Origin of the sequence: Neoroseomonas marina, assembly GCF_012927745.1 — a bacterium.
GTDB classification, from domain to species: domain Bacteria; phylum Pseudomonadota; class Alphaproteobacteria; order Acetobacterales; family Acetobacteraceae; genus Neoroseomonas; species Neoroseomonas marina.
This window is the reverse complement of sequence record NZ_JABBKX010000010.1, coordinates 57,520-113,718: the sequence shown is the minus strand read 5'-3', so window position 1 is coordinate 113,718 and position 56,199 is coordinate 57,520. Positions and strand designations below refer to the sequence as shown.

At 69.7% G+C, this 56,199-nt stretch carries 54 protein-coding genes and 2 tRNA genes (2 of these 56 cut by a window edge); 21 read left to right on the top strand and 35 right to left on the bottom strand.

The features are described from left to right. The 5 genes from GWK16_RS21850 to GWK16_RS21830 form a co-directional block, all read left to right on the top strand. Positions 1-750, top strand: the 3' portion of a protein-coding gene (locus tag GWK16_RS21850; RefSeq protein ID WP_170056097.1) for an amino acid ABC transporter permease. 453 nt of this gene lie to the left of the window's left edge; the window shows 750 of its 1,203 coding nt (coding positions 454-1,203); its start codon lies beyond the left edge, outside the window; its stop codon occupies positions 748-750. Between the two features lie 10 nt (positions 751-760). Further along, positions 761-1,903, top strand: coding sequence for an amino acid ABC transporter permease (locus tag GWK16_RS21845; protein WP_408903927.1), 1,143 nt, complete (start codon positions 761-763; stop codon positions 1,901-1,903). A 67-nt stretch (positions 1,904-1,970) separates the two neighbouring features. Continuing rightward, positions 1,971-2,768, top strand: coding sequence for an amino acid ABC transporter ATP-binding protein (locus GWK16_RS21840; protein ID WP_170056096.1), 798 nt, complete (start codon positions 1,971-1,973; stop codon positions 2,766-2,768). 132 nt (positions 2,769-2,900) lie between these two features. Then, positions 2,901-4,799 carry a KUP/HAK/KT family potassium transporter gene (locus GWK16_RS21835; protein ID WP_170056095.1) on the top strand — a complete coding sequence of 633 codons (1,899 nt, stop codon included), beginning with the start codon at positions 2,901-2,903 and terminating at the stop codon, positions 4,797-4,799. 2 nt (positions 4,800-4,801) lie between these two features. Then, on the top strand, positions 4,802-5,173 hold the full coding sequence (locus GWK16_RS21830) for a hypothetical protein (protein WP_170056094.1): 372 nt from the start codon (positions 4,802-4,804) through the stop codon (positions 5,171-5,173). Between the two features lie 45 nt (positions 5,174-5,218). Here the strand turns inward: GWK16_RS21830 and GWK16_RS21825 are convergent. Further along, positions 5,219-5,294, bottom strand: a tRNA-Ala gene (locus tag GWK16_RS21825). Positions 5,295-5,416: 122 nt separating this feature from the next. On the opposite strand from GWK16_RS21825, the gene GWK16_RS21820 reads away from it, so the two are divergent. Together GWK16_RS21820 and GWK16_RS21815 are read left to right on the top strand one after the other, a co-directional pair. Then, on the top strand, positions 5,417-6,154 hold the full coding sequence (locus GWK16_RS21820; RefSeq protein ID WP_170056093.1) for a CoA transferase subunit A: 738 nt from the start codon (positions 5,417-5,419) through the stop codon (positions 6,152-6,154). 15 nt (positions 6,155-6,169) lie between these two features. Continuing rightward, positions 6,170-6,820: a CoA transferase subunit B gene (locus GWK16_RS21815; RefSeq protein ID WP_170056092.1), complete on the top strand. Its 651-nt coding sequence runs from the start codon at positions 6,170-6,172 to the stop codon at positions 6,818-6,820. A gap of 14 nt (positions 6,821-6,834) precedes the next feature. Here GWK16_RS21815 and GWK16_RS21810 read toward each other — a convergent pair whose 3' ends face one another. Continuing rightward, the gene (locus tag GWK16_RS21810) at positions 6,835-8,418 is read right to left on the bottom strand and encodes a bifunctional glycosyltransferase/class I SAM-dependent methyltransferase (RefSeq protein ID WP_170056091.1); all 1,584 of its coding nucleotides are present in this window, start codon (positions 8,416-8,418) and stop codon (positions 6,835-6,837) included. A gap of 108 nt (positions 8,419-8,526) precedes the next feature. Here GWK16_RS21810 and GWK16_RS21805 point away from each other — a divergent pair, with 108 nt between their 5' ends. Then, positions 8,527-10,008: a hypothetical protein gene (locus tag GWK16_RS21805; RefSeq protein ID WP_170056090.1), complete on the top strand. Its 1,482-nt coding sequence runs from the start codon at positions 8,527-8,529 to the stop codon at positions 10,006-10,008. Positions 10,009-10,012: 4 nt separating this feature from the next. Here the strand turns inward: GWK16_RS21805 and GWK16_RS21800 are convergent, their stop codons facing one another. From GWK16_RS21800 to GWK16_RS21780, 5 genes are all read right to left on the bottom strand, one after another. Further along, the gene (locus tag GWK16_RS21800; RefSeq protein ID WP_170056089.1) at positions 10,013-10,651 is read right to left on the bottom strand and encodes a YciI family protein; all 639 of its coding nucleotides are present in this window, start codon (positions 10,649-10,651) and stop codon (positions 10,013-10,015) included. Between the two features lie 52 nt (positions 10,652-10,703). Next, positions 10,704-11,306 (bottom strand): YciI family protein, encoded by a 603-nt coding sequence (locus GWK16_RS21795; protein WP_170056088.1) that lies wholly within the window; start codon positions 11,304-11,306, stop codon positions 10,704-10,706. A gap of 53 nt (positions 11,307-11,359) precedes the next feature. Next, entirely contained in the window at positions 11,360-12,082 is a 723-nt protein-coding gene (gene phbB / locus GWK16_RS21790; RefSeq protein ID WP_170056087.1) for an acetoacetyl-CoA reductase, read from the bottom strand. Positions 12,083-12,199: 117 nt separating this feature from the next. Then, on the bottom strand, positions 12,200-13,153 hold the full coding sequence (locus GWK16_RS21785) for a Bug family tripartite tricarboxylate transporter substrate binding protein (protein ID WP_170056086.1): 954 nt from the start codon (positions 13,151-13,153) through the stop codon (positions 12,200-12,202). A gap of 132 nt (positions 13,154-13,285) precedes the next feature. Next, on the bottom strand, positions 13,286-13,948 hold the full coding sequence (locus tag GWK16_RS21780) for a hypothetical protein (RefSeq protein WP_170056085.1): 663 nt from the start codon (positions 13,946-13,948) through the stop codon (positions 13,286-13,288). A gap of 307 nt (positions 13,949-14,255) precedes the next feature. Between GWK16_RS21780 and GWK16_RS21775 the strand changes: the two genes are divergently transcribed. Beyond that, positions 14,256-14,525, top strand: a complete 270-nt coding sequence (locus GWK16_RS21775; RefSeq protein WP_170056084.1) for a hypothetical protein — start codon at positions 14,256-14,258, stop codon at positions 14,523-14,525. 11 nt (positions 14,526-14,536) lie between these two features. Here the strand turns inward: GWK16_RS21775 and GWK16_RS21770 are convergent, their stop codons facing one another. The 17 genes from GWK16_RS21770 to GWK16_RS21690 all read right to left on the bottom strand — a co-directional run bounded on the left by GWK16_RS21770 (position 14,537) and on the right by GWK16_RS21690 (position 30,002). Beyond that, complete coding sequence (locus GWK16_RS21770) at positions 14,537-15,340, bottom strand: undecaprenyl-diphosphate phosphatase (protein ID WP_170056083.1); 804 nt, start codon at positions 15,338-15,340, stop codon at positions 14,537-14,539. Positions 15,341-15,460: 120 nt separating this feature from the next. Further along, complete coding sequence (locus tag GWK16_RS21765) at positions 15,461-16,549, bottom strand: TRAP transporter substrate-binding protein (RefSeq protein WP_170056082.1); 1,089 nt, start codon at positions 16,547-16,549, stop codon at positions 15,461-15,463. Between the two features lie 70 nt (positions 16,550-16,619). Beyond that, positions 16,620-17,855 (bottom strand): MFS transporter, encoded by a 1,236-nt coding sequence (locus GWK16_RS21760; protein WP_170056081.1) that lies wholly within the window; start codon positions 17,853-17,855, stop codon positions 16,620-16,622. An 80-nt stretch (positions 17,856-17,935) separates the two neighbouring features. Beyond that, a complete protein-coding gene (locus GWK16_RS21755; RefSeq protein ID WP_170056080.1) occupies positions 17,936-18,673 on the bottom strand; it encodes a sulfite exporter TauE/SafE family protein in 738 nt (245 codons plus the stop codon). Next, positions 18,637-20,031, bottom strand: coding sequence for a hypothetical protein (locus tag GWK16_RS21750; protein ID WP_170056079.1), 1,395 nt, complete (start codon positions 20,029-20,031; stop codon positions 18,637-18,639). The genes GWK16_RS21755 and GWK16_RS21750 overlap by 37 nt, the downstream gene beginning before the upstream one ends. Beyond that, positions 20,028-21,302: a hypothetical protein gene (locus GWK16_RS21745; RefSeq protein ID WP_338144537.1), complete on the bottom strand. Its 1,275-nt coding sequence runs from the start codon at positions 21,300-21,302 to the stop codon at positions 20,028-20,030. The genes GWK16_RS21750 and GWK16_RS21745 overlap by 4 nt, the downstream gene beginning before the upstream one ends. Before the next feature lie 105 nt (positions 21,303-21,407). After that, on the bottom strand, positions 21,408-21,851 hold the full coding sequence (locus GWK16_RS21740) for a molybdenum cofactor biosynthesis protein MoaE (protein ID WP_170056078.1): 444 nt from the start codon (positions 21,849-21,851) through the stop codon (positions 21,408-21,410). A 1-nt stretch (position 21,852) separates the two neighbouring features. Further along, a complete protein-coding gene (gene moaD, locus GWK16_RS21735; RefSeq protein WP_170056077.1) occupies positions 21,853-22,104 on the bottom strand; it encodes a molybdopterin converting factor subunit 1 in 252 nt (83 codons plus the stop codon). Between the two features lie 6 nt (positions 22,105-22,110). Continuing rightward, on the bottom strand, positions 22,111-22,740 hold the full coding sequence (locus tag GWK16_RS21730; RefSeq protein ID WP_170056076.1) for a hypothetical protein: 630 nt from the start codon (positions 22,738-22,740) through the stop codon (positions 22,111-22,113). Positions 22,741-22,793: 53 nt separating this feature from the next. After that, a complete protein-coding gene (pgsA, locus tag GWK16_RS21725) occupies positions 22,794-23,408 on the bottom strand; it encodes a CDP-diacylglycerol--glycerol-3-phosphate 3-phosphatidyltransferase (protein WP_170056075.1) in 615 nt (204 codons plus the stop codon). Positions 23,409-23,457: 49 nt separating this feature from the next. Then, positions 23,458-24,036: a YqaA family protein gene (locus GWK16_RS21720; RefSeq protein WP_338144536.1), complete on the bottom strand. Its 579-nt coding sequence runs from the start codon at positions 24,034-24,036 to the stop codon at positions 23,458-23,460. Positions 24,037-24,100: 64 nt separating this feature from the next. Next, complete coding sequence (gene uvrC / locus GWK16_RS21715; protein WP_170056074.1) at positions 24,101-25,969, bottom strand: excinuclease ABC subunit UvrC; 1,869 nt, start codon at positions 25,967-25,969, stop codon at positions 24,101-24,103. A 287-nt stretch (positions 25,970-26,256) separates the two neighbouring features. Then, positions 26,257-26,643, bottom strand: coding sequence for a dihydroneopterin aldolase (locus GWK16_RS21710; protein ID WP_248291546.1), 387 nt, complete (start codon positions 26,641-26,643; stop codon positions 26,257-26,259). Positions 26,644-26,645: 2 nt separating this feature from the next. Next, a complete protein-coding gene (locus GWK16_RS21705) occupies positions 26,646-27,425 on the bottom strand; it encodes an SDR family oxidoreductase (RefSeq protein ID WP_170056072.1) in 780 nt (259 codons plus the stop codon). A gap of 61 nt (positions 27,426-27,486) precedes the next feature. Further along, a complete protein-coding gene (locus GWK16_RS21700) occupies positions 27,487-28,275 on the bottom strand; it encodes an ABC transporter ATP-binding protein (protein ID WP_170056071.1) in 789 nt (262 codons plus the stop codon). Position 28,276: 1 nt separating this feature from the next. Further along, entirely contained in the window at positions 28,277-29,050 is a 774-nt protein-coding gene (locus tag GWK16_RS21695) for an ABC transporter permease (RefSeq protein WP_170056070.1), read from the bottom strand. Position 29,051: 1 nt separating this feature from the next. Beyond that, the gene (locus tag GWK16_RS21690) at positions 29,052-30,002 is read right to left on the bottom strand and encodes an ABC transporter substrate-binding protein (protein WP_170056069.1); all 951 of its coding nucleotides are present in this window, start codon (positions 30,000-30,002) and stop codon (positions 29,052-29,054) included. 589 nt (positions 30,003-30,591) lie between these two features. Here GWK16_RS21690 and GWK16_RS21685 point away from each other — a divergent pair. Beyond that, positions 30,592-30,819: a hypothetical protein gene (locus tag GWK16_RS21685; protein WP_170056068.1), complete on the top strand. Its 228-nt coding sequence runs from the start codon at positions 30,592-30,594 to the stop codon at positions 30,817-30,819. Positions 30,820-30,828: 9 nt separating this feature from the next. Here the strand turns inward: GWK16_RS21685 and GWK16_RS25650 are convergent, their stop codons facing one another. Further along, a complete protein-coding gene (locus GWK16_RS25650; RefSeq protein WP_170056067.1) occupies positions 30,829-31,863 on the bottom strand; it encodes a TonB family protein in 1,035 nt (344 codons plus the stop codon). A gap of 183 nt (positions 31,864-32,046) precedes the next feature. On the opposite strand from GWK16_RS25650, the gene GWK16_RS21675 reads away from it, so the two are divergent. The 4 genes from GWK16_RS21675 (at position 32,047) to GWK16_RS21660 (ending at position 35,564) form a co-directional block, all read left to right on the top strand. Next, positions 32,047-32,118, top strand: a tRNA-Thr gene (locus GWK16_RS21675). A gap of 129 nt (positions 32,119-32,247) precedes the next feature. Then, positions 32,248-32,958, top strand: coding sequence for a hypothetical protein (locus GWK16_RS21670; RefSeq protein WP_170056066.1), 711 nt, complete (start codon positions 32,248-32,250; stop codon positions 32,956-32,958). Positions 32,959-33,084: 126 nt separating this feature from the next. Further along, the gene (locus GWK16_RS21665; protein WP_170056065.1) at positions 33,085-34,677 is read left to right on the top strand and encodes an ABC transporter substrate-binding protein; all 1,593 of its coding nucleotides are present in this window, start codon (positions 33,085-33,087) and stop codon (positions 34,675-34,677) included. After that, positions 34,674-35,564, top strand: a complete 891-nt coding sequence (locus tag GWK16_RS21660) for an alpha/beta hydrolase (RefSeq protein ID WP_170056064.1) — start codon at positions 34,674-34,676, stop codon at positions 35,562-35,564. Before GWK16_RS21665 ends, GWK16_RS21660 begins: the two co-directional genes overlap by 4 nt. Here GWK16_RS21660 and tsaD read toward each other — a convergent pair. After that, positions 35,561-36,610, bottom strand: coding sequence for a tRNA (adenosine(37)-N6)-threonylcarbamoyltransferase complex transferase subunit TsaD (gene tsaD, locus GWK16_RS21655; protein WP_170056063.1), 1,050 nt, complete (start codon positions 36,608-36,610; stop codon positions 35,561-35,563). The genes GWK16_RS21660 and tsaD overlap by 4 nt on opposite strands. Positions 36,611-36,633: 23 nt before the next feature. Between tsaD and hemC the strand changes: the two genes are divergently transcribed. The 4 genes from hemC (at position 36,634) to GWK16_RS21635 (ending at position 40,825) form a co-directional block, all read left to right on the top strand. Next, a complete protein-coding gene (gene hemC, locus GWK16_RS21650; RefSeq protein ID WP_170056062.1) occupies positions 36,634-37,620 on the top strand; it encodes a hydroxymethylbilane synthase in 987 nt (328 codons plus the stop codon). Next, a complete protein-coding gene (locus tag GWK16_RS21645) occupies positions 37,613-38,317 on the top strand; it encodes a uroporphyrinogen-III synthase (RefSeq protein WP_170056061.1) in 705 nt (234 codons plus the stop codon). Before hemC ends, GWK16_RS21645 begins: the two co-directional genes overlap by 8 nt. A gap of 69 nt (positions 38,318-38,386) precedes the next feature. After that, complete coding sequence (locus tag GWK16_RS21640) at positions 38,387-39,568, top strand: hypothetical protein (protein ID WP_170056060.1); 1,182 nt, start codon at positions 38,387-38,389, stop codon at positions 39,566-39,568. Positions 39,569-39,577: 9 nt separating this feature from the next. Continuing rightward, positions 39,578-40,825: a heme biosynthesis HemY N-terminal domain-containing protein gene (locus GWK16_RS21635; protein ID WP_170056059.1), complete on the top strand. Its 1,248-nt coding sequence runs from the start codon at positions 39,578-39,580 to the stop codon at positions 40,823-40,825. A gap of 145 nt (positions 40,826-40,970) precedes the next feature. On the opposite strand, the gene GWK16_RS21630 is transcribed toward GWK16_RS21635, so the two are convergent. From GWK16_RS21630 to GWK16_RS21595, 8 genes are all read right to left on the bottom strand, one after another. Further along, positions 40,971-43,292, bottom strand: coding sequence for a xanthine dehydrogenase family protein molybdopterin-binding subunit (locus GWK16_RS21630; RefSeq protein WP_170056058.1), 2,322 nt, complete (start codon positions 43,290-43,292; stop codon positions 40,971-40,973). Positions 43,293-43,363: 71 nt separating this feature from the next. Further along, complete coding sequence (locus tag GWK16_RS21625; protein WP_170056057.1) at positions 43,364-46,507, bottom strand: multidrug efflux RND transporter permease subunit; 3,144 nt, start codon at positions 46,505-46,507, stop codon at positions 43,364-43,366. A gap of 6 nt (positions 46,508-46,513) precedes the next feature. Further along, a complete protein-coding gene (locus GWK16_RS21620) occupies positions 46,514-47,683 on the bottom strand; it encodes an efflux RND transporter periplasmic adaptor subunit (RefSeq protein ID WP_170056056.1) in 1,170 nt (389 codons plus the stop codon). A gap of 97 nt (positions 47,684-47,780) precedes the next feature. Beyond that, a complete protein-coding gene (locus tag GWK16_RS21615; RefSeq protein ID WP_170056055.1) occupies positions 47,781-48,608 on the bottom strand; it encodes a universal stress protein in 828 nt (275 codons plus the stop codon). Positions 48,609-48,672: 64 nt separating this feature from the next. After that, a complete protein-coding gene (locus GWK16_RS21610) occupies positions 48,673-49,854 on the bottom strand; it encodes an MFS transporter (RefSeq protein ID WP_338144535.1) in 1,182 nt (393 codons plus the stop codon). Next, positions 49,851-50,234 (bottom strand): RidA family protein, encoded by a 384-nt coding sequence (locus tag GWK16_RS21605; RefSeq protein WP_170056054.1) that lies wholly within the window; start codon positions 50,232-50,234, stop codon positions 49,851-49,853. The genes GWK16_RS21610 and GWK16_RS21605 overlap by 4 nt, the downstream gene beginning before the upstream one ends. 5 nt (positions 50,235-50,239) lie before the next feature. Beyond that, positions 50,240-51,628 carry an FAD-binding oxidoreductase gene (locus GWK16_RS21600; RefSeq protein WP_170056053.1) on the bottom strand — a complete coding sequence of 463 codons (1,389 nt, stop codon included), beginning with the start codon at positions 51,626-51,628 and terminating at the stop codon, positions 50,240-50,242. A 2-nt stretch (positions 51,629-51,630) separates the two neighbouring features. After that, positions 51,631-52,479 carry a dimethylarginine dimethylaminohydrolase family protein gene (locus GWK16_RS21595; protein ID WP_170056052.1) on the bottom strand — a complete coding sequence of 283 codons (849 nt, stop codon included), beginning with the start codon at positions 52,477-52,479 and terminating at the stop codon, positions 51,631-51,633. 112 nt (positions 52,480-52,591) lie between these two features. On the opposite strand from GWK16_RS21595, the gene GWK16_RS21590 reads away from it, so the two are divergent. The 3 genes from GWK16_RS21590 to GWK16_RS21580 are packed head-to-tail and all read left to right on the top strand — an operon-like array spanning position 52,592 to position 55,423. Continuing rightward, positions 52,592-53,350 (top strand): HpcH/HpaI aldolase family protein, encoded by a 759-nt coding sequence (locus GWK16_RS21590; RefSeq protein WP_170056051.1) that lies wholly within the window; start codon positions 52,592-52,594, stop codon positions 53,348-53,350. Next, positions 53,350-53,823 carry an acyl-CoA thioesterase gene (locus GWK16_RS21585; protein WP_170056050.1) on the top strand — a complete coding sequence of 158 codons (474 nt, stop codon included), beginning with the start codon at positions 53,350-53,352 and terminating at the stop codon, positions 53,821-53,823. Before GWK16_RS21590 ends, GWK16_RS21585 begins: the two co-directional genes overlap by 1 nt. Before the next feature lie 7 nt (positions 53,824-53,830). After that, the gene (locus GWK16_RS21580; protein WP_170056049.1) at positions 53,831-55,423 is read left to right on the top strand and encodes a GMC family oxidoreductase; all 1,593 of its coding nucleotides are present in this window, start codon (positions 53,831-53,833) and stop codon (positions 55,421-55,423) included. A 661-nt stretch (positions 55,424-56,084) separates the two neighbouring features. Here GWK16_RS21580 and GWK16_RS21575 read toward each other — a convergent pair. After that, positions 56,085-56,199, bottom strand: partial view of a Crp/Fnr family transcriptional regulator gene (locus GWK16_RS21575; RefSeq protein ID WP_170056048.1) — the end only. The gene runs 692 nt beyond the window's last position; only the last 115 of its 807 coding nucleotides appear in the window; the start codon falls outside the window, past its right edge; its stop codon occupies positions 56,085-56,087.

Here is a 56,199-nt window from a genome sequence, read left to right as displayed (position 1 = left end):
TGGTACACGATCATGCAGGGCCTGCCCGGACCGCGGCAGGCGCTGAAGCCGGTCGAGGGCGTGTTCCTGTCGAACCGCGGCTTCAAGGTCCCCGCCCTGGTCTGGGAACCGGCGCACACCGCAGCGCTCATCGCCTGCATCGCCGGCATCGTCCTGACCTGGCTCTACGCCCGTTCGGCGCGCGCCAAGCAGATGGCCGATGGTCAGCCCCGCAAGGTCTGGCCGGCAGCCGTCGCGCTCATCCTCGGCCTGCCCGTGCTGACCTGGCAGGTGATGGGCGCCCCGTGGGAGATCGACTGGCCCGCGCTGCGCGGCTTCAATTTCCGCGGCGGCATGTCGATCAGCCCCGAATACGCGGCGCTGCTGATCGGCCTCGTCACCTACACCGCCGGCTTCATCGCCGAGGTGGTCCGCGCCGGCATCCTCTCGGTGAACCTCGGCCAGTGGGAGGCAGCGCAGGCGCTCGGACTCCGCCACGGGCAGGTGTTGCGGCTGATCGTGCTGCCGCAGGCGCTGCGGGTGATCATCCCGCCGATGACCTCGAACTACCTGAACCTGACGAAGAACTCCTCGCTGGCGGTCGCCATCGGCTACCAGGACATCGTCAGCATCGCGAACACCACGCTGAACCAGACGGGCCAGGCGATCGAGGGCATCGCGATCATCATGCTGGTCTACCTGACGATCAGCCTTTCGATCAGCCTCTTCATGAATTGGTACAACGCGAAGATCGCGTTGGTGGAACGGTGAGGGCCCGGCCGTGAGCGACATCACCGCCAACACACCCGCCATGTCATCGAGCGAGCCGCGGAGCGCCCCGCTCACCGCGGTGGGCCCGATCGCCTGGCTCCGGACCAACCTGTTCTCCGGCTGGCTGTCCACGGCCGTCACGCTGGCGCTGGGCTACCTGATCGTCCGCGCTGTCATCGGCTTCGTGGACTGGGCCTTCATCAACGCCATCTGGTCGGTGCCCGTCTCGCCGACCGGCGTGGCGCAGACCCAGGCCTGTCGCGACCTCCAGGGGTCGGGGGCATGCTGGGCCGTGGTGACCGAAAAGCACCGCTTCATGCTCTTCGGCACCTACCCCTACGAGCAGCATTGGCGCCCGGCCATCGTCTGCCTGCTGTTCATCGGGCTCTACATCGTCTCCTCGATGCGGCGCTTCTGGAACTGGACGCTCATCCCGATCTGGATCGGCACGCTGACCACGATCGGAATCCTGATGTGGGGCGGCATCCTCGGCCTGCCCTATGTCCCGCAGGAGCGTTGGGGTGGCCTGCCGATCACCTTGATCCTCGCGACCTTCGGGCTCGCCCTCGCCTTCCCGCTGTCGATCCTTGTGGCGCTGGGGCGGCGGTCGAACCTGCCGGCGATCAAGGTGCTGTGCGTCCTCTATGTCGAGCTGATCCGCGGCGTGCCGCTGATCTCCCTGCTCTTCATGGCCTCCGTGATGTTCCCGCTCTTCCTCCCGGAAGGGATGAACATCGACAAGCTGCTGCGCGCGCAGATCGCCATCACGCTGTTCGCCGGCGCCTACCTCGCCGAAGTGGTGCGCGGCGGCCTGCAGGCGCTGCCGAAGGGCCAGTACGAGGCCGCCGAGGCCATGGGCCTGTCCTACTGGCAGAAGACCGGCCTCATCATCCTGCCGCAGGCGCTGCGGCTGGTGATCCCGCCGCTGGTCAACACCTTCATCGGCTTCTTCAAGGACACCTCGCTGGTGCTGATCATCGGCATCTTCGATCTGCTGACCGCGGGCAAGACCGCGATCGTCGAACCCTCCTGGCAGGGCTTCGGCGTCGAGGTCTACGTCTTCGTCGGCCTCATCTACCTCTGCTTCTGCTTCGCCATGTCGAAGTACAGCCAGGGGCTGGAGGCGGAACTCAACCGCCACCGCCGCCGGTGAGACCCGACATGCCGAAGGACATCCGCCCGACGGGCGCAACATTCAACGATCTGGGACACGTGACCGCATGAGTGCAGCCATCGAAACGACGGAAGTCCATGTCGCTTCCGCCATGCGCACCGACGCCCCGCCGGCGATCGTGCTCGACAAGGTGAACAAGTGGTTCGGCGCCCTGCACGTCCTCCGCGACGTGGACCTGCAGGTCGCCACCGGTGAACGCGTGGTGGTCTGCGGGCCTTCGGGTTCGGGCAAATCCACCATGATCCGCTGCATCAACCGGCTGGAAACGCACCAGGAAGGCAAGATCCTGGTCGACGGGATCGAGTTGTCGGACGATGTCCGCGCGCTGGACGCCATCCGGCGCGACGTCGGGATGGTGTTCCAGTCCTTCAACCTGTTCCCGCACCTCACCATCCTCGAGAACTGCACCCTGGCGCCGATCTGGGTGCGGAAGATGCCGAAGAAGCAGGCCGAGGAACTCGCCATGGAGTACCTGACCCGGGTGCGCATCCCGGAGCAGGCAAAGAAGTACCCCGGGCAGCTCTCGGGCGGTCAGCAGCAGCGCGTGGCCATCGCGCGCGCGCTCTGCATGAAGCCCAAGATCATGCTGTTCGACGAACCGACCTCCGCGCTCGACCCCGAAATGATCAAGGAGGTGCTCGACACCATGGTCATGCTGGCGGCCGAAGGCATGACCATGATCTGCGTGACCCACGAAATGGGCTTTGCCCGGCAGGTGGCCGATCGCGTCGTGTTCATGGACCGCGGCGAGGTGGTGGAATCCGGCACGCCGGACGCCGTCTTCAACGATCCGAAGACGGAGCGCCTGAAGCTCTTCCTGAGCCAGATCCTCCGGGGTCACTGAAGGCCGAGACGGCGGGCACGGGGCCCGCCGCCTTCGTACCGGCGGCGCACCGGCCTCTTTGCGGCAGGATTGCGGCGGCGGTGCCGGTGTGTCTATCAATCGCGCCGATTTTGCACCGCCGCGAGGCCCCGAGTGACCGCTCCCGCCGCCGACCAGGCTCAGTCCCCAGCACGCCAGGCGCTCACCCCGGCCCTCATCCTCGGGGTCCTTGGCGTCGTCTACGGGGACATCGGCACCTCGCCGCTCTACGCACTCCGCGCGGCGCTCCTCCATTTCAGCAGTGACGGGCTTGAGCGCTGGGAGATCCTCGGCGTCCTCAGCCTCATCATCTGGGCGCTGATCCTCACCGTCACGGTGAAGTACGTCGTCTTCATCCTGCAGGCGGACAACCGCGGCGAAGGCGGCATCCTCGCCTTGATGGCGCTGGCGCAGCGAACGGTTGAAGGCGAACGCGCGAAGTGGTTCGTCGCGCTGGTCGGGATCAGCGGCGCCTGCCTGTTCTTCGGCGACGGCATCATCACGCCGGCCATCTCGGTGCTGTCGGCGGTGGAGGGTCTGAAGGTCGTCTCGGACGCCTTCGATCACATGGTCATCCCGATTGCGGTGATCATCCTGTTGGCGCTTTTCCTCGTCCAGTTCCGCGGTACGGGCAGCATCGGCGCCATCTTCGGTCCGGTCTGCGCGGCCTGGTTCGGCGCGTTGGGCATCCTCGGCATCGTCGAGATCGTCCAAAACCCGTCCGTGCTGGCAGCGCTGTCGCCGCACTACGCGATCCAGTTCTGCCTCGCCTACCGGTTCGCCGCCTTCATCGCCTTCGGTTCGGTCGTCCTGGCGGTGACCGGGGCAGAGGCGCTCTATGCGGACATGGGCCATTTCGGTCGCCGCCCGATTCGCTGGGCTTGGCTTTGGCTGGTGCTGCCGTCGCTGACGCTGAACTACCTCGGCCAGGGCGCCCTGGTCCTGCGCGTCCCGGAGGCGCTGGAAAACCCCTTCTACCTCCTTGCCCCGGAATGGTTCCGCCTGCCGATGGTCATCCTGGCGACCGCAGCGACCATCATCGCGAGCCAGGCGATGATCTCGGGGGCCTACACCATCGCCCGGCAGTGCGTGCAGCTTGGTTTCATCCCGCGGCTCGAGGTGAAGCACACCAGCGAGACCGAGGAAGGGCAGATCTACATGCCGCAGGTGAACATCCTGCTGCTGATCGGCGTGGTGATCCTGGTGCTGTCCTTCCACAACTCGGACAACCTCGCCGCCGCCTACGGCATCGCCGTCACCGGCACCTTCGTCTGCACGTCCTGCCTGGCGCTGCTGGTGTTCCGCCGGCAGTTCGGCTGGGCGTGGCCGCTGGTGATCGGGGTGTTCGGACCGCTGCTGCTGCTCGACCTGCTGTTCTTCCTGTCGAACGTGCTGAAGATCCCGCAGGGCGGCTACGTGCCGCTGGTGCTGGGCGCCGCCCTCTTCGCCATGATGACGACGTGGCACCGCGGCCGCGAGTTGCTGTTCGCCCGGTTCCGCCAGGACGGGCTGCCGCTCAAATCCTTCATCGCGCGCCTGCCGCAGTCCCGCACCGTGCGGGTACCGGGCATGGCCGTGTTCATGACCAGCCAGGCCGATTTCCTGCCCGGCGCCCTGTTGCACAACCTCAAGCACAACAAGGTGCTGCACGAGCGCGTACTGTTCGTGACGGTGACCAATGAGGGCATTCCGGTCGTGCCGCCCGAACGCCGGCGGACGGTCGAGGAGCTCGCCCCGGACATCCACCGGGTCTCGCTCCGCTACGGCTTTCAGGAAAGCCCGAACATCCCGAAGGAGCTCGAGTCGCTGCGCGACATCGGCATCGCCTTCGAGCCGATGCAGACCTCCTACTTCCTGGGGCGCGAGACCGTCGTCGCCGCCGCGGTGCCCAAGATGTCGCATTGGCGGCAGTGGCTCTTCACCATCATGTCCCGCAACGCGGTCCCCGCGACCGAGTTCTTCCGAATCCCGTCCGATCGCGTCGTGGAGCTCGGCGTGCGGGTGGCGATCTGAGCATGGCGACCATCACGGTCCTTCTCGCGCTCGCCGCCGGCCCCGGCTTCCCCGAAGGCAGCCCGGAACACCGCTACGAGATCGAGTTGGCGCTCGATGCCGCTGGCCATCCGGACGCGGCTGCCTGGGCGGCTGACCCGGAGCCCTGGCGGGCACGGCGCATCGTCCCGGGCGCGGAGCCCGAAGCAGGCGACGTGCAGCACGATCCCGATCACGGCTGGTCGATTCGCTTCTACGGGCGCGTCGCCGAGGGCCCCGACGCCCCGGAGACGCAGTTCGACTGCGGTGCGGAGCCGGTCCGCCCGGGCGAACATGTGACCGTGACGGAACCCGACGGGGCTGCCTTTGCCTACCGCGTGGTGGGCATCGCCTGAAAACACGAAGGGCGCCGGCCTTGCGGCGCGGCGCCCTTGGTGGGGTGGTGGAGCCAAGGGGAGTCGAACCCCTGACCTCTTGAATGCCATTCAAGCGCTCTCCCAACTGAGCTATGGCCCCCCGGGAAGAGGCGCGCCGTATAACCCCCGCCGCGGAACCCTGCAAGGGGGCACGAACCCCTTTCGGCGCGGCGCGCGGGACGGTAGGGAGAAGCCCTCACGGCTCGTGATCGGGGAGTACCCATGGGCAAGGTCTATCCAGACGCCAAGGCAGCACTGGCCGGCGTCCTGCGCGACGGCATGGTCATCCATTCCGGCGGCTTCGGCCTCTGCGGCATCCCCTCCCTGCTGATCGAGGCGATCCGCGAATCGGGGGTGAAGGACCTCACCGTCGTGTCGAACAATGCCGGCATCGACGACGCAGGGCTCGGCCTGCTGCTCAAGACGCGGCAGATCCGCAAGATGATCTCCTCCTATGTCGGCGAGAATGCGGAGTTCGCCCGCCAGTACCTGGCCGGGGAGCTCGAGATCGAGTTCAACCCGCAGGGCACGCTGGCCGAGCGCATCCGCGCCGGCGGCGCGGGTATCCCGGCCTTCTTCACCAAGACCGGCGTCGGCACCGAGGTCGCGAAGGGCAAGGAGACCCGCGAGTTCGACGGCGAGACCTACGTCATGGAGCGCGGCATCTTCGCCGACCTCGCCATCGTCCACGCCTACATGGGCGATGCCGAAGGCAACCTCGTCTATCGGAAGACGGCGCGGAACTTCAATCCGATGATGGCGACGGCGGCGAAGGTGACGGTCGCGCAGGTCGAGCACCTGGTCCGCGCCGGCGAGATCGATGCCGACCACATCCACACGCCGGGGATCTTCGTGAAGCGGATGATCGCCTGCCCCGCCGGCTACGAGAAGCGGATCGAGCAGCGCACGGTGCGCAAGCATGCCGCGCCTGCCGCCGGCCCCGACCACCTGCCGCGCTGACCGAGGAGAACGTCCATGGCCTGGAACCGCGACGAGATGGCGGCGCGCGCCGCCCGCGAACTGCAGGACGGCTTCTACGTGAACCTCGGCATCGGCATCCCGACGTTGGTGGCGAACCACGTCCCGGCCGGCATGAACGTCCAGCTGCAATCCGAGAATGGCATGCTCGGTCTCGGCCCGTTCCCCTATGAGGGCGAGGAGGACGCGGACCTGATCAACGCCGGCAAGCAGACGATCACGCAGTTGCCGACGTCGTCCTTCTTCGATTCCGCCCAGTCCTTCGGGATGATCCGCGGTGGGCATATCGACCTCTCCATCCTCGGCGCGCTGCAGGTGGCCGCGAATGGCGACCTCGCGAACTGGATGATCCCCGGCAAGATGGTGAAGGGGATGGGCGGCGCGATGGACCTGGTGGCGGGCGTGAAGAAGGTCATCGTGCTCATGGAGCACACTGCCGGCGGCAAGCCTAAGCTGCTGAAGTCCTGCACGCTGCCGCTGACGGGCGCGCGCGTGGTGGACATGGTGATCACCGACCTCGGCGTATTCGAGATCGCGCGCAAAGGGCCCGAGCGGATCGTGCTGACCGAACTCGCGCCGGGGGTGAGCCTCGAGGAGATGCGGGAGAAGACGGAAGCGGGGTTCGAGGTGGCCACGGCGACCGCTTGAGACTGCCTCGGCAACTAGGCGCGCCCAGTACTGACCTCCTCCGTGGCTGCGGGCACGGAGGCGGAAGTGCGCTTTAGAGCCTCCTTTACCGCATCCTCAAGTAACCAGTCGAGCGACGGTACAGGCCGGCACACCATCAGCATCTGGAATGCGAATAGACCTCGTGAAATCCGGATGAGCCCCTGGTTCAGCCAAAGCAACGCGCGAGCGATTCGGTTGCGCCCTAAGGCAAGCGGAAAGGGAGCGGGGATGCCCACGGTGCGCTCCACGCTGAAGGCACTATCTCGCAAGGCGCGCGACAACGAGGCGAAAGTGAATAATCTCGTATGAGTAAAATCTAGGATTCCACGAACGCCATAGTTAAATTTTCCAAACAGAAGCATAAAACGAACTATGAAGAATGCGACATTCCCGGTGGAGATAATCAAGCGTGCGCCACGATTGCGGCTTGAGATGACATGAATTTCCTCGAGCAGTCGTTCAGGAACTCGCAAATGCTCGATAACATCGAGTGCTAGTATGTAATCGATTCGCTCTTCGGGATCAGGAAGCCCATGCTCCAGATCATGCATCAGAAATCGCGCAAAGGGGCGCGGATCAGCCGGAGGTACTTGATCGACGCCAATCACGCGGCAACCTTTGGCTGCAAGGCTCGCGGCAACATGCCCATCTGAACAGCCGATATCGAAGACTGTGCTGCCATGCGGCACGGCATCGACAACCCAACTATGCGTACTAGGGAAGTCAAGTTTGGGCTGGTAGACTGCGGGGCCCGCCGCGAAGGGATATTTCGAGTCTTGCAACAGGCCGCTCGCACGCATACGCCAGCGTAACGTGGTGGCAACTACCTTGGCCGCGTAAGTAAGACCGTTCACACGGCATACCTCATTGCCGTAATATGTCGGAATGGAAAGTTCGGTAATTCGTGCGCTCAATGACATAAGCTGCAAAATAATCTCAGTATCAAAATGAAAATTATTAGTGTTTCTATGAAAGGGTAATTTCTTCAGAATTTCAACTGAGTATATTCTGTATCCCGTGTGGTATTCATGTAATTTCGCTCCAGTAATTCCGTTTTGTATTTCAGTTAGTATCCGATTACCCAGAAACTTGTAGAGCGGCATCCCCCCCCTTAGAGCGCCACGACGATCCATCATGCGGCTCCCGAGAACCGCCTCGGCCTCACCAGCCAACAGAGGAGCGATCAAGCGAGGCAGGTGTTCCGGACCGTACTGCCCGTCCCCATGGATTAACGCCACGATGTCGAAGCCATTGGCCACGGCAAACTGGTAACCGATTTTTTGGTTTCCGCCGTAGCCCTGGTTCACCGGATTACGAAGCACGTGGACCGGATGCGGCGTGGACGCAGCGCATGCGGCCTCGAAAGTTTGATCCAAGCTCCCATCGTCCAGAACTAGGATGGAAACATTGACCCCCGGCACAACTGCGGGGATACGAGCGATGACGGACGCAACTGTCGCCTCCGCCTCGTACGCAACGATCAACACGAGCAACCGGCGCGTAACCGCCACCTCGTGAACGGCCGGCGCATCGCTTAAATCCAGCATCTCTGCTTCGCCACCCTCGAAGGGGCGCATGGGGCCGACCCTCCAGTATGCGCCAAAATCAGCGCTTCAATAATATTTTAACTCAGCTTATTTTCGATACACAATGGGCATGAAGCACCTTTTTACGAGATTCTCGCGATGAAACTCAACCACCACCCAAGACCGATCCGCCGCCGCGTAATCCGCCCAGAACTCATCTTGCTCTCAGCATTCCATTTTGCATTATTGATCATGATCGCTCGAAGAGAAATTAGTATTATGTCCACATCAAATCTTGGACTCGCTTTAAACAGTATGGCGATCAATATACTACAAGGTAGATTCGACGTAGATCCAAATTCGATACTTTACGAAGGATTCGATAGAGACGGTCGGACCTATGCGTATTTCGGAATTCTGCCTGCCCTACTCCGATTGCCCCTTCTACCGTTTATTGATCTGTCAACCGTGCAGGTCGAAGGGCCAATGCGCTACGCGGCAATGGTCATCGCCGCCATTGGGACATTGAAGATTGTGGAACAGCTTGCAGAGATGTTTCCAGAAAGTCATGCGCACGACTTTTTAGTCGGCATTCTTGTACGGGCGGCGATCTTCAGCGGGCCTCCAATCCTTCTGTCACTGCGCTGGGATATCTACAATGAAGTTACGCTTTGGGCCTGGGCGTTCGCGTCCTGGTTCGTAGCGGCCGCTTGGCCGCTTTTGCGCGCCGGGTCGAATGCAACAACGGGCAGACTAATCTGGCTAGTCGCTTTGAGCGGCTTGTGCCTTCTGACGCGTCCGACGACAGGTATCGGACTGCTCCTTGCGACTGGCTTGTTGACTATCGTGCTGATGCTGGAGCCACGCGGCGGTCAGCAGGCAGGAGCGTTTACGCGCTTCCTACTCGCCATTCGGGAGGTCCGTTTTCTCCTTCCTGCGGCTTTAGCCCTGCTCTTTATACTCGCCGCAGGCGGTGTGAATTACGCGCGGTGGGATAACCCGTTCACATTCGCTGACATGCGCGCTCAAACTGAGCAGATTCGTCTTTTCCCAGATCGTCTGGATCGTCTGGATCGCTACGGGCTTTTCAACCTCGATCGACTCTGGCTCGGACTCTCGTACTACTTCCTTCCGCTCTGGGCGATAAGCTGGAACGGACGCTTGCTGTTCCAGGAGGATGCAAGTCGCCTCGTTGACGCCCTAGAATTGCCGCCTTCAAGCTTCTTCCTAACCGACCCCATGACCGTGGTGTTAGCCGCTATTGGCGGTGTGGCATTGCTACGTCAAAGCCTGCCGCAGGTCGCGCCAGGGAGGGCGATAGCAATCCTGGCGGGCTTGACCTTTGCGCCGACGCTGATGCTGGTCGCTTGGTTCATGAGCTTCCGTTATCGTGTAGAGTTCATGCCACTATTTTTTGTACTCGCAGGGCTCGGTGCATTACGGGTGGCGAACTGGTTCCCATCGGCGTCCGAGCGTCGACGTCGAGTAGTTCTTGCGACGCTCGTGTTCCTTCTCGTTGTACAGATCATTTCGGCGCACTTGTATGCGATCCTTTACGGAGCCTCTCCCTACGGTCCCAGTGACCCTTACGCCGATAATGGCTTTGCTGCGTTCTATGCTGGAATCTTGGGCCGACGCTGACATGTCAGGCTTGTCCCGGTAACCCTCGGTACGGCAACGGCGCAAACCGTGTCCCGTGCAGGGCCACATCCTGCCAGACGCCTCCCGTCACATACGGATCCGCCGCCATCCACGCGCGTGCCTCTGCATCGCTCGCGTGGCGGGTCACCGCGATGGATCCGCGCATGGCGCCGGCCTCGTCCAGGATCGCCCCGCCAAGCGCCAGCGTCCCTTCCTGTGCCGCCGGAACCACTCGCGCCAGGTGCTGCTCGCGCACCGCGGCACGGCGCGCCGGAGCACCCGCATCCGTCCCGTCCATCGCCACGATGACCGTGTGCGTGCGGCTGGTCGCGATCGGCGTCCCGGGCTGCGGCAGCGGCTGGTATGGCAGCGGCGCGATGCGGAACGGATGCACCGCCCAGCGCGACCAGACGCCCTCCCGCGCAAAGGGCTCCTCGGCGAGATAGTCGTCCAGACCGGATTTGTCCGGCACCTCCAGCACCATCAGCGATCCCGCCGCCTTCCACTCCGGCGTGAACAGCGGCACGCCGAGCGCGAGGCGCCCATCCGCAGCCCAGCGCGTGATGACGGCCAGGTGGCGATCGCGCACCGCCATGCGGCGCTCCGGATCAGGTCCGTCCCAGGCAATGATGGCGTAACCCATGTGCTTCCTCCCCAGCCCTTCCGCGGCAGACTGGCACGTCCCGCCGGCGCCGTCAGCGCATGCCAGGGAGGCGGCGGTAAGGCAGCGGCCGAAACATCGTCGCGTGCAGCGTCCATCGGCACGTATCGAGGACTGGATCTGCCACCAGCCATTCGCGCGCCGCCTCATCCGACGCGTGCCGGCCCACCAGGATGCCACCTGGCACGTCCAGCGTCTCCGCGGCGAAGCACAACGTCCCTGCTTCGGCCCATTGCCAAAGCCGCTCGACGCCGAGGGCACCTTCAGCGATCAGGATCGTGTGCCCTCGACCCGACGGGAGGGCCGCCTGCTCAGTCGGCCAGGGCCTGAATGGCAGGGCCGGAATCCAGATTGGACGGCAGGCGATCTCGCCCCAGACGCGTTCGACGGCGAACGGCTCGCGCGCCAGATACGCTCCGACGTCGGTCTCATCCGCCGCGGAGACGACCATGAGGGATCCGCGAGAACGTCCCTCCGGCGTGTGGAGCGGCAGGCCGAGCAGAAGCGTTCCATCCGCTGCGAATTCGCCGATGGCAGCGATGTGCCTCTCGCGCGTCGCGGCACGCCGCGACGGATCCGGCCCGTCGAAGGCCAGGATGGCATGGGCCCTGATTCCTGCCCTGACACCGTCCGCCATGCGCAGAATGGATCCGGGGCGGGGGCCGCGCAGCGCGGCCCCCGCTGCCGCGATCAGTACATGTGCTGCCCGCCGTTGATCGACAGCGTGGACCCCGTGATGAAGTCCGCATCGTCCGCGGTCAGGAACACCACGCCGCGCGCGATGTCATAGGCGCGGCCGAGACGCCCCATCGGAATGCGCGCGACGATCTTCTCGAGCACGTCGGGCGGCACGGCGCGCACCATCTCGGTGTCCACATAGCCCGGCGCGATGGCGTTCACCGTGATCTGCGACCGGGCGCCTTCCTGCGCCAGCGCCTTGGTGAAGCCATGGATGCCGGACTTCGCGGCGGCGTAGTTCACCTGGCCGTACTGGCCCGCCTGCCCGTTCACTGAACCGATGTTGACGATGCGGCCGAACTTCTTCGCCGTCATCCCGTCCCAGACCAGCTTGCACATGTTGTAGCAGGAGCCGAGGTTGGTATCGATCACCGCGTCCCACATGTCGCGCGACAGGCGCTTCATGGTCGCGTCGCGGGTGATGCCGGCATTGTTCACCAGCACCTCGACCGGGCCGACCTCCTGTTCGATCTGCTTCAGCGCGGCGGCGCAGGATTCGTAGTCCGCGACGTCGAACTTGTAGCAGGGAATGCCGGTGCGCTTGGTGAAGGCCTCGGCCGCGGCGTCGTTGCCGGCATAGGACGCGACGACCTTCCGGCCGGCCGCCTGCAAGGCCTCACTGATCGCAGCGCCGATGCCGCGCTGGCCTCCGGTAACGAGTGCGACGCGTGCCATGACTGGTCTCTCCCTGTGCGGATTCTCGGTCCCCGGCCATTTCCACCATCACGCCCGGCGGGGTCCTTGACGCGGATCAAAACCCACCGGCGCGACGCGCGCCAGCGCCAAATCACATCAGCCCGGCGTCGCCCCCGACGCACGGACGACCGGCGCCCAGGCGGCGATCTCGGCGCGCACGAAGGCCTGCGCGTCATCGAGGAAAAGCCGCCCCGGCTGCGTCACCGTCTCCTGGTAGCGCCGCGCGATGTGAGGCGCGGCCATGGCCTCTCGTATCGCGGCGGCCAGGCGTTCCTGGAGGGCGCGCGGCGTGCCCGCCGGTGCCGCGATGCCGGCCCAGCCATCGGCCACGATGTCCGGATAGCCGGCTTCGACGAAGGTCGGCACCTCCGGGAAATCGGCCACACGCTCGCGCGTCGTGAAGGCGAGGACGCGCAGCTGGCCGGCGCGTATGTAGGCGGACGCCGCGGTCAGGCTGTCCATCACCGACGGCACGACGCCGGCGATCGCATCCGTCGCGGCCTGCGAACCGCCGCGATACGGGATGTGCTGCAGCTCGAAGCCCGCCGCCTGCGCCAGCCGCAGACCGACAAGATGCGGCACCGACCCGATGCCGCTCGTCGCAAAGGCAAGGCCCGGCGGCCGCTTCGACGCGTCCACATACTCCGCGAGCGTGCGGTAGGGCGTCTGCGGATTCACGAGCAGCAGGTACGGCGTGCCGAGGATGGTCGCGATGTGCGCGAAGTCCCGGTCGGCATCCCACTGGATGCGGTCGCGGTACAGCGTGTTGCCGACCGCCATGCCCGAGATGGTCGACACGAGCAGCGTCGTGCCGTCCGGAGCCGCCCGGGCGACGAGCCCCGTGCCGAGCGTCGCACCAGCGCCTGGCCGGTTCTCGACGATGACGACCGTGCCGAGCCGCCGCCCCATGTCCTCGGCGATCAGCCGGGCGATGATGTCGGTGGTGCCGCCGGTCGCGAAGGGGACGATCAGCCGGACCGGGCCCGGATAGGACTGCGCGAAGGCCGGGCGCGCGAGCAGCGCGGCGGCGAGAAGGGAACGGCGGCGCAAGGCGGGACTCCCGGTCGCTGGTTGCGCCGCCGTTCTAGACCAGTTCGCGGCGACGCGTCAGCGATCCGTGGCGCTGCCTGCGCCCGTCGCCAGCACGTCCGGGGCCCCGGCGACCCCGGACGGCCGGGGGGCTCAGCGACCGCGGCGGACCGCGGCGACGACGGCGCCCGACTTCTGCCGATCGAGGGCGGCGAGGTCGGCGTCCATGTAGCCGCGCAGCGTCTGCGCCGTGTCGATGGTCGCGTCCGAATTGCGCTCGGCCCGGGCGATATGCAGCGCCCAGTAGCTCCGGATCGCCTGCGCGCGGGATGCGAACCACGCATCGCGATCGGCCGCGGAGGCGAAGGACGCCGGCGGCAGCGCGACGGTCGTGTCGTAGAAGCGGCGGACGCGCCCGGTCTCGATGTCGATGCGGCCCTGGACGATCCCGTTCGGACCGGTCGGCTGGTGGTGATGCAGGCCGAAGTCGCGCAGCGGGCGCAGCGTCTCCGTGGTCGGCATGCGGCCAGGCGCCGAGCAGCTCACGACCGCCGGGCTGTTGCCGCGCTGGAGCTGGACGTTGGCCGGCGTGGACGCGATCTCGGTGACCAGCGAACCGTCGCGGGTGACGCTGCAGCGGGCTCCGGCGGGGTCGGAGGAGATGGTGATCGTGCCGTTCCACTCGGGGGGCTTCTGCTGGCCGTCGAGCGCCGAGCTGTCCGCCCGGATGTGATAGGTGCCGCAACCGCTCAACAGCATCAGACCAAGCAGCGCCGGCAGGGCCGCGACGCGGCGATGGGAGATTACGGACGGCATGGACGGGTCTCCTCGGCTCCAGCGGATGGACCGCTGCTCCCGGCAGACGGCCATATATAAAAGCTAGATACCTCTCAATTTTTGTCCTGCATAGACTGAATCTTTACCATTTGCGCAACGGCCTGCGCTTTCGCGCCACTGGCGAAGGACGCCGGCGCCTGCTAACTTTCTCCGCGATGAGCAGGATCGGGTTCCAGACGGGACGAATTACCGGCACGGCCGCTTAAGGCCGCCCCCGGGCGGGGCGAGCCTCCGGCCGCGCGCATGGTCCCGCCCCGCCTATTCCCCTTCCGGATACCTCATCGCCATGACCGACTCCGACAGCCTCGTCCCCGCGCGTTTCCATCTGCTCGCGGAGGCCTCACCCGGTCTGCTGGCCAGGCTCCTGCAGCCGCTGGCCAAGCGTGACCTCGTCGCAGACCTCGTCCTCGCACGACGCGAGGGCGACTGCGTCCGGGTGGAGATCGCCCTCGATGCCATGCCGGCGGGAATGGTCCACCTGGTGGCGGGCAACCTCAGCCAGGTCGTGGGCGTGATGGACCTGCGCGGCGGCATCGAGGCCCGCCGCGCGGCGTGATGGGGCCGGCGCTAGCGGAGCGCCAGCACCAGCATCATGACGACGCCGAGGCCGATCCGGTACCAGCCGAAGGGCGTGAAGCCGATGCGCCCGATCACCGCGAGCAGCGCGCGCACCGTCAGGAAGGCGACCACGAAGGCCGCGACGAACCCGACGCCGATCTGCCCGAAGGCCGAGAAGTCGAGATCCGATCGCGCCTTCCACAGCGAATAGACCGTCGCCGCGAGCATGGTCGGGACGGCGAGCATGAAGGAGAATTCGGCCGCTGCCTTCCGCTCGACGCCGACCAGCAGCGCCGTGATGATCGTCGCTCCCGATCGCGACGTTCCGGGGATCATCGCGAGCGCCTGCCCGAAGCCGATCAGAAGCGCTGCAAGCGGTCCGATCTCGGGCACCGAATGGATGCTGGGCGAAGGACGGTTGCGTTCGATCACGATGATCGCCACGCCGCCGACGATCAGGGCCACGCAGACGACCCAGGGATTGAAGAGCAGGCCCGTGATCGTCTTGTGCAGCGTCGCACCCAGGACCGCGGCCGGCAGGAAGGCGAGGACCAGGTTGATCACGTAGAAGCGCTGCAGCCCCGGCCGCCACATGTTCACCACGAGGTCGACGATCAGCCGTCGGTAGATCAGCACCACCGCGAGGATCGCACCGAGCTGGATCGAGATCTCGAAGGTCTTGCCCGGGGGGCCTTCGAAGCCGATCAGTTCCCCGAGCAGGATCAGGTGCCCGGTCGAGGAGATCGGCAGGAACTCGGTGAGTCCCTCGACGATGCCCATCAACAGGGCGGAGAACAGCGAGCCGATATCCATGGGCGAATCCGAATTCAGGGACAGGCCACCTTATGGCGCGCCCAAGATGGCGTGAATCGGGCCCGGACATGAAAAAGGCCGTCATCCCGAAGGATGACGGCCCTGTCATCTGCCGGCCGCTCAGCGCGCGGCGGCGGCGGGGTAGGCGAAATTGTCGAAGGAGTTCTCGGCCACGCGGAACCACTGGTATTCCTCGTCGCGATAGGCGCGATAGGCTTCCCAGATCCGCTTGAAGCGTGCGTTGCGCGCCCCCGTCTCCTCATAGACCTCATGCGAGGCGCGCCAGGCGGCCTGCATGATGTCGCGCGGCCAGAAGCGCAGCTGCGCGCCCGCGGCGACGAGGCGGCGCAGCGCCTTCGGGTTGAGGTCGTCATACTTCGCGAGCATCTCGGAGTCCTGCTCGTTGCAGGCGACCTCGATGGCATGCTTGTAGAGGTCCGGCAGCGCATCCCAGGCACGCTGGTTCACCAGCAGGTGTAGCCGCGCGCCGGGCTCCCAGAAACCGGGAGCGTAGTAGTAGCGGGCGACGCGCACGAAGCCGAGCTTCTCGTCGTCATGCGGGCCGACGAACTCGACCGCGTCGAGCGTGCCGCGCTCGAGCGAGGGGTAGATGTCGGCCGCGGCCACCTGCGTCGGCGCGGCGCCGAGCTTCTGGAAGACCTGCCCGGCGAAACCGGCGATGCGGAACTTCAGCCCCTGCAGGGCCTGGAGGTTCGGCACTTCGTTGCGGAACCAGCCGCCCATCTGCGCGCCGGTGTCGCCGGCGGTGAAGCCGATGCAGTTGTAGTCGCGGAACAGCTCGTTCCCGAGCTCGCGGCCGCCGCCATGGCGCCACCACGCGGTCATCTGCCGGTTGTTCAGGCCGAAGGGCATGGCGGTGAAGAAGGCGAAGGAGGGATCCTTGCCCACGTAGTAGTAGGGCGCCGTGTGCGCGCATTCGACGGCGCCCGACTGCACGGCATCGAGGGCCGCGAGCGGCGGGGCGATCTCGCCGCCCGGGAAGGCACTGATGCGGAACTTGCCGTCCGTCAGCTGCCCGACGCGCCGCGCGATCGCATCCGCCGTGCCGAACAGGACGTCGAGGTTCCGCGGGAAGGAGGAGGTGAGCCGCCAGCGGATCTCCGGCATCTGGGTCTGGGCCAGCGCGGGCGCGGCAAGAGCTGCAGGGGCGGCGGCAGCCGCAGCCCCCATCAGGACACGGCGGTTCATGCGGATTCCTCCCGTTCAGGCATGGGACTGACGCCCGCCACATAGGGGATTGCGCGGCGGGGGGAAAGGATCAGGCCGGTGCCGGTCGCGGCGGTCCCGTTTCCGGGGCCGGCGGGCTCGCCTCACGCAGGGCGAAGATGATCTGTACCGCCCCCGCGAAGAGGCCCATGCCCACTCCGAGCTTCCAGGCCAGCACGTAATCCCCGTTCAGGTCGAACAGCAGCCCGCCGCCGAAGGCGCCGAGGAACGACCCGACCTGGTGGGACATGAAGGCGAGGCCCTGGATCAGCGCCTGGAAGCGCAGCCCGAACATCTCGATCACCATGCCGGACACCAGCGGCGCCACGCCGAGCCACAGGAATCCCATGATCGACGCGAAGACGAGGGTCGAGGCCTCGCTGGGCGCCCAGGCGAAATACAGACCCAGCACGAGCGAGCGCACCAGGTAGATGCCACCGAGCAGCGCGCCCTTGTTCCACCGCCCGCCCGCCCAGCCGAAGACCAGCGAGCCGAGCACGTTGAACCCGCCGATCAGCCCCAGCGCCTTGGCCGACAGCATCGGGTCCTGGCCGCAGAGCGCGAGGTAGGACGGCAGGTGCGTCGTCAGGAAGACCAGCTGAAGCCCGCAGACGAAATAGGCGCCGGCCATGACCAGGAAGGGCGGATGCGCCATGGCCCGCTTGAGCGCGAGGCCCATGCGCGGCGCCTCCTGCGGTGCGAGCGGCGGCACGGGCACCTTGTCCACGCGCCCGGCGATCCAGGCCGCCGGTATCATGGCGAGGCCGAGCAGCAGAAAGCCCCAGACCCCTGCCCGCCACCCCCAGCCGTCGGCCAGCACCTGCCCGACCGGCGCCGCGACCAGCGCGCCGACCGACCCGGCGGCGGAGACGATGCCGAGCGCGCTCGACCGCAGGGCCGCCGGCACGGGACGCGAGGCAACGGCGAGCGCCATGCCGCTGCCCGTGCAGGCGAGCGCGATGCCGATCAGCACCCCCGCGCCGACCAGGATCGCGAAGGCGCCCTGCGCCATCGCCATGACGCCGAGCCCGACCAGGTAGGACAGGACGCCCACGACGAGCACCGGGCGGAATCCCCAGCGCGCCGCCGCCGCCCCGGCGAAGGGCTGCAGGAAGCCCCAGGCGAGGTTCTGCACCGCGATCGCGAAGGTGAACTCCGCCACCGCCATGCCGATGTCGCGCGTCGCCGGCGCCATGAACAGGCCGAGGCTCTGACGCAGCCCCATCGCCAGGGACAGCATGACCGAGACCCCGACGAGCATCGGCAGGGCGGGGCGCAGGGCGTTCATGCGGCGCAGCGTGCGCCGCACAATCGTACCGCGTCGAGGACGAAGGCCATGCAGCAGGCGCGCAGGCCCATGCGCGGAGCCTAGGCCAGCGCCCGCACCGCCAGCCAGGCGCCGAGCAAACCCAGCGCGACCTGCACCACGCGCCGGAAGGCCGCTTCGTTCAGGCGCTGGCGCAGGCGACGCCCTGCCTCCATGCCTGCGAAGGCCGGTAGCAACCCCGCCAGCGACATCAGGCCCAGATGCGCCGGCAACAGGCCCGCCCCCGAAAGCCCGGCGGCCATCGCACCGTTCACCAGCACCACGCCGAGACCGAAGCCCTGCACGAACTGCTCCCGCGGCAGCCGGATCGCCTGCAGCCAGGGCGCGGCGGGCACGAGAAAGCTGCCCGTGAACCCCGCGATGGCGCCCGAGACCGCGCCCATCGGCGGGGCGAGCCAGCGTTCGGTGCGCGGCGAGGGCGCCGGCAGCTGCGGCGCCGCCAGCGCGAGCGCCGAGGACCCCACCAGCACGACGCCGAGCATGCCCGACAGCAGCACCGCATCGGTCCGCGCGAGGTGCCCCGCCGCGAGGTACGCCGCGCCCGCCGCCGTCAGCAGGAAGGCGCCGATCCTCGGTGCGACGGTCGCGAGCGTCCCGCCCGCCATGGCCTGCCAGACATTCGTCGCGAGCGAGGGCACCAGCATCAGCGCGATCGCCTCCGGCAGCGGCCGGAACAACGCGAGCAGCGCGATGCTCACCGTCGGCAGGCCGAAGCCCGCCACGCCCTTCACGGCGCCGGCGATCAGGAAGACGAGGAAGATGGGGATGAGGTCGGCCATGTGGTCATCCTGGCGCGGATGCGTTCCTCGTCGGTCAGGCCCGAACCGAAACGTGGCGCCAACCCGAGGATCGCGCCGAGCGGCAGCAGCCAGACGATCCGCGCCTGGTACCTCGCCGCCGGTCCGGACAGGGCACCCGTGACGAAGGCGTTGACCCCGACGGCCACCACCATGCCCGCCAGCACCCGCAGCCGCACCCGGTCCCCCCGCCAGGCTGCGAGCCCCAGCGCGACCAGCAGCAGCGGCAGGCTCAACACGAGCATCGGCAGATGGGCCGCGACGAAGGGGGCCGCCAGGTCCGGCAGCCGCCCCTGCATCTGCGCCGCCGCATCGAAGGCCGCCAGTTCGTCAGGCGGCAGGTCCTCGACCGCCCGGCGGGCCGAGGCCGACAAGTGAGTGCTGCCGAGCGTGTCGCCGACCTCGAACCGTTCGAGTTGCGCGAGCGTGTTGCGCGCCATCGCCACGACAACCTCGACCGGGTGGTCGAGAATGGTCGCCCCCACGATCGCCGAGGCCTCAGGCGCCATGCGCATCGCGCCCATGGCGATCGGCCGCCCGTCCGCCGCGCGGTTGAGCGGCGAGTCCGAATCCCAGAGAAAGCGGTCGCTGTCCATCGGCAGGCGCTGAAGCTGCGCGCACAGCGCCCAGCCGGCGCGGGGGCATTGTTCCCGCAAGGTCTGCGTGGCCGGGCCGTCGGCCTGCAGCCGGGCCAGCAGGAAGGCGGCCCCATGCGGCGACAGGGACGGCTTGCCGAAAGCCCAGGCATTCGCCGCCACCAGCACGACAACCGCGATCGCGACCGGCAGCGCAGCCCGCAACGGCGGCGCGAACCGCCGTGTCACGAAGGCCGCGAAGGCGACAAGCACCAACGCCGTCGGCAGGTGCGACAGATGCGTCGCGACGGCGAAGGCGCCGAGCAGCGTCAGCCAGGCAAGTTCGGGCCGCGTCAGCCTTTCCCGCGCGAAGGCGATCAGCAGCAGGCAGAGCGGCCCGACGGCGGCGAAGATGTCCGGCATCAGCGTCGCAGCGAACCACGCCGCCGACGTCAGCCCCGCCAGCGCGCCGCAGAGCAGGATGTGCCCGACCGCGGTGACATCTCCCCGCATCGCCCTTTGCGTCACCCACAGCAGGTGCGACAGGATCAGCACCTGTCCGGCCAGCGCCGGCCAGAGCGACCAGCCCCAGTGGAACAGGTGCAGGAAGGGCCCGTAGGCCGCCGTCTTGTCCCAGGGCCATTCGGGAAACAGCGTGTGGCCGAGGTAGGAGACGCTGTCGATGAAGACGAGCGGATAGCCGTTCAGCAGCGCCGGCCAGGCGAGAACCGCAGCGCCGGCGATGATCGCAAGCCAGGCGATCACCCTCGCCTCCGCAGCAGAAGCATGGTCGCCAGCACCGGCAGGAGCCAAGCGACCCGCGCCTGGTAGCGCGGGAAGACACCGGACAGCCCGCCGGTCGCGGTCGCATTGGCGACGACGCCGACGACCACTGCGGCCGCGAACCACACCCTGGTTCGCCCGCCCCGTTGCCAGAGCGCGAGGCAGATCAGCGGCAGGGCAGCCAGCAGCGCGGCGGCGTGCAGCGGCGCAAGCCAGGCGACGGCTTCGGGCAATGTTCCCCTCGCCTGGCGCGACGCATCGAAGGCCGCGACCTCTCGTGCGGGGAAGCCCTCGAGGATGCGCGGCCGCAACGCAGCGGCAAGGTGATCGTTGCCGAGCGTGTCGCCGATGCCCGCAGTCGCGACCTGCGTGACGGTGTTGCGCAGGATTGCCACCGCCACGGCGACAGGATGTTCACGCAGCGTGACCGCGACGATCTCCCCCGCCTCCGGCGACAGCAGCGCGCCCCCGAGGAAGCGTGCGCGCCCCTCCGCATCGCGGTTCACGGGACTGTCCGGCGCCCAGAGGAAATCGTTCGCATCCATCGGCAGACGATCGGCGAAGGCGCAGAGATACCACCCGGCCGCCGGGCACCGCGCGCGGATCACCTCCGACGCCGGGCCATCCGCCTGCAGCCGCGCGAGCAGGAAGGCCGCCCCATGCGGCGACAGCGCCGCCCGACCGTGCCCGACCCCGTTCGTGGCCAGCAGCACGACCACGGCCGCAACCAGCGGCACCGCCGCCGCGACGGCGCCGCGCCAGCGTCCGGCAAGGATCGCCATCCCCACCATCGCGAGCGCCACCGGCACATGCGACAAGTGCGACGCGATGCCGAGCGCTGCGAGCGCGGAGAACCACACCCGTTCCGCCCGCGACAGCGACGAAGCCGTGAAGGCCAGCAGCACTAGGGCGAGCACCACCACCGGCGCGAAGACGTCCGGCATCAGCATCGCCACCGTGAAGGGCGCGGTCGTCAGTGCCGCCGCGACCAGGCACACGCCCAGATGGCCCGCCCCGGTCGCGCCGCCGCACAGCACCCGCTGCGCCACCCACAGGATGTGCGAGACGATCAGCGCCTGCGCCGCCAGCGGCAGCCACAGCGTCACGCCCCAATGGAACAGGTGCAGGAACGGGCCGTAGACCCAGGGCTTGTCCCACAGCATCAGCGGGCCAATCGTCTGGTGCAGGAAGCCGCCGGTATCGCTGAAGACCAGCGGATAGCCGTTCAGCAGGGCAGGCCAGACGAGCAGCACCGCTCCGAGGAAGATCGAGGGGAAGGGAACTTCGCCCCGATCCCCCGAACCTTCTTTGGCAACTGGGGCGGTCGTGGTGCGGGGGAGGATCACCCTCCCCGGCCCTCACCAGCGGGCGGCGGCGGCGTCATCCTCGGCCCGCGCTTCGACCCAGCGCTCCGCACCGCCGGCAAACTCCTCGCGCTTCCAGAAGGGCGCCTTGGTCTTCAGCCAGTCGATCAGGAAGGCACAGGATTCCAGCGCCGCCGCGCGATGCGAGGACGCCGTCAGCACCAGCACGATCGGCTCCCCCGGCAGGATCCGACCCACCCGATGGATCACCGTGCAGCCGGTCAGCGGCCAGCGGCCCTCGGCCTCCTCCGCGATGCGCTCGATCGCACGCTCGGTCATGCCGGGATAATGCTCGAGCACCATGGCCTCGAGGCCGTCATCGCTGCGGCAGGCGCCGAGGAAGGAGGCGACGCCGCCGACATCGGTGCGCCCCGCCGTCAGCGCGGCGGTCTCGGCGCCCGCATCGAAGGGCGCCGCCTGCACAAGGACCTTCGCCATGTCACCCCCCGGTCACGGGTGGGAAGAACGCCACTTCGTCATTCGCCGCGACCGGATGGTCCGGCGTCGCGAAATCCTGGTTCACCGCGGCGCGCAGTTGCTTCGGATTGGCGAAGGCGGCCGCGTGGCCCGGCGATCGCGCCGCCAGCCATGCGACCAGGGTGGCGACATCGCGCACCTCGGCCGGCGGCGCGACGATCTCCTCGGCGATGCCGACCTTCTGCCGCACCCAGGCGAAATAGAGGACGCGCATGGCGGTTCAGCGCGGCGTCGGGATGGTCGTCACGCGCCCGCCGGGCTGGATGACCGTGGTGGTGCCGCCATCCTGGATGGCGACACCGCCCGCCGGGTTGCCAGGCTGGGTGATCGACTGGACGCGACCCGTGCCGCCGGTCACGACGGCGGGCGGCTGGCCCGGAATGTTCAGGACGCGACCCTCGACCCGTTCGGGCTCGGGTGGCGGCGGGGCGGCAGGCACCCGGGTCCGCGGCGGGGCACTCGGCGGCGGAACGGAGGCGACCGGCGGCGGCGTCGAACTGCCCCGCGTCCGCGGGGTGGCGTCGGCGCCGCCGGGTGGCGTGGTCTGCCGCTCCAGGTCCGGGCGCGGGACGGGATTGTAGTCGGGAACGCGCGTCATCGCCGCCTCGGGCGACCCTGGCCGCGAGGTTAGCAAGGCTCCGACCGTGAGGCGCAGTTGTTCGATGTCCTGACTCCGCACCGGCTCGAACGGGGCCTCCTCGCCGGCCACGCGGCGCACTGTCAGGCCATCGCCCGGGATCACCGGCGTGCTCGACATGTTCCAGGATGGCTGCCAATCCGGCCCACAGGCGGCCAGCAAGGGCGCCACCAGCAGCGCTACGGCCAGGCCGCCTGTCGTATTGCCTCGCATCGCTTCCAGCTCCGCCCTTTTCACGGGAAACATGACCCTGCTGCGCCGCACGCTCAAGGGCGCGCCACGGTTTCGCCCTGCGGCGCGGCGGCTGCATCCTGCGCTCCTGCATGGCGCAATCCGGCCTGAAGGTAGTCCCAACCCGTCGCCAGGGTCAGCGCCGCGGCAACCCAGAGCCCCACCTCGCCGGCCAGGGAAATCGGCAGGAATTCCAGGCCGATGACGGATGCGCCACTATCGCCGGCCAGCAGGGTCCCGAGTGCCCCCATCTGGAAACCGGTCTTCCATTTCGCGAGTCTGGTGACCGGAAGTCCGACCCGGAGCTCCGCGAGGTACTCGCGCAGGCCCGAGACCATGATCTCGCGCAGCATGATCACAATTGCAGGATAGAGCGCCAGATGGGACAGCCGGTCGAGGCCGACCAGCAGCATCAGTGCCGCGCCCACCAGCAGCTTGTCCGCGATCGGATCCAGCATCCGCCCGAAGGACGACGTGACCCCCCGGTCCCGCGCGATCTTGCCGTCGAAGTAGTCCGTGATGCCGGCTGCGGAAAAGACCAGGCAGGCCGCCAGATCGCCCCAGGGCTTGCCGAGCGCCGCGAAGATGACGAGCACCGGTATGGCCGCGATGCGGGAGATCGTCAGCAGGTTCGGCAGGTCGGTCGGCATGTATTCCGTTCTCTAGCAGAACCGCCCCCGCGCGGCGAGGCGGGTGCCCTCAGACATAGCGCAGGGCGAGGAAACCAAGGACGACCAGCACGGCGACGGTCGTGGTCACCAGCATCAGCCGCTTCTCGATGAAGTCGCGCACTGCCGGACCATAATGCCGGATGAGCGCGGCCAGCAGGAAGAAGCGCGCGGCGCGGGTGACCAGGCTGGTGGCCAGGAAGACCGCGAAGTCCAACTTCGCTGCCCCGGCGGCGATGGTGACGATCTTGTAGGGGATCGGGGTCAGCCCCTTGATGAGGATCACCGCGGCGCCCCAGCGCTGGAACCAGCCTTCGAACCGCGCCAGCGCATCGGCATGGCCGTAGGCAGTCAGGATCGGCTCGGCGATGGCCTCGAACAGGAAGTAGCCGATCGCATAGCCGAGGATGCCCCCGAGCACGGAGGTGACCGTGCAGATCGCCGCCAGCCGCCAAGCCTGGTCCGGACGGGCGAGCGCCATGGGCACCAGCATCGCATCGGGCGGGATGGGGAAGACGCTGCTTTCGGCGAAGCTCACGGCGCCGAGCCAGAACCGCGCGCGCGGGTGCTGCGCAAGGAGCATGACGCGGGCATAGAGGGCGTGCAGCACGGTGGCCGGCTCCCGAAAGCGCGGACCGGTGTTACCGCGGGCCGGGTCGCGCCGCTACCGTGGGCTACCCGCCCGTCGGATGGAAATGCTGGTAGACCTTCCGCGCCACGGCCGGACCGATGCCGGGCGTCTTCTCGATGTCCTCGAGCGCCGCGTTGCGGACGCCGCGCGCGGATCCGAAATGATTGAGCAGGCGGCGCTTCAGCGCCGTGCCCACGCCCGGGATGTCATCGAGTTCGGACTTCGTCAGCGCCTTCGACCGCCCCGCGCGATGGGCCGAGATGGCAAAGCGGTGCGCCTCGTCCCTCAGGCGCTGCAGGTAATAGAGCACCGGGTCCCGCGGCGGCAGCTGGATCGGATCGCGCCCGGCCATGTGGAACCATTCGCGGCCGGCGTCGCGGTCAGGGCCCTTCGCGACTGCGACCAGCGGCACGTCCTCGACCCCGAGTTCCGCCATCACCGCTTGCGCGGCCGAGAGCTGTCCCGCGCCACCGTCGATCAGCACCAGGTCGGGCCAGGACTCGGATTCGCGCCCCGGGTCCTCGCGCAGGGCGCGGCCGAAGCGGCGCTCGAAGACCTCCCGCATCATGGCGAAGTCGTCGTTGCCGGGCGCCGTCTTGATCGAGAACTTCCGGTAGGCCTGCTTCATGAAGCCGGAGGGTCCCGCCACCACCATGACGCCGTAGGGGTTGGCCCCCTGGATGTGGCTGTTGTCGTAGATCTCGATGCGTTCCGGCGGACCGGCCAGTCCGAACAGGTTCGCGACCCCGTCGAGAAGCTGCGCCTGCGCCGTACCTTCGGCCAGCCGGCGCTCCAGCGCCTCCCGCGCATTGGTGGCGGCGTGCTCGACGGCATCCTTCTTCTCCCCGCGCTGCGGACGATGCAGTTCGACCCTGCGGTTCGCCTTGAGCGACAGCGCCTCGGCGATCAGTCCGGCCTCCGGCGGTTCGTGCGACAGCAGGACGAGCGGGGGCGGCGGCAGATCGTCATAGAGCTGCGCGAGGAAGGCGCCCATCACCTCCTCCGGGGTCTGGTCCTGCTTCGCGGTGCTGAGGAAGTAAGGGCGGTTGCCGTTGTTGCGCCCGCCCCGGAAGAAGAAGACCTGCACGCAGGCCTGCCCCGCTGCCTGGTGCAACGCGACGACGTCGGCATCCCCGACGCCGTCGAGGTTCACCCGGTCCTTGCCCTGCACATGCGTCAGGCCGCGGATGCGGTCGCGCAGCGCCGCCGCACGCTCGAATTCCAGGTTCTCCGCGGCGTGCTCCATCTCCGCCGCCAGCCGCTTCTGGATCGAGGGCGTGCCACCGGAGAGGAATTCCTTCGCCTCCCGCACCAGCGCCGCGTAGTCCTCGTGCGAGATGCGTTCGACGCAGGGTGCCGAGCATCTCTTGATCTGGAACAGGAGACAGGGCCGCGTGCGGCTGTCGAACACGGTGTCGCGGCACGACCGCAGCAGGAACACCCGCTGCAGGGCCGTGATGGTCTGGTTCACCGCCCAGGCCGAGGCGAAGGGCCCGTAATAGGACGCGCCCTTGCGTCGTTCCCCGCGATGCTTGGCGATCTGCGGATAGGGATGATCGTCCGTGATGACGAGCCACGGATAGGATTTGTCGTCGCGCAGGACGATGTTGAAGCGCGGCCGCAGCCGCTTGATGAGGTTGGCTTCGAGCAGCAGCGCCTCGGCCTCGCTCGCGGTCGTCACGACCTCGAGGCTGCGCGTCTCGAACACCATGCGCCGCAGGCGCTCCGAGAGCCGCGACACCTGCGTGTAGGCCGTGACGCGCCGGCGCAGCGACCGGGCCTTGCCGACGTAAAGCGCATCGCCCTTCGCATCGAGCATCCGGTAGACGCCGGGCGTCAGAGGCAACCGCGGCAACGCGGCCTCGATGACCGCCACGCCGTCCGAGACCGACGGTTCATCCGGTGCGGTCATGCGACTGCTCTGTTACTGTGCAGGGCGGTCAGGTTGTCCACCAAACCTGTGGAAAACCCTGTGGGCAAAGTCCAGGTCGTCCGTCGGCGTCCCAGGTGAAAGCCTGGATTCAAAGAATTGCGACAAATGCGCACCGTGTGGCCACGCCCGTCCAAGTCATTGTTTTGGAAGCCAATTTGTCCAAGATACAGGTCGGGGAATAGGTCAAGAGGCATTTTCTGCTTGACCCGACCGGCCGGAGGTCCCGCCCAGGACGATCAGTGGACAAAATCCGGCCCGCCCCTGTTTCAAAATCGCGTCCTTTCAACGACAACGCCGACACTTGTTACATCAGCGAGTACGTCGGGCTTCTCGACCGATACGCGCGCGACGAGCACGCGGTCGTCATTCAACAGCGCAACCGCGATGCGTTCGGCGAGGGTCTCGGCGAGGCGGACATGCCCAGCCGCGGCGATTCGGCGCGCCGTCGCCGCGACGGCGCCGTAGTCGACGACTCGCGACAACTCATCCGGCCCCTCGCTCGACGGCGCATGCGGATCGCGCACCGCGAGATCGACGCCGATCACGACGCGTTGCGGTTGAGCATGCTCGTGCGCATGAACGCCAAGAAGCGCCTGCACGGTCAGGCCACGCACAAAAACGTGCCGCAGGCCGCGCGCGGCATCGGGGCCCATGCTCATTCCTCCGGTCCGACGCCGAGGCTCGGAGCCCATTGCATGTGTTGTCCGCCGTCGAGGGCGATCATCTGTCCCGTCATCGACGGGAGCGCGAGAATGGCGATCAAGGCGCGCGACACCTCGTCGGGGGAGGTGCCGTGGCGCAACGGCACGGAATGCGCCTGGCGCGCGAATTGTTCCGCCGTCTGGCGCGGGCTCGGCAGCGCCGGTCCCGGCCCGATCGCATTGACCCGGATGCGGGGCGCCAGCGCGAGCGCCATGGTCTGGGTCAGCGTCCAAAGCCCCGCCTTGGAGACGGTGTAGGACACGAAATGCGGCGTCAGCGACCACACGCGCTGATCAAGCATGTTGACCACGACGCCGTGCCGACCCCGCGGCAATGCCTGCGCGAAGGCCTGGGTCAGGACGAAGGGGGCGCGCAGGTTGGGCTCGATGTGATGATCCCAGGATTCGCGTGTCGCGTCGTCCCACTCGTCGCGCTCGAAGGTCGAGGCATTGTTGACCAGCACGCCGAGCGACCCCAGCGCCGCCTCGGCCTCAGGCAGCAGGCGCGCCACATCGGCCTCGCGCTCCAAAGCGCCCTGCACCGTCACGGCACGGCGCCCGCGGGCGCGGATCGCGGCCGCGACGTCCTCGGCCTCGGTGGCGCTGGTGGCATAGTGGATCGCCAGGTCGAAGCCGGCATCGGCCAACGCCAGCGCCATGGCCCGGCCGAGGCGCTTGGCCCCGCCGGTCACCAGCGCCGCGCGCGGAATGGTGTCGGGGATCGGAAAGGACATCGGCGGGGATGTAGCGCGCCGAGGCCCCTTCGTCATCGGGCGGCCGGAGCAACCGGGCCCGTCAGGCCGCGGCCGCCTTGCGGACCTCCTCGCGGATCTCGCCCATCAGCCAGGCCTTGAGGGCGGCGAAGTCCGGCGTCGTCTTCATCGTCCAGTCGCGCGGGTGCGGCAGGGGCACCGTCACCTCGGCCTTGATGCGGCCAGGCCTCGCGGACATGACGACGACGCGGTTGGCCAGGAAGATCGCCTCATCGATGTCATGCGTGACGAACAGCACGGTCTTGCGGTCGGCTTCCCATATCTCGAGCAGCAATTCCTGCATCAGCTCGCGTGTCTGGTGATCGAGCGCGCCGAAAGGCTCGTCGAGCAGCAGGATCTCGGGATCGTTCGCCAGGGCGCGGGCGAGCGCGCAGCGCTGCTGCATGCCGCCCGAGAGTTGCCGCGGCCAATGATTCTCGAAGCCCTTGAGGCCTGTGCGGGCGATAAACTTCTCAGCAATGGCGTGCTGCTCGGCCTCGGGCAGGCCGCGTTCCTGCAGGCCGAAGCGGATGTTCTGCGCGACAGTCAGCCAGGGAAACAGGGTGTAGGACTGGAACACCATCCCGCGGTCGGGACCTGGCCCGGCGACGGTCATGCCATCCAGCGTGACGCTGCCGGCGGTCGGCGTGTCGAGCCCGGCGACGATGCGCAGCAGCGTGGACTTGCCGCAGCCCGAAGGCCCGAGGATGGCCACGAACTCGCCCGGCGCGACGGTGAGGTCGGTCGGCTGCAAGGCGAGCGTCGGCTTCGCGCGCCCTTGCCCGGCGAAGGTGCGCGTCACGCCGGCGATGCGGAGGGTCTTGCCGCTCATCTCACAGCACCGCCCAGGGGAACAGTCGCCGGTTCAGCGCCTTGAACAGGAAATCCGTCACCAGCCCGATCAGCCCGATCACCACGATGCCGAAGATCATCTGGCCGGTGTCGAGCAGCCTCTGGCTGTCCATGATCATGTGCCCGATGCCCGAGGTCGCGCCGATCAGCTCCGCCACGATGACGTAGGTCCAGGCCCAGCCGAGCACGAGGCGCAGCGTCTCCATCACCTGCGGCGCGGAGGACGGGATGATCACGCGCCGCACGATGCCGCCGGACCGCGCGCCGAGCGTGTAGGCCGCCTCGACCAGGTCCATCCGGGTCGCGCCGGCGATCACCGCCACCATGATGACGATCTGGAAAAACGACCCGATGAAGATGACCGAGAGCTTCTGCGCCTCTCCCACGCCCGCCCAGAGGATCAGCAGCGGGATGAAGGCCGAGGCCGGCAGGTAGCGCGCGAAGGAGACGAAGGGCTCGAAGAAGGCCTCGACCGGCTTGAACGCGCCCATCAATAGGCCGAGCGGCACGCCGATCGCGGCCGCGATCAGGAAGCCGCCGACGACGCGGAATACCGTGATCGCGATGTCGCCCGCGAAGCCGAATTCGGTCAGCAGCGACCAGCCGGCGAGCAACGTCTTCCCCGGGCTCGCCAGGAAGAGCGGCGGCACCCAGCCGGAATAGGTCGCCACCGCCCAGAGCGCGACGAACATCACGAAGAAGCCGGCGCCCAGGACCACCCGCGCGCCGGCCGAGACAGGAACGAGAGGCTTCATCTCACCCGAGGAAGGAGGTGTTCAGCAGCGGTCCGAGGTTCACGTCCTGGCGCACCACGCCGGTTTCGCGCTGCACGGTGTGGGCCTTCTGCATGAACTGCGGCAGGCCGTTCGCGACGTATTCCTTGTTCTTCGCCTGGTCGAGCCATTCGATGAACTGTGCGGAGGCCTTGAACTGCTCGCCCGTCTGGTTGACGCGGCGGCCCATGATCTCGAAGGAGCGGTCGGGCTCGCGGGCGATCATCGCCACGGCGTCGAACCACGACTTCACCACGCGCCGCACCGCCTCGGGGTTCGCCTGGATGAAAGCGGGCGTGAAGCCGAGCGTGTCCACCACGCAGGGGTGGTCGAGCGTCGTCGCGAGGATCTTGCCCTTGTCCGCGCCCATGGCGCGCACCTGGGACAGGTAGGGCTCGTAGGTCGAGCAGGCGTCGAACTGCCCGGCGACGAAGGCCTGCGCGGCCGGTTGCGGGGCGAGCGTCGCGGTCGTCACGTCGCGGACCGACATGCCGTTCTCGCGCATCATGTAGGCGAGGACGAAGTAGGGCGTGGTGCCGGCGCCATCGACCGCGACGGTCTTGCCCTTGAGGTCGGCCCAGGAATTGACCGCCGGTCGCACGCCGATCCCGTCCCCGCCGCGCGAGCGGTCGAGCACCAGCACCTGCGTCAGCGGCGCGGAGCTCGCCCAGAGGATCATGGTGTCGACCGTCGTCACGACGCAGTTCAGCGCGCCGGAGACGAGAGCAAGGTTGCGCTCGCGCTGCGGGACGAACTTCGTCTCCACTTCGATGCCGTTGGCGCGGAACAGGCCGGCCTGCTCGGCGAGCGTCAGCGGCGCGAAGCCGGTCCAGCCCGACATGCCGATGGTGATCTTGGGCAGGGCCTGGGCGCGCAGCGCGGCCGGCGCGGCGAGCAGGCCTGCGGCGGCGCCGAGGAGGTGGCGGCGATCCATGGTCTTCGCTCCGTCGGAAAGGATCGGGCCCAACCTATCCGAGCGCCGTTACGGTGCAAGCATTATGCCGTGCCTGTCGCGGCGCGCACCGCGCGCCCTGCCGAAGGTGGCGGCAATCGCGTCCGCGGTTGCGCGCGAAGCAGGCTTGCCATCGCCGCACCCGCGGGCATAGGGTGCGGGCATGGTTGCGAACGGCATCCTGACGTCCCGATTTTGGTACCGCTGGTATCCACCAGCGGCCTAGGGATCCGTCACGCGACCAGATCTCCCGAAAGCCGCCGAGCCCTGGCGGCTTTCGCGCTTTCGGGACCTTGAGTTCCCGCATCCCGCAAGACACCAGGACCCGGCGGCCCCACCATCCAGAGGCCCGCCATGCACCGCTCCGACTACGATTTCGACGTCATCTCCGGCCCGTCCACGCCGCCGCGTCCACCCGCGCCGAAACCGGCCCCCGCGCCGGCGAAGCCGATGGGGAAGTGAGGCGCTCGCGCCACTCATGCCGCGTTAACCAGCACGCGGCATGATCCACGGCGTGGCCCCCCGAGCCGCGAACCGCGCCAGGACGGCGGATGATCCGGATGGAAACTCCATGCGGCCTGCCGACTGGACTCACCTCAGCGACGACCTGCAACTCACCCTCTCCCGGGAAGCCTTGCGGCGCGCCGCCGAAACCCTGGCCGACCACGCCGAGATCCTGGCGCGGGAGATGGAGGACGGCGCGCTGCTCGACCGCGGCGGGCCGGATGCGCTCCGGCTGTTCGCCGCCGTGGTGCGGGCGACCAACCGCGACGCTTTCGGCGCCGTGGGCCACGCCTGAACGCGGCCGTCAGCGCCGGACGATGTAGTAGTTGATCGTCAGGTCGATGGTGACCTGTTCTTCCGCCGTCCCCGGCGGGAAGGGCGGCAGGTTGGCGCCACGAAAGACTGCCTGCGAATAGTAGTTCAGGTAGATCGACCGCGAGGCCGAACGCAGCTCTACGCCCCGCACGCGCCCGTCCGCGCCGGTGGTGATCCGCACCGTGACCGGGCCTTCCTCGCCGAGATCCGCGGCCTCCCGCGGGTAGCGAAGGTTGCGGTCGAGCCAGGCGCGGAAGGCGTTGCGCCAGTCCGGGCCTGCCTGGGCGCCGCGCACCCGCAGGTTTTCGACGTCGCCAGGCCCCGGGATGGTCGCACCCGGCCGCAGGTCCAGTCCGCGCTGCGGGGCGCGGGCGCGCGAGGGGTCGTTCTCGCCCAGGCGGATCGGCGGCCGGTCCGTCAGGTCCAGCGGCTGCTGGTGCGGCTGCGCCGGTGTCGGCGGCGGCGGCGGCGGCGGGGGTGGCGGCAGCGGCACCTCAGCGAGTTGGCGCTGCGGCGGCCGGTCGGGCGGGGCGGGTGTCGGCACCGGAGGCGCGGGTGGCGGCGGCGGTGGGCCGGCCTCCACCGGGCGCGCCGGTTCGGGGATGGTCGGGGCGGGCGGCGCGGTGCTGGGCGGCGGGGGCTGTGGCGGCGGCGGCGTCTCCGTCCGTGGGGCCGGCGGAGGGGGTGGCGCCGGCGGCGTCGGGGTCGGAGGCGGCGGTGGCGCCGGCGGGGGAGGCACCGGCGGCGCTTCTGCCAGCCGCGGCGGCGCAGGCGGCGGCGGAGGTGGCGCGGGGGGCGGAGCCTCGGCCGTCACCACCGGGCCTTCCTCGGGCGCTTCCGCCCCGCGGGGCGCCTGGTCGGATCCGCCCTGGAACACCATGGCGAAGCTCGGCGGCGGCAATTCCTGTTGGGCCCGCCGGGACCGCGGATCGAATTCGAGCAGCACGGCCAGGATGAACAGCCCGTGCAGCGCTGCCGACACGGCCGCCGGAATGCGCATGCCGGGCCCCGGGCGGCGCCGCATGGCCAGCCGTCCGGGCGGCACGGCCTCCGTTGGCGCCGCCGGCGGTGGCGGCTCGGTTCGGGCGCTGGGCGGACGGCGAATCAAGAGAACCGGGGATCCTGCTCCAGTGTGTGGGCGGAATGTCCGAATCGGAGTCGGGATCGGGTTGCCGCTTGGGGGCGCTCTGCTACACCAAGGCGGCGCGCCGGGTTAGCACAGCGGTAGTGCAGCGGTTTTGTAAACCGAAGGTCGGGGGTTCGAATCCCTCACCCGGCATGGCGTCCCGCCGAACCTTGCATGCCCGGCATTCCGTGGCCGCCGGGCTGGGCGGAACGACGCCGGCCAGCAACAACCCCGTTCCCGTGGCGAGGCCCACCTCCACACCCCGGCCACGCGGAGAGACAGATGGGATACCAGTTGCCCTTGCATGTCCTCGCGATCCGCCCGGCACGATGGCGCGTTGGTCCCATCCTGACGCTGCTGCTCGCCTGGGGGGCCGCCCCAGCGAACGCCGACGCCCAGACGCGACCGCGTGCGGAACTCAACGGCATGGTCGCCGTGGCGGTCGTGGCAACCAGCGACGGCAGCCCGGCAGACCGCCGCGCCTGCGGCGCCGAGGTCGGCGATATGGAACGACGCGTCCTGACGGCGCTCGCCCCGACGCGCCTCGTCGCCGCCCGCGGGGCGCGCGCCGTCACCGACGCCGTCGAGGTTCACCCCGAGTATCAGCGGCTCGCGGCCGCCCATCGCGCGGCCGAGGCGGCCAGCCGCGCGGCGCCCCCCGAGGCGCGGCGCGAGGCCCAACGCGCCGAGGACGCCGCGCGACGCGCCCTGACGCCGTGGGAGGAACCGCCGCTCCTGATCGTCTCCGCCATCTCCCTCGTTGTCTCGCGCGGCGTCTGCGCGGAATATCTCGGTCTCGAAGTGACGGGACGTGTCGAACCGACACGCGTCGTCGGTACCGGCGCCTCGACGACGGGCAACGTCACGCTGTTCCTGCGCGCCGCGATGATCAGCGGGCCCGCGTCCGCATTTCGCGCCCGCCGCGGGCGCGTCATCGAGGATATGGCCCGCGACTTCGCCGGCGCCTGGGCGCAGTCGAACGTCACTCAATAGAGCACCCCGAAACGATGCGACGGCATCATCCATGCGGCTCATTGCAGCCATGGCGCCGTGGCGGGACGACAGGCGGGACCGGTTGCGCATAGGTTACGCCACCTTGCCACCTGCCGGAACAAGACCATGCGCCGCCTGGCCCTTGCGCTCGCCCTCAACGCCCTGTTCGCCGCGCCCGTCCTTGCGCAGACGCTGCGCATCGGCATGGCGGCGGAAACCTCCGCCGCCGATCCGCACAACTATGCGGCGGCACCGAACTCCACCTATCGCGACCACGTCTTTGAAGGGCTGACGGGACTCGATGCGCGGCTGCGTCCGAAGCCGGCGCTCGCCACCGGCTGGTCGCGCCGCGACGACCTCACCTGGGTCTTCGACCTGCGTCAGGGCGTGACCTTCCACAACGGCCAGCCCTTCACGGCCGAGGACGTCGTCTTCTCCTACTGCCGCACGCTGAACAATGAGAGCGAGGTGGTCGGCTCCTTCTCGCGCGAGGTCCGGCGCATCGCGGCGATGCAGGTGGAATCCCCGCACCGCCTGGTGATCCGCACGCGGGAACCCGAGCCGTTGCTCCTCTCGGACCTCGCGTCCATCGCGATCATCCCGCGCGGCGAGCGCACCGGCCTCACCTACTCCGCGGATGGGTGCGGCAAGGAAGGCCCCTGGCCGAGCGTCGCCGACTTCAACGAAGGCCGCGCCGCGATCGGCACCGGTCCCTACCGCCTGCGGTCCTACAACCGCAGCAGCCTGATCGAGCTCACCCGCAACGACGCCTATTGGGGCGACAAGCCGCATTGGGCCGAGGTGCGCCTGCGCCCCGTGACCAACGCGGGGCCGCGCCTCGCCGGCCTGCTCGCCGGCGATCTCGACGTGATCGAGGCGCCGGCCACCGCCGACGTGCCGCGCATCCGGCAGAACCAGGCCTTCGCGCTTGCTGTCTCGCCGACCACGCGCCTGATCTTCCTGCAGATGGACCAGCGCGAGAATGCGCCCTTCGTGCAGGGCCCGAACGGATCGAACCCGCTGCGCGACGTGCGGGTGCGCCAGGCGCTGTCGATGGCGATCGACCGCCGTGCGATCGCCGACCGCATCATGGATGGCCTCGCCACACCTGCCGGCCAGTTGCTGCCCGAAGGCATGCGCGGCACCGTCCCCGGCGCGGGCGTGCTGCCCTACGACCCCGCCCGCGCCCGCGCGCTGCTGGCCGAAGCAGGCGTGCCGGCCGGCTTCTCCTTCACGCTGCACTCGACCAACAACCGCTACGTCAACGATGCGCGCGTCGCCCAGGCGCTGGCGCAGTATTTCCAGCGCATCGGCGTGACGGTGGCGGTGGACGCGATGCCGTCGAACGTCTTCTTCCCACGCCGCGGGCGGAAGGAATTCTCGGTGCCGATGGGCGGCTGGGCGGCCTCGGCCGAGGAGACGCAGCTCTTCCTCCGCGCCTGGGTCACCACGATGGACCGCGAACGCGGCTTCGGCATGAGCAACTACGGCGAGTTCTCCGACGCCGAGATCGACCGCCTCGCCCGCACCGCCTTCGCCACCATGGACGAGGGCGACCGCGAGCGCCTGATGGAACAGGCGAGCCGCCTGGTGATCGAGCGCCTGCCCGTCATCCCCGTGCATTTCGAGAATGCCGCCTGGGCCTTCCGCCGCGACCTCGCCTTCGAAGGCCGCATGGACCAGACCACCCCCGCATCCGAGATCAAGCCCGCCCGATGATCGACCCGCAGCATCTGGCCCGCGCGCTCGCCGCGCCGGGCCGCCTCGCCTTCCCCTTCACCGACGCGACGCATGCGCCGGGCAAGGAGCTGATCCTCCACGCCTACCGCGCGCCGGGCGCGACGCCGGACAGCCCGGTCGTCTTCGTCCAGCACGGCATGGGCCGCAATGGCGACGAGTATCGCGACTTCTGGATCGAGGCCGCGGACCGCCACGGCCTGCTGATCCTCGCGCCGACCTTCGCGGCGGACACGCATCCGGGTGCGGAGCCCTACAACAATGGCGGCGTGCTCGATGGCTCGGGCGCCGTCACGGATGCGGTGACCTGGGCCTATCACATCCCCGCACGCGTCTTCGCGGCGGTGCAGGCCGGCGACGTCACGCGCCGGCGGCAGGCCTTCCTGTTCGGCCATTCGGCGGGCTCGCAGTTCGCACACCGCATGGCGTCCCTGACCGACCGCTCGCCGTTCTGCGCCATCGGCTGCGGCAACGCCGGCTGGTATTCGCTGCCGACGCTCGATCGACGCTTTCCGGAAGGCCTGGGCGGGCTCGGCGTGACCGATGCCGATCTCGAGGCCTGGCTCGCCTATCCGCTGCTGATCCTCGCCGGGGATGCGGACATCGAGACCTCCGGCCCCTCCCTGCCCTCCAACCCCGAGGCCATCGCCCAGGGTCCGCACCGTTTCGCCCGCGCCCACAATTTCCTTCGCTTCGCGCGGGAGGAAGCGGCGCGTCGCGGCGTGCCCTGCCATTGGCGGCTCGAGGTCGTCCCCGGCATCGGCCATGACGGCAACGCCATGTCCAAGGTCTGCGCGGCGATCTGGTTCGAGGGGCGCCAGCCCGACGCGGCGCGGATGGCGGCGCTGGCGGGGAAGACCGCGCTCTAGCCGCCGGTCAGGTCGGCCAGCGGCCAGCGCGGCCGGGGACTGTGGTCCATCCGGTCGGTCAGCCCCGCGCGCAGCCGCTCGATCCCCGCCCAGGCCACCATCACCGCATTGTCGGTGCAGTAGCGCAGCGGCGGGGCGAGCATCGGCACCCCGGCGATGCCCGCCACCCCCGCGAGCGCCGCGCGCACCGCCTGGTTCGCCGCGACGCCGCCGGCGACGACGATGCCCGTCGCCTCCGGCACCATCTCGAGCGCATGGCGCGCCCGGTCGGCCAGCACCGCGGCGACCGAGGCCTGGAAGGCCGCCGCGATGTCGGCATGGGACGCGCTGCCCTGCGCCACCGCCCGGGCCACAGCGGTCTTCAGCCCGCTGAAGGAAAAGTCGCAACCCGGCCGCCCCAGCAGCGGCCGCGGCAGGGGCACCGCCTGCGGATCGCCCTCGGCCGCCAGCCGTTCCAGATGCGGCCCGCCCGGCCAGGGCAGGCCCATCAGCTTGGCCGCCTTGTCGAAGGCCTCCCCCACCGCATCGTCCAGCGTCGAGCCCAGCCGCCGGTAGCGCCCGAGCCCCTCCACCGCGACGCATTGGCAATGCCCGCCCGAGACCAGCAGCAGCAGGTAGGGAAAGGCCGGCGCGCCCTGCGGCAGCAGGCCCGGGAGTCGTGCGGTCAGGGCATGGGCCTCGAGGTGGTTCACCGCCACGAAGGGCAGGTCATGGGCGATCGCCACCCCCTTGCCGAAGCAGGCCCCCACGATCAGCCCGCCGATCAGCCCGGGGCCCGATGTCGCCGCCACGGCGCCGAGATCCCCGAAGCCCAGCCCGGCCCGTCTCAGCACGCGCTCCGCCAGGCCCGGCAGGGCTTCCAGATGCGCCCGCGCGGCGATCTCCGGCACCACGCCGCCGAAGACGGCGTGTTCCTTCTCCTGGCTCAGCACGCCCTCGGCCAGGATGCGGCCGTCGGGAGCAAGCACGGCCGCCGCCGTCTCGTCGCAGCTGCTCTCCAGCCCCAGCACCGGCCTGTCCAAGTCGAAGCCACCTTCCGCGCCCATGGGCGGGGTTCTATGACGATGCCATGTCGCTTGCCCACCCCGCCGCCGTGCCCAAGCACCGCCGGTCCCTGCCGCTGCGCGTCGGCACGCGGGCCTCGCCGCTCGCCCTGTGGCAGACGCGGGACTTCCTCGAGCGCGTCACGCGCTTCTGCCCGGTGCTGCGCGACGCCAAGGCCTTCGAGGAACACCAGCTCATCACCTCCGGCGACCGCATCCAGGACCGCAAGCTGGCCGAGATCGGCGGCAAGGGCCTGTTCGCGAAGGAGATCCACGAGGCGCTGCTCGACGGCCGGGTGGATTTCGCCGTGCATTCGCTGAAGGATCTCGAGACCGAGATGCCGCCCGGCATCGTGCTGGCCTGCACCCTGAAGCGGGAGGATGCGCGGGACGTGCTGCTGCCCGGCCCGGCGCTGGCCGCGGCCGACCCGGGCGATCCCTTCTCCGCCCTGCCGCAGGGGGCGGTGATCGGCACCTCCTCCGTCCGGCGGCAGTCGCAGCTGCTGCACCGCCGGCCGGACCTGAACGTCGTGATGTTCCGCGGCAACGTGCAGACGCGGCTGCGGAAACTCGCCGAGGGCGAGGCAGCGGCGACCCTGCTCGCGCTGGCCGGCCTCCGCCGCCTGGGCCTCGAGCCCGCGGGCAGCGTCCCGATCGACGCGGAGGTCATGGTCCCCGCCGCCGGCCAGGGCATCGTCGGCGTCACCGTCCGCGCCGACGACACCGAGCTGCACGAACTACTGTCCGGCATCGAGGACCCCGAGGCGCGGGCCGTCTCCTCGGCCGAGCGGGCGCTGCTTGCTGCTCTCGACGGGTCCTGCCGCACGCCGATCGGCGGCCATGCACGGGTGCTGGCGGACGGACGACTGCGGCTGACGGGCCTGGTGGCGCGCGCCGATGGGTCTTTCCTGCTCAAGCGCAGCGAGGAAGGCAGCGCGAAGGACGCGATCCGGCTCGGCAGCGAGCTCGGCCGCGCGCTGCGGCGGGACAGCCCTGCCGACCTCTTTGCCTAGGCACGGCGTTCTCGTCACGCGTCCGGAGCCGGGCGCGGCCGAGACCGCTGCCGCCGTCGCCGCGCTGGGCTGGACGCCGGTCCTCGCCCCGGCTCTGCTGCTGCGTCCCTGCGCACCCGCGCGCCTGCCCGCCGCCCAGGCCCTGCTGCTGCCGAGCCGCGCCGCCGCCCGGGCGCTGGAACCGATGGCCCTGCCGGTCCTGGCGGTCGGAGAAGGCACCGCCGCTGAAGCCCGCGCGCGCGGCTTCACCGACGTCATCGCCGCCGAGGGCGAGGCGGCGACGCTGGCGGTCCTGGCCGCCGCCCGGCTCGATCCAGCGCGCGGGCCGCTGCTGCTCGCGGTGGGGCGCGGCTACAGCGTGGAGCTCGCTGCCGCGCTGCGTGCCCGCGGGTTTCGCGTGCTGCGCCGCGTGACCTATGAGGCCGTCCCGGCCACAGACCTGCCGCCCGAGGCCGAAGCCGCGCTGCGCGGCGGCCGGGTCGGCGCCGCACTGTTCACGTCTCCGCGTGGTGTTCGAATCACTCTCGCCCTGCTGCGCGGCGCCGACCTTGCCGAGGCGACCCGGGCCATTCGGGCCCTCGCGATCAGCCCCCGAATCGCCGAGGCGCTGAAACCCCTGCCCTGGGCGGAGATCGCGATCACGCCGCGACCCGACCCGGGCCTGCTGCCGTCCCTGCTCGGTCCGCCTGCGGCATGACGTCACGCCGCGCGCGCCATCGGCCTCACGGGTTGCTATACCGCCCGCCCGCCAGCCATAGGACCGGGCATGACCGACCAGACCCCGACCCCGCGCCGCTTCCTTGATCCCGCCGCCATCCCGCTGCTGGCCGGCGGGGCGGTCCTGGTGCTCGCGGCGGCCTGGCTCTGGATGACGCCGCGCCCGGTGCCGCCGCCCAACCCGACCGCCGCCGCGGTCGCCGCGCTGGAGGCCCGCATTGCCGCGCTGGAAGGCGTCGAGGCCCGTCTCGCCGCCATGGAACGCCGCCGCGGTCCCGACCTCGCCCCGCTCGAGGCGCGCATCGCCGCGCTCGAATCGCGCCCGCCGGTGGACCTCGCCCCGATCGAGCGTCGCATCGCCGCCCTGCCCGCGCCGTCGGATATCCGCCCGCTCGAGCAACGGCTGGACGCGGTGACCGGCCGCCTCGCCGCGCTGGAAGGTCGACCGGCTCTCGATCCCTCCGCCTTCGCCCCGCGCAGCGCGACCGACAGCCTCGCCACCCGCGCCGAGCGCTTCACCGAGCGCCTCGACGCCCTCGCCGCCCGGCAGCAGGCGGCCGATGCCGAAGCGATCCGCCGCACCGAGGACCTGGCGCGCAGTCTCGCCGACCGCCTGGCGCAGGCCGAGCGCGCCGAGGCCGAGCGCATCGCCGCCGCCGGCAACGCCATGGCGCAGCGCATCGCCGGGGCCGAATCCACCCTGGCCCGCCGCATCGCCGCGCTGGAAGCCGCGCAGGAGCGCATCGCGGCGCTCGAAGCGCGGGCAGCCCGCGCCGCCGCGCTCGACACGCTGCGCCAGCGCCTCGAGGCCGGACAGGCCTTCGGGGACGCTCTTGCCGCCTTCCCCACGGCACCGCCCGCGCTGACGCGCTACGCGGGCATGGCGCCGCCGACCGAGGCCGCGCTGCGCCTGACCTTCGAGGACGCCGCCCGGGCCGCGCTCGCCGCCAGCGAGCCGGCCCGCGAAGGCCAGGGCGTGCTCGACGCCGCCGCCGCCCGCCTCTCGGGCCTCGTCACCGTCCGCCGCGGTGAGCAGGTCGTCTGGGGCGACGCCGCCGCCGCCGAGATCGAGCGCGCCCGCCGGGCACTCGATGCCGGGGACCTCGACGGCGCCATCGGGCGGCTCGGCCGCCTGCCGCCGCCGGCACAGGAGGCGATGCAGCCCTGGACCGAGCAGGCCCGGGGGCTCATTGCCGCGCGTGCCGCCCTCGCCGGCCTGTCGGCGCGCTGAGGCCCGGCCATGCGTCGCGCCCTCCTGCTGCTGGCCGCGCTTTCGGCCGTCACCGCCATCGCCCTTTGGCTCGCCCGCGTGGGCGGGACCGTCGAGATCGCCGTCGGCGAGGTCTGGATCGGCGTCTCCTTCCCCGTCGCCGTGATGGGGCTGGTGGTCGTCTTCCTGCTGCTGCACGTCGTGCTGTCGGTGCTGGGCTGGTTCCGCCGGCTGCCCGACCGGCGCCGCGCGGCCCGCGCGGCGTCCCGGCGCGCCGAGGGCGATGCGGCGGTGACGCGCGCGCTGATCGCGCTGGCCGCCGGCACCGCGCAGACCGCGCGCATCGAGGTCCGTCGCGCGCGGCACCTGCTGGGCGACACGCCGCAGACGTTGCTGCTGGCGGCCGAGGCCGAACGCCTCGGCGGCCGGGAGGACGGCGCGGCGGCGGCCTTCAAGGCGCTGGCCGAGCGGCCCGATGCCCGCTTCCTCGGCCTGCGCGGGCTGCTGCGCCAGGCGATGCAGCGGGAGGATTGGGCCGCGGCACAACGCCTGGCGAAGGAGGCCGAAGCCGCCCAGCCCGGCGCCGCCTGGCTGCGCGAGGAGCGCCAGCTGCTCGCGCTGCGCACCCATGACTGGCGCGAGGCGCTGGCGCTCTCCCCGCCCGATGCGCCGCGCGCGGCCCTCGCCCTCGCCGCTGCGCAGCAGGAGGAAGACCCGGCCCGCGCCGCAGAGTTCGAGAAGCAGGCCTTCGCCGCCGATCCGGCCTTCGCGCCGGGTGCGCTGGCGCATGCGAAGCGGCTCGCCGCGGCGGGATCGGCGCGCAAGGCGCGCGGCGTGCTGGAACAGGCCTGGCAGGCGCGGCCGCATCCGGATATCGGCGCGGCCTGGCTCGCCGGGGAACGCAATGCCCTCGCCCGCGTGAAGGCGGTCGAGGACCTGACGCACCGGAACCGCGAGCATCCCGAAAGCCGGCTGCTGATGGCGCGCGCGGCGATCGATGCCGGCCTCACCGGACGAGCGCGGTCAGAACTGGATGCGCTGGTCGCCGGCGGCGCGCCGGACCGGCGCACCTGGCTGCTGATGGCGGAACTCGAGGAAGTCGAGCACGGCGACACCGCCGATGCGCGCGCCGCCCAGGCGAAATGGCTGCGCGCGGCGGCGAACGCCGAAGGCGCGCCGCGCTGGCGCTGCGCGGCCTGCGGGGCGGAGCACAATGCCTGGAAGGCGGAGTGCGCGTCCTGCGGGACGGTCGGGCGGATCGCCTGGACGGCGGTGTAGGAATCGGAAGGGCGCTGCCCCTCCGAACCACCCCGCCAGGGGGCGACGGCCCCCTGGACCGCGGGAACTCGAGTGTTGGTTTCCAAAGGCCTCTGGGCCTTTGGCGGGGAGAGCCCGAGAGGGGCAGCGCCCCTCTCGGTGTCCGTCAGGCCGCCTTCGCCGCGCTCAGCGCCTTCCACACCGTCTCCGGCGTGGCCGGCATGTCCACCGCCACGCCGAGCGCATCGACCAGCGCGTTGATCACCGCCGGCGGCGAGCCCACCGCACCGGCCTCGCCCGCCCCCTTCACGCCGAGCGGGTTGGTCTCGCAGGGCACCTCGATCAGGTCGACGTCGATCGGCGGCAGGTCGTCCGCACGCGGCAGCGCGTAATCCATGAAGGACGCCGAGACGAGCTGCCCGCTTTCCGAATCATAGGCCGTGCGCTCGAGCAGCGCCTGGCCGATGCCCTGCGTCACGCCGCCATGCACCTGGCCGCGCACGATCAGCGGGTTCAGCGCATGGCCCACATCGTCCACCACGATATAGCGGGGGATGGAGACGACGCCGGTCTCGGGGTCGACCTCCACCTCGGCCACGTGGCAGCCGTTGGGGAAGGTGTGGGACTTGATCTCGGCCGTCTCGGTGGCGTCGAGCAGCGTCGCCTCGATCCCCGCCGCGGCCTTCTTCCGCTGTGCGGCCGCGAGTTCGAGGATGCCCACCGCGCGGTCCGTGCCGACCACGCCGAAGGTGCCGCCCTTCGAGGAGAACTCGATGTCGGCGACCGAGGTCTCGAGATGCTCGGAGGCCGCGATCTTGCCCTTCTCGACCACCGAGGCGGTGGTCACCAGGATCGCCTGGCCCTCGGAATAGAGGCTGCGGGCGCCGCCCGTGCCGCCGCCATCCGGCAGCGTGTCGGAATCGCCCTGCTTCACGCGGATCTTCTCGATCGGGATGCCGAGCTCGAAGCTCGTCATCATCGCGTAGGCGGTCTCGTGGCCCTGGCCGGTCGACTGCGTGCCGACATAGACGTCGACGAAGCCGTCATCGGCGAACTTCACCGATGCGTTCTCGGTCGGCGCGCCGCCCGTGGCCTCGAGGTAGTAGGCGAGGCCGATGCCGCGCCTCTTGCCCCGCTTCGCCGCTTCCGCCTTGCGCGCCCCGAACCCGGCCCAGTCGATCTTCGCCAGCGCCGCGTCCATCAGCTTCGCGAACTCGCCCGAGTCATAGCGCTGCCCCATCGCGGAGACGTAGGGCATGCGCGAGGACGGGACCATGTTGCGCTTGCGGAGCTCGATGCGGTCGATGCCGATTTCGCGCGCCGCGGTGTCGATCAGGCGCTCGACCAGGTAGTTGCTCTCGGGCCGGCCGGCGCCCCGATAGGCGTCCACCGGGACGGTATGCGTCATCACGCCGATCACCTGCGCGTGGATCGCCTGGAAATCGTAGACCGAGGCCAGAACCTTGGTCCCCGCGCCGGTCGGGATGAAGGGCGCGAAGGTGTTGAGGTAGGCCCCCATCCCCGCCCAGTTCTTGGTCCGCAGGGCGAGGAACTTGCCGTCCTTGTCGAGGGCCAATTCACCGATGGTGATGTTGTCGCGGCCATGGGTGTCGGACTGGAAGGCCTCGGTGCGCTCCGAGGTCCACCGCACCGCGCGCTTCAGCTCGCGCGCGGCGAAGCAGGTCAGGACGTGCTCGGGGTAGATGAAGATCTTCATCCCGAAGCCGCCGCCGACATCGGGCGTGACGACCCGGAAATTGTCGCTCGACAGGTTGAAGATGTTCTTCGCCAGCACGTTGCGGACCAGCCAGGATCCCTGGGTGTTGGTCGTCAGCGTCCAGTGGTTGCGCGCGGCGTCGTAGTCGGCGAGCGCGGCGCGCGCTTCCATCGAGGCGACGACGACGCGGTTGTTCACCACGCGCAGCCGGGCGACATGCGCCGCGCCCTTGATCAGCGCGTCCACCTTGGCGGCGTCGCCGACGTGCCAGTCGAAGCAGGTATTGCTCGGCGCGCTGGCCCAGACCTGCGGCTGGCCCGGATCGGTCGCCGTCGCCAGGTCGGTTGCGGCCGGCAGGGTGTCGTAGTCGACCTCGATCGCCTCGGCGGCGTCACGGGCCTGCTTGATGGTCTCCGCGACGACGAAGGCGACGGGATCGCCGACATGGCGCACGACACCCTCGGCCAGCGCCCGGCGGGGCGTGTCGGAGGTCGGGCGGCCGTCGATCGACTTCACGGGCGCGAGGCAGGGCAGGTGCCCGATGCCCGCCGCCGCGAGATCCGCCCCGGTCCAGACGCCCAGCACGCCGGGCATCGCCTTGGCCGCCGCGGTCGAGATGGAATTGATGCGCGCATGCGCATGCGGGCTGCGCAGGACGTAGCCCTCGGCCTGGCCGGGGACGGCCACGTCGTCGGTATAGCGGCCGCCGCCCTTCAGAAGGCGCGGATCCTCGACGCGGCGGATGGATTGGCTGAGGCCGAACTTCGCCATGCGCGGGGTCTCCCTTGGTTCCTCGGCCCATCATCTGCGATGCGGGCCGGGGATGGGAAGGGGGGGACGCGTCAGCCTTCGGCCGGCGCGCGCCCGAACATGCGCTTCGTGCGTTCCCGCATGGACTGGAACACCACGTAAAGCATCGGGATCACGAAGATGCCAACCAGCGCGGCGGCGATCATGCCGCCGAACACCGCCGTGCCGACCGCGCGGCGGGAGAGCATGGCGGCGCCGGTCGCGAAGACCAGCGGCACCAGGCCCAGGACGAAGGCGATCGAGGTCATCATGACCGCGCGGAACCGCAGCCGGGCGCCCATGATGGCGGCGTCTCGGATCGGCAGGCCTTCCTCCCGCTTCTCCTTGGCGAATTCGACGATCAGGATGCCGTTCTTGGCCGCGAGCGCGATCAGCACCACGAGGCCGATCTGGGCGTAGATGTCGAGCGGCATGTTCGCCACCCACAATGCCCCGAAGGCGCCCAGGACGCCGACCGCGACCGACAGCAGCACCGGGATCGGGATCACCCAGGATTCGTACAGCGCGACCAGGAACAGGTAGGCGAACATCACCGCGAGCGCGAGGATGTAGGCCGTCTGGCCCGAGGCCTGCTTCTCCTGGAAGGCGGTGCCGGTCCATTCGTAGCCGTAGCCCGGCGGCAGCACGCGCGCCGAGATCTGCTCCATCGCCGCGAGCCCGTCGCCCGAGGACACGCCCGGCCGCGGCGCGCCCTGGATCGAGATGGCGCGGTAGTTGTTGTAGCGGAAGATGGTCTGCGGCCCAACGCGGGTGCGGACATCCGCCACGGCGCGCAGGGGCACCATCTCGCCCCGCGCGTTGCGGACATGGATGCGCCAGATGTCGCTGATGTCGCGCCGGTCGGATGCCTCGGCCTGCAGGTTCACCTGCCAGGTGCGGCCGAACAGGTTGAAATCGTTGACGTAGAAGCCGCCGAGCGTCGCCTGCAGCGCGGTGAAGATGTCCGCGATGCGCAGGCCGAGCGCCTGCGCCTTGTCACGGTCGAGGTCTAGGAACAGCGTCGGATTGGTCGCGTTGAAGGTCGAGAAGGCCGCGGCGATCCGCGGGTCCTGGTTCGCCGCCGCGATCAGCCCGAGCATGGTGGCGCCGAGTTCCGCCGGCGGCCGCCCTTCGTAATCCTGCAGGATGTATTCGAAGCCGCCGCCGGTGCCGAGGCCGATGATCGGCGGCAGGTTGAAGGCGAAGACATTCGCCGTCCGCACCCCCTGCCCGGCCCCGAACACCCGCCCGATCGCCGCCTGCACCGACATCTCCGCCGTGGTGCGCTCGGCGAAGGGCTTGAGCCGCGCGACGAGGAAGGCGGAGTTCGACTGCGCCCCGCCGTCGATCAGCGAGAAGCCGACGATCGCGAGCGTTCCCTGAACCGAGGGGATGGAACGCAGGATCTCCTCCACCTGCACCACCGCCTGGCGCGTGCGCGCGACGGAGGCGCCCTGCGGCAGCTGGATCTGCACGAAGAAGGCCCCTTGGTCCTCCTGCGGCAGGAAGCCCGAAGGCGTGCGCTGGCCCATGTACCAGATGCCGGCGAAGAACCCACCGGTCAGCACGATCGACAGCAGCGCGACGCGCACCAACCGTCGCACCACGCCCGCATAGCGGTCCCGCACCCAGTCGATGCCGCGCAGCCAGCGGCCCATGATGCCGGGCCGGTGTCCGCCGGCATGGGCGTGCGGCCGGAGGAAGACGGCGCAGAGCGCGGGCGAGAGGGTCAGCGCATTGATCGCGCTGATCACCATCGCGGCCGAGATCGTCACCGCGAACTGGCGGAACAATTCGCCCGACAGGCCCGGGATGAATCCGATCGGGACGAAGACCGACAGCAGCACCAGGGTGATGGCGATGATCGGCGCTGTGATCTGCGCCATCGCCTTCTTGGTCGCCTCGGATGGGGTGAGGTGCGGTTCCTCCTCCATCACCCGTTCGACGTTCTCCACCACCACGATGGCGTCGTCGACCACGATGCCGATGGCCAGCACCATGGCGAGCAGCGAGATGGTGTTCGCCGAATACCCGAGTGCGAGCAGGATCACGAAGGTGCCGATCAGGCTGACCGGCACCGCGACCGTCGGGATGATGGTCGCACGCATGTTCCCCAGGAACAGGAACACCACGATCACGACCAGGATGAAGGCCTCGAGCAGCGTCTTGATCACCTCGTGGATCGTGTCGCTGACGAAGTCCGAGGTGTCGAAGAAGATGCGGTGGTTGACGCCCGCCGGATAGCGGGAATGCAGGTCCGCCATGGTCTGGCGGACATTCTCGGCCGCGGCGACGGCATTGGCGCCGGGTGCGAGGTAGACGCCGAAGGTGACCGCCGGCTGGCCATCGTAGCGGCTCTCGGTATCCATGCTCGCCGCGCCGAGTTCGATGCGCGCGACGTCGCGCACGCGCAGCGTCGAACCGTCGGGGTTGGCGCGGATCACGATCTCCCCGAACTGCTCGGGGGTGGTCAGGCGGCCCTGGGTCTCGAGGTTGATCTGGAACTGCTGGTCGTCCGGGATCGGGCGCGCGCCGATGCGCCCGACCGGCGCCTGGACGTTCTGGGCCTGGATCGCCGCCACCACGTCGGAGGGCGTGAGGTTCAGGCTGATCAGCCGGTCGACCTCGAACCAGATGCGCATGGAATAGTCCATCGCGCCGAAGAGCTGGACCTGGCCGACCCCCGGCACGCGCGCGAGCCGGTCGATGATGTTGATCGTCGCGTAGTTCGATAGGAACAGCGGCGTGTGCTCGCCGCTTTCGGAGTAGAGGAAGATGAACTGCAGCACCGCCGAGGATTGCTTGCGGACGGTGACACCCTGCCGCTGCACTTCCTGCGGCAGGCGCGCGAGTGCGGCCTGCACCCGGTTGTTCACGTTGACGGTCGCGATGTCCGGGTTGGTGCCCAGCGCGAAGGAGACGTTGAGGCTGTACGACCCGTCATTGGCGCTGTTCGACCGCATGTAGATCATGCGGTCGACGCCGTTCACCGAGGATTCGAGCACCTGCGCCACGGTCTGCTCGACCACCGCCGCCGAGGCGCCGGGGAAGCGGGTGGTGACCGAGACCTGCGGCGGCACGATGTCCGGCAACTGGGAGACCGGGATGCGCAGCATCGCCAGCGCGCCCGCCAGGGCGGTGACGATGGCGATGACGATCGCGAAGCGCGGCCGATCGACGAAGATGGCGGAGAACACCGGCCCTCAGCCCCGCCCCGGCACCGTTTGCGGAACGGTCGGTCCGCTGGCTGGCCCCGGGTTCACCGGCTGGCCGGGCCGCACGCGCTGAAGGCCTTCGACCACCACGGTCTCGCCGCCGTTCAACCCGCCCTCGATCACCGCCGTCTCGGCCGAGGACCGCCCGAGCATCACGTTCCGCCGCTGGGCGAGGTTGTTCTCGCCGACCACGAAGACGAAGGAACCCTGCTGGTCCTGGAGCACCGCCGCGCGCGGCAGGGCGATCGCCATCACCGGCTCCGCCCCTTCGACCGTCACGCTGACGAACTGACCATCCACGAGTTCGCGCGGGGAGACGCTGACCTCCCCGGTCTGCAGGCGGCGGATGGGGTTCGGGATCAGCGCGCGCACCAGGATCGTGTCCGTGTTGCGGTCGATCTGGTTGTCGATGAAGTCGATCCGCCCGGCCTCGGGATACAGCCGCCCGTCGGTGGTTCGGATCCGCACGCGCGTCGCATCCGCCCCGCCGCGGCCCTCGAAGCGATTGCGGAGTTCCAACGCGGTCCGCTGGCTGACGGCGAAGGCGACCCGCATGGGGTCCTGGCTCACGATGGTGGCCAGCGTCCCGACATCCGGCCCGACGACGTTGCCCACCGCGAGGTTCGACCGGCCGATCTGGCCCGCGATCGGCGCCTCGATCTCGGTGTAGCCCAGGTTGATCTGCGCCACGCGCAGCGCGGCCTGCGCGGCCAGCACGCCCGCGGCCTCGGTCCGTTCCGCGGCCTGGGCGTTGTCGAGCGACACCTGGGTCCCCGCCCCGGTCTGGCGCAGGTCCCGCGCCCGGGCCAGGGCCACGCGGGCGTTCTCGACCCGCGCATTGGCCGCGGCGAGGTTCGCCTGCGCCTGCTCGACCTGCGCCTCGAAGGGGGCGCGTTCGATGCGATACAGGATCTCGCCCTGGGTGACGTCGCCACCCTCGCGAAACAGGCGCTCCTGGAGGAAGCCGGTGACGCGCGCGCGGATATTCACGCGATCCGTGGCTTCGACGCGCCCGACGAACTCGATGGTTTCCGTGACCGGTCGGCGTTCGGCTGTCATCACGCCCACGGCAGGCGGCCCCTGCGGCCCGAACTGGGCGGCTGCCGGGCCAGCGGCCAGGAAGAGGACAACCGCGGCACCCGCGACAAGACGCAGCATCGGCAGCATCCGACTGTTTCGGTCCCAAATGTCGATCATGATGCGCTGCGTCAAGCGCCGCGCGCTGCAATCCGGCGCGAGGTTACGGCGTCACGCCTCATCGCGCCACGAAGACGGGACAGGGCGCTGCGTGCAGAAGGCGGCGGGTGGCCGAGCCCGTGAAGAAGGTCCGCAGTCCCGAGTGCTCATAGGCACCCATGACCAGCAGCCCGGCCGGCATGGCCGTCGCCTCGGCCAGCAGGGCGTCGACGGGATGCGATCCCTCGACCCCCACGGCCTCGGCCTCGAAGCCATGCTTGCGCAGGTAATCCGCGGCGGTGCCCGCCATCCGCACCGCATCCGCCCGGTCCGCCGCCATCGACAGCACCCGGACCTGCATGTCATGCGCAAGACCCAGCAGCGCAAAGAGCTGCAGCGCGCGCATCGCCGGGATCGACCCGTCATAGCCCACCAGGACCTTGCCCGAGGCCGGCGCGTCGCCCGGCGGGACGACCACCAACGGCCGGGCGCCATCGTGCAGCAGGCCCTCGATCACCGGGGCGAGGCCGTCCGGATTGTCCTCCAGGCCCAAGGTCGAATCCCGTCCGATCACGATCACGTCGTGCGCGGCGCCGGCCGCGATCAGGGCAGGCTCCGGCGCATCGGCCAGGCGCATCGGGGTGAAGGGCGTGTCACCCGCCGCGGCCGCACAGGCGGCGAAGGCGGCATCGGCTTCCGCCGCCATCCGCCGGGCGCGGGCCGCGTCCCGACGTTCCTTGAAGGCACCCGCGCCCGGCGGCACGGCCTCATGCTCATCCGCCGGATTGTCGAGCACGGCCGCCGCCGTCAGCGCCGCGCCGGTGTGTCGCGCGAAGGCGATCGCCAGATCCCGCGCGCGCTGCGCGCCGGGCGTGTCGTCGAGCGCGACCAGGATGCTGCGGATCATGCGGCGATGTCCTCTCCTGCGGGCAATCTAGCCGCCCGGCCGTGCGGTGCGAAGGCCGAGGCCGTCAGCGCGGCCCCGGCAGGCGCAGGAAGGCCAGGCTGCAGATCACCAGCGCCGCGGCGAAGACCAGCAGCGCCGCCCCGACGCCGCCCCACGCGGCCGCCGCACCCGAAGCCGCCTGGAGCACAGCCGCCCCCCCGAAGAAGGAGACGTTCATCGCCGACAACGCCCGCCCCACCCGTTCGGGCGGCACCGCCGCGCGCACCAGGGCGAAGCAGATGACCTGCAGCGAGATCATCAGGCCGAAGGCGACGAGCAGCACCGCGTCGGCCATGACCGGCCAACCCAGCGACCCGCCGGCGACCATCAGCGCGACCATCAGCGCCGCGCCCAGATGGCCGCCCACCAGAAGCGCGCGGCGATGGGCCTGGAAGCGCCGTTCGAGGATGCCCGCGATCGCCGGCCCGGCGATCAGGGCGAGGGTGCACATCAGCAGGATGTTGCCCGCCGGCACGCGCGCCAGGTGCTTCACCTCCATCAGCCAGGGCCCGCCCCACAATCCGCGCACGCCGAGCACGGCGGCGAAGGAGGCGAAGGCGATCACCACCGGGCCGCGGATGTCGCGCGACAGGCCGAGCCGGATGACGTCCCGCGCATCCTCGGCGACGCTGCGGCGCGCCTGGACAGGCGCACGTGCTTCCCGCACCAGGACGAACACCGCCGTCGCCGCACCCACCGCGAGCAACGCGCAGGCGACATATCCCGCCCTCCAGCCCGAGGCCTCCACGAGCAGGGCGAGCGGGCTCGCCGACAGCAGCATCCCGGTATTGCCGAAGGCCTGGATCACCCCACCCCACAGGCCGAACTTCTGCGGCGGCAGGTTCTTCGCCGCATAGGTGACGGGGCACATCAGCATCCCCGAACACCCGATGCCGAGCACCACCTGCGCCAGCAGCATCGACCACGGCCCCGTCGCCACCGCGCCGAACAGCGACCCGACCGCTGCGATGGCCAGCAGGGCGAGTGCCGTCGGCTTCACGCCATAGCGGTCGAGCGCCACGCCCACCGGCAGCATCGCGAGCGCGAAGGCCGCCGGAAAGGCGCCGGTCAGCGCCGCGAGGCCATCCGCCGTGACGCCGAGATCCCGCTGCAGCACGTCCGCCGCCATCGCCGGCAGCGTGCGCACCGCGTTGGAGAAGACATGCCCCAGCGCCAGGGCGAGGATCGCCAGTCCCAGCGCGTTCACGCCGCGGCCACCGCCTCGATCTCGATCAGCCAGGCCTCGTCGAAGATGGCCGGCAGGATCACGGTCAGCGCGACGCGCCGTCCGCCGAGGATCTCGCTGCGGATGGCGCGGTTCTCGACGGCATCCTCGCGCCGGGCGAGGAAGGTCGTCACCTTCACGAGGTTGTCGAGGCCCATCCCGGCGGCGCGCAGCTGCGCCTCGAGATTGGCCCAGGCCTGGCGGCATTGTCCCGCGAAGTCGTCCGGCCGGCTGCCATCGGCGAACAGCGGCACCTGACCCGAGACGAACAGGAGCCGCGCCGGTGCGACGACCTCCACCGCCTGGGCGTAGCCGCCCTGCGCCGCCGGTGCCTCCGGCGCGTCGTGCGCGATCAGCCGCATCGCCGTCAGTTCCTGAACATCTTCCCCGGATTCAGGATACCACGCGGATCGAGGCTCGTCTTCACGCTGCGCATCACGGCCAGCGCTTCGACGCCATGCTCCTGTTCGAGGAACTCGCGCTTGCCGAGGCCGACACCATGCTCGCCGGAGCAGGTGCCGCCGAGCGAGAGGCCCTCGGCGACGATCGCGCGGTCGAGCGCCCAGGCGCGCTCGAGCCCCTGCGGATCGTCCTCGGGGAACAGGATCAGGCAGTGGAAATTGCCGTCGCCGACATGACCCACGATGCAGGAGGTGAGGCCGCTCTCGCGCGACTTCGCCTTGGCGCCGAGCACCGCTTCCGCCAGGCGCGAGATCGGCACGCAGACATCCGTGGTGATGCCGCGATGGCCCGGCTTGAGGTTCACCGCCGCCCAATAGGCATCGTGCCGCGCCTGCCACAGCCGGTTGCGGCTTTCGGCATCCGTCGCCCAGGCGAAGCCCGAAGCACCGAAATCGGCCGCGATCGCCTCGACCGATTCCGCCTGTTCCTTCACGCCGGCATCGGTGCCGTGGAACTCGAGGAAAAGCGTCGGCAGCGCCTCGAAGCCTTCCAGCTTCGAGTACTTGATGCAGGCCTCCATCTGGTCCTCGTCGAGCAGTTCGATCCGCGCGACGGGGATGCCGGACTGCATGACGGTGATGACGGTCTCGACCGCGGCGGCGAGAGACGGGAACTGGCAGACGGCGGCGGAGATCGCCTCGGGGATGCCGTGCAGGCGCAGCCGCACCTTGGTGATGACGCCGAGCGTGCCTTCCGAGCCGATGAAGAGTCGCGTCAGGTCGTAGCCGTTCGACGCCTTGCGCACGCGCCCGCCGGTCTGGATGACGCGCCCATCGGCCAGCACGACTTCCAGCCCCAGCACGTTCTCGCGGATCGTGCCGTAGCGCACCGCGTTGGTGCCGGAGGCGCGAGTCGCGCACATGCCCCCGATCGAGGCGTGGCTGCCGGGATCGACCGGGAAGAACAGGCCCTTGTCGCGCAGGAAGGCGTTGAGCTCCTGCCGCGTCACGCCCGGTTCGATGAGGCAGTCCATGTCCTCCTCGTTCACCTCGAGCACCGCCTTCATGCGGGAAAGGTCGAGCGAGATGCCCGCGCGGACAGGGTTCACATGCCCTTCGAGCGAGGTGCCGGCGCCGAAGGGCGTCACCGCCACGCCGTGCTGGTGGCACAGCGCGAGGAGGCGGCTGACCTCCTCCGTCGTCTCCACGAAGGCGACGGCATCGGGCATCGTCGGCGGCGTGGTGTCCTCGCCGCGGCTGTGCTGTTCGCGGATGGCGCGGTTGACGCTGATGCGATCGCCGAGGAAGCCGCGCGCGGCGGCAATGACGGTATCGGCTTCGGTGGTGGTGGTCATGGTCACTCCTCCCGCTTGAGCGGGCAGGTCAGGCAATGGGGTCCGCCGCCGCCGGCGGTGAACAACGAGAGGTCGGGGTCGAGGACGGACAGGCCCTCCGCGCGCAGCGCCGCGTTCAGCCCGGCCGAACCGCGCGCCGATACCACGCGCCCGCCACCCAGGGCGAGGATGTTGCACCCGAGCGCCATGGCGTCGCGGTACGGCACGTCGATGCAGCGGATGCCGTGGCCCTTCAGCCAGGCGATGAAGTCGGGATCGAGGACGTCGAGGCACGCCACGGCCAGGCCCGGCGTCGCCATGCAGAACAGCACGTCGAGATGGAGGAAATGCTCGTCGAAGGGCTCGACGCGCACCTCCCAGCCTTCGGCGCGCAGCCAGCCGGCGAACTGCTCCGCGCCCGCGAGGTCGGTGCGCCCGCCCGAGGCACCGACCACCGCGACACCCGGCTTCATGACGTGGATGTCGCCGCCCTCGAGCGTGCCGGCGCTCGACTTGCGCCAGAACCGCGCTGCGTGGAAGTCGATGATGCCCGCATATTCCCCGCGCCGCTGCGGACGCTCGAGCTGGCACAGCACCGGCCCCCAGGGCGTCACCACCGCTGAATCGCGCGTGTAGACCATGTAGGGCAGATGCGGTTCGGGCGGCAGCACATGGACCTGCGCGCCGCCCTGCCGCAAGGCGTGCACCAGTTCCTTGTGTTGCGCCGCAAGCGCCATCGCCGAGGGCTGCTGCGCGCCCGCCAGCGTGCGCCGCACGATCGTGTTGGTGGGGATCCAGCGGTAGTGATCGGGCGGGCAGACGAGCACGTCGGTCAGCGCGCCGGTTTCCGAGGAGACGGTCCAGTCGGCCATGGCGCGCACCCTGCCTGCGGCATGCCTGCCCGTCCAGGGGCGCGTTTGACGCATCTGGGGTCGCGTCCTAGCGTCCCTGCCATAGCAGCCCGACAAGAGAGGAAGCGGCGCAATGGCGAACAAGGTCAAGGAAGCGTGGAAGGCCGGCAAGGCCGTGGTGAACGGGTGGCTGGCCATCCCCAACGCCTTCAGCGCCGAGATGTACAGCAAGGCGGGCTGGGATTCCGTCACCGTCGACATGCAGCACGGCGTGCAGGACTACCTGTCCTGCGTGGCCTGCTTCCAGGGCATCCAGCTCTCGCCCGCCACGCCTATGGTGCGCGTGCCGTGGAACGAGCCGGGCATCGTGGGCAAGGTGCTCGACGCCGGCGCGATGGGCGTGATCTGCCCGATGGTGAACACCGCCGCCGAGGCCCGCGCCCTGGTGCAGTACAGCAAGTACCCGCCGGCCGGCACGCGGTCCAACGGTCCGATCCGCGCCGGCGCCTACGGTTCCTCGGGCAACTACCAGAAGACCGCGAATGACGAGATCCTCGTCATCCCGATGATCGAGACCAAGACGGCGATCGAGAACATCCGCGAGATCCTCGACGTGCCGGGCATCGACGGCATCTATGTCGGGCCGTCCGACCTCTCCTTCTCCTACGGCAAGGAGCCGAAGCTCGACGTCGAGGACCCCGAGATCCTCGCGATCTACGACATGCTGCTCGCCGAAACGGGCAAGCGCGGCATCGCGGCCGGCCTGCACAACGGCTCGCCGGCCTATGCCAACAAGATGATCCAGAAGGGCTTCAAGCTCGTCACGATCGCCAACGAGGTCGGGCTGATGGTCCAGGCCGCGACGGCGGCGGTGAAGGTGGCGCGGGGCTGATGCCGGACGGCGCGGGCGCGGGTCTGCCCACCCGCGCCGACTTCCGCTTCTTCCGCCCGCACCAGGTCCGCTACGTCGAGCTCGACACCCAGGGCATCGTCTTCAACGCCCACTACCTGACCTGGTACGACGAGGCGGTGTCGGACTACATCCGCGCCGCCGGCTGGAGCTACCAGGCCGAGGTGAAGGCCTCGGGCGCCGATTTCCACGTCGTCCGCGGCCTGGTCGAGTACAAGGTCGCAATCGGCCGCGCCGCGCGCATCGAGATCGCGGCGCGCACGACGCGCATCGGGCGGTCCTCCATCACCTTCCTGCCCGCGGTCTTCCCGCAGGGCGAGGACACGCTGCTCGCCACCGGGGAGATCGTCTGGGTGCTCACCGACCAGGCGAGCCGCCGTCCGATCCCCATTCCGGACCGCCTGCGCGCCATGCTCGGCGCCTATGAAGGGCGCGACTTCGGCACGTCACGCTGAGGCTGCCATGGACACGGATTACCTCGTCATCGGCGCCGGTTCAGCGGGCTGCGTCGTCGCCGCGCGCCTGTCCGAGACCGGCGCGCGCGTTACGCTGCTCGAAGCCGGGCCCAAGGACCGCCATCCCTGGATCCACATCCCCGCGGGGATGCTGAAGCTGCTGCAGAACCAGTCGCTGATGAACTGGGGCTATGTCGCGGAACCGCAGCCCGGCGTGAACGACCGCGAGATCCGCTGGCCGCGGGGGCGCACGCTCGGCGGCACCTCCTCGATCAACGGCATGTTGTACGTCCGCGGCAATCCGGCGGATTTCGACATCTGGGCGCAGATGGGCTGCCGCGGCTGGTCCTTTGACGAGGTCCTGCCCTTCTTCCGCAAGTCCGAGACCTACCGCAACGGCGGCGATCCGGAGTTCCGTGGCACCGACGGCCCGCTGCAGGTGGAGGACTACCGCACCATCCTGCCGCTGACGCATCGATTCATCGAGGCCGCGCAGCAGGCCGGCCATCCCTTCCGGAAGGACCTCAACGGCGAGGAGCAGGAAGGTGTGGGTTATTCCCAGATGACGCGCGTCGGCCGCTGGCGCGGGTCGACGGCGCGCACCTATCTGCGCGGCGCCGGCGACCGCGTCCGCGTGGAGACCGAGGCCCAGGTCAGCCGCCTGGTGTTCGATGGCCGCCGCTGCATCGGCGCCGAGTTCCGCCAGGGCGGCGCCATCCGGCGCATCACGGTCACGCGCGAAGTGATCCTGTGCGGCGGCGCGGTGAATTCCCCGCATGTGCTGCAGATGTCGGGCATCGGGCCGGCGGAGCACCTGCGTTCCCTCGGCATCGAGGTGCTGGCCGACATGCCGGCGGTCGGCGCCAACCTGCAGGACCACTACGTCTCCCGCGTGCAGCACCGCGTGAAGGACGGCCTCAGCACCAATCAGCTCGCGCGCGGCATCCGGCTGGCGGGCGAGGTCGCGCGCTTCTTCCTGCGCGGCAACGGCGCGCTGACCTTCGGCGTCACCACCGCGCAGGTCTTCGCGCGGTCACGCGAAGGCCTCGCCAGCCCCGACCTGCAGTTGCTGTTCACGCCGGCCTCCTACGCGCTCGGCCAGTTCGGCGTGCTCGAGAAGGAACCGGGCATGACCTGCGCCATCTGCCCGGTGAAGCCGGACAGCCGCGGCACGGTCATGGCGCGCTCGGCCGATCCCTTCGAGAAGCCTGCGATCCGGCCGAACTACCTTTCGGCGCGGTCGGACCAGGCGCTGCTCGCTGCCGGCATCCGCATGGTGCGGGAGATCTTCGCGCAGCCCGCCATCGCGCAGCACAGCGTGCAGGAAATCCTGCCCGGCCCCGGCGTGGCCTCGGACGACGAGATCCTCGCCTTCAACCGGCAATACGGCACGACGATCTACCACCCCGTCGGCACCTGCCGCATGGGCGAAGGGCCGGACGCCGTGGTGGACAGCCGGCTCCGCGTGCACGGCTTCGCCGGGCTGCGGGTGATCGACGCCTCGGTCATGCCGACGCTGACGACCGGGAACACCAACGCGCCGACCATCATGATCGGCGAGAAGGGCGCGGCGATGATCCGGGAGGACGCGGCGGCCTGAAGGTCCTCGAGCGCGCGGCGGCCCCCCGGGCCCGTTCGGTCAATCCGCGGTCGTATCCGTCGTCGCACGCGCCACCCGCTGCACGGCGATCGGCCTGGCGACCGTTCCGCGGCGGGGCGGCGCTCGCGGGGAGGTGCTCGAAGCATTGCCGGTCGAGCGATGTCCGGCATTTCGGCCCGCCAAGGCCTTCACGGGCGAGGGACTGCGTCTCGACCGGCGGGGCGCGCGATGCGGCCTGCGCCGGCCACGATCGAGGATGGGGACCGCCATGCTTTCGTGATGGCCGGCTCCTGGTCTGCGTGCCCGGCGCGCCGATGCCGGGTGCGGTCTACATCGTCACGTCAGGCCAGGTCGTTCTGCGGGACGTACCGCTGTCGCCCTTCCTGCAGGCGACCTCGTCATGCGGATTGGGACTCAAGGCGGCGGTGCGGAGGCCCCGTCCGCCAACGATGCGGCGTCCCCCAACGCTTCGGGCTCTGGCCGGGCACTCGGCGCTCGCGGACGCGATCGTTCGACGAAGGGCGGCGCCAGGATCGCCGCCGACAGCCATCGGGCGCGTCCAAGTCTGACCGGCCGGGATTGTCCTCCGACAACCCGCGGCCTTCGGGGCCCGCCCCGCAGGGCCATGCGACGTTTCGCGCAGCCGCTGCACGTCACCTCGTTAGCGGGCAGGTGCATTGGCCCAGGCGGCATCCAGCTCCGCCCTAAGTGCCTGCGGTCGCGGCAATAGAAGCCCCCCGCGCATCGGCTCGAGAAGCCCGTCTCGCTGCAGGCCG

Bases quoted from the DNA above. Each gene is read 5' to 3' on its own strand.
- GWK16_RS21840 (WP_170056096.1), top strand. From the start codon at position 1,971: ATGAGTGCAGCCATCGAAACGACGGAAGTCCATGTCGCTTCCGCCATG.
- GWK16_RS21830 (WP_170056094.1), top strand. From the start codon at position 4,802: ATGGCGACCATCACGGTCCTTCTCGCGCTCGCCGCCGGCCCCGGCTTC.
- GWK16_RS21820 (WP_170056093.1), top strand. From the start codon at position 5,417: ATGGGCAAGGTCTATCCAGACGCCAAGGCAGCACTGGCCGGCGTCCTG.
- GWK16_RS21815 (WP_170056092.1), top strand. From the start codon at position 6,170: ATGGCCTGGAACCGCGACGAGATGGCGGCGCGCGCCGCCCGCGAACTG.
- GWK16_RS21810 (WP_170056091.1), bottom strand. From the start codon at position 8,418: ATGCGCCCCTTCGAGGGTGGCGAAGCAGAGATGCTGGATTTAAGCGAT.
- GWK16_RS21805 (WP_170056090.1), top strand. From the start codon at position 8,527: ATGAAACTCAACCACCACCCAAGACCGATCCGCCGCCGCGTAATCCGC.
- GWK16_RS21800 (WP_170056089.1), bottom strand. From the start codon at position 10,651: ATGGGTTACGCCATCATTGCCTGGGACGGACCTGATCCGGAGCGCCGC.
- GWK16_RS21795 (WP_170056088.1), bottom strand. From the start codon at position 11,306: ATGGCGGACGGTGTCAGGGCAGGAATCAGGGCCCATGCCATCCTGGCC.
- phbB (WP_170056087.1), bottom strand. From the start codon at position 12,082: ATGGCACGCGTCGCACTCGTTACCGGAGGCCAGCGCGGCATCGGCGCT.
- GWK16_RS21780 (WP_170056085.1), bottom strand. From the start codon at position 13,948: ATGCCGTCCGTAATCTCCCATCGCCGCGTCGCGGCCCTGCCGGCGCTG.
- GWK16_RS21775 (WP_170056084.1), top strand. From the start codon at position 14,256: ATGACCGACTCCGACAGCCTCGTCCCCGCGCGTTTCCATCTGCTCGCG.
- GWK16_RS21770 (WP_170056083.1), bottom strand. From the start codon at position 15,340: ATGGATATCGGCTCGCTGTTCTCCGCCCTGTTGATGGGCATCGTCGAG.
- GWK16_RS21765 (WP_170056082.1), bottom strand. From the start codon at position 16,549: ATGAACCGCCGTGTCCTGATGGGGGCTGCGGCTGCCGCCGCCCCTGCA.
- GWK16_RS21760 (WP_170056081.1), bottom strand. From the start codon at position 17,855: ATGAACGCCCTGCGCCCCGCCCTGCCGATGCTCGTCGGGGTCTCGGTC.
- GWK16_RS21755 (WP_170056080.1), bottom strand. From the start codon at position 18,673: ATGGCCGACCTCATCCCCATCTTCCTCGTCTTCCTGATCGCCGGCGCC.
- GWK16_RS21740 (WP_170056078.1), bottom strand. From the start codon at position 21,851: ATGGCGAAGGTCCTTGTGCAGGCGGCGCCCTTCGATGCGGGCGCCGAG.
- moaD (WP_170056077.1), bottom strand. From the start codon at position 22,104: ATGCGCGTCCTCTATTTCGCCTGGGTGCGGCAGAAGGTCGGCATCGCC.
- GWK16_RS21730 (WP_170056076.1), bottom strand. From the start codon at position 22,740: ATGCGAGGCAATACGACAGGCGGCCTGGCCGTAGCGCTGCTGGTGGCG.
- pgsA (WP_170056075.1), bottom strand. From the start codon at position 23,408: ATGCCGACCGACCTGCCGAACCTGCTGACGATCTCCCGCATCGCGGCC.
- uvrC (WP_170056074.1), bottom strand. From the start codon at position 25,969: ATGACCGCACCGGATGAACCGTCGGTCTCGGACGGCGTGGCGGTCATC.
- GWK16_RS21710 (WP_248291546.1), bottom strand. From the start codon at position 26,643: ATGGGCCCCGATGCCGCGCGCGGCCTGCGGCACGTTTTTGTGCGTGGC.
- GWK16_RS21705 (WP_170056072.1), bottom strand. From the start codon at position 27,425: ATGTCCTTTCCGATCCCCGACACCATTCCGCGCGCGGCGCTGGTGACC.
- GWK16_RS21700 (WP_170056071.1), bottom strand. From the start codon at position 28,275: ATGAGCGGCAAGACCCTCCGCATCGCCGGCGTGACGCGCACCTTCGCC.
- GWK16_RS21695 (WP_170056070.1), bottom strand. From the start codon at position 29,050: ATGAAGCCTCTCGTTCCTGTCTCGGCCGGCGCGCGGGTGGTCCTGGGC.
- GWK16_RS21690 (WP_170056069.1), bottom strand. From the start codon at position 30,002: ATGGATCGCCGCCACCTCCTCGGCGCCGCCGCAGGCCTGCTCGCCGCG.
- GWK16_RS21685 (WP_170056068.1), top strand. From the start codon at position 30,592: ATGCGGCCTGCCGACTGGACTCACCTCAGCGACGACCTGCAACTCACC.
- GWK16_RS25650 (WP_170056067.1), bottom strand. From the start codon at position 31,863: ATGCGGCGCCGCCCGGGGCCCGGCATGCGCATTCCGGCGGCCGTGTCG.
- GWK16_RS21670 (WP_170056066.1), top strand. From the start codon at position 32,248: ATGGGATACCAGTTGCCCTTGCATGTCCTCGCGATCCGCCCGGCACGA.
- GWK16_RS21665 (WP_170056065.1), top strand. From the start codon at position 33,085: ATGCGCCGCCTGGCCCTTGCGCTCGCCCTCAACGCCCTGTTCGCCGCG.
- GWK16_RS21660 (WP_170056064.1), top strand. From the start codon at position 34,674: ATGATCGACCCGCAGCATCTGGCCCGCGCGCTCGCCGCGCCGGGCCGC.
- tsaD (WP_170056063.1), bottom strand. From the start codon at position 36,610: ATGGGCGCGGAAGGTGGCTTCGACTTGGACAGGCCGGTGCTGGGGCTG.
- hemC (WP_170056062.1), top strand. From the start codon at position 36,634: ATGTCGCTTGCCCACCCCGCCGCCGTGCCCAAGCACCGCCGGTCCCTG.
- GWK16_RS21640 (WP_170056060.1), top strand. From the start codon at position 38,387: ATGACCGACCAGACCCCGACCCCGCGCCGCTTCCTTGATCCCGCCGCC.
- GWK16_RS21635 (WP_170056059.1), top strand. From the start codon at position 39,578: ATGCGTCGCGCCCTCCTGCTGCTGGCCGCGCTTTCGGCCGTCACCGCC.
- GWK16_RS21630 (WP_170056058.1), bottom strand. From the start codon at position 43,292: ATGGCGAAGTTCGGCCTCAGCCAATCCATCCGCCGCGTCGAGGATCCG.
- GWK16_RS21620 (WP_170056056.1), bottom strand. From the start codon at position 47,683: ATGCTGCGTCTTGTCGCGGGTGCCGCGGTTGTCCTCTTCCTGGCCGCT.
- GWK16_RS21615 (WP_170056055.1), bottom strand. From the start codon at position 48,608: ATGATCCGCAGCATCCTGGTCGCGCTCGACGACACGCCCGGCGCGCAG.
- GWK16_RS21605 (WP_170056054.1), bottom strand. From the start codon at position 50,234: ATGCGGCTGATCGCGCACGACGCGCCGGAGGCACCGGCGGCGCAGGGC.
- GWK16_RS21600 (WP_170056053.1), bottom strand. From the start codon at position 51,628: ATGACCACCACCACCGAAGCCGATACCGTCATTGCCGCCGCGCGCGGC.
- GWK16_RS21595 (WP_170056052.1), bottom strand. From the start codon at position 52,479: ATGGCCGACTGGACCGTCTCCTCGGAAACCGGCGCGCTGACCGACGTG.
- GWK16_RS21590 (WP_170056051.1), top strand. From the start codon at position 52,592: ATGGCGAACAAGGTCAAGGAAGCGTGGAAGGCCGGCAAGGCCGTGGTG.
- GWK16_RS21585 (WP_170056050.1), top strand. From the start codon at position 53,350: ATGCCGGACGGCGCGGGCGCGGGTCTGCCCACCCGCGCCGACTTCCGC.
- GWK16_RS21580 (WP_170056049.1), top strand. From the start codon at position 53,831: ATGGACACGGATTACCTCGTCATCGGCGCCGGTTCAGCGGGCTGCGTC.